Here is a 57,671-nt window from a genome sequence, read left to right on the forward strand (position 1 = left end):
TCCGCTATCGGACAATCAATATGTCGTAGATACCACTGCCGACTCAACAGAAAATGCGTTAGCATCTGATAGTGCAGCGCCACCAATGCAACCCGCCACACCAGTATTGGCATATAAGTGGCAGAACTAATAAAACTTTAAACTAGGGCGTGTTGATCTTTTGAGTTTAAATTTTGTTCGAATTCCAAGGCTTTTAATCACGGCGCAGGTGAAGAAGCTTAGTCATTCTAAGTGATGAGCCTGCAACAAAGAGTAAAAGCCTTGGAATCGAACCCTCTGGGCAGCGTTTGTCGCTCCTTTCTACGGCGTCAGTGCTGATTTGTGTAGGTGACTACACGGCACCACCACTTCCTTGTAGAAATAAGCGACAAACTGCTGCAAAAATCATCGCAAAAGATCAACACGCCCTAGATTCATAGAAAAACAGTCAGCAATAATTTAGCTGACTGTTTTCTTTTGTACGATAAGTAAAATGTAAAGACTGACCTAACAATCGTTAGCTTCCAAACTGCTTCTTTTCCATTTTTTCCACTTCTGAAAGTTTCTTTAACTTCAGACCGAGTTCTTTACCTCTAGCGCGGGCATATAAGGTATTACCAATAAATGCCATGATTGTAAATATCAGCTCAATAGCCGCTAGCCAGCGTTCACCTTGATCTATGTATAAAATAGTCAGGGAGTGTAAAAAATACAGCATCAAAATAAAATTGGCCCAGGCATGTGTATATGGCTTGCCCTTTATAATGCCGTGGAGGGGTAACAAAAGTGGCAAACACCATGCTACAGCAACACTAATGCTGTTTACGTGAACGTGTGGAGACAGGTAAACCTGCCATGATGCCACCCATATAAGTAAAAGAAAATTGCCACAAAGAGCTAATACTCGATACTGCTTTGTTTTTGGAGCCATATCCATGGTTACTACTTTTCCTTGAGTTTAAGTGCAGTCTTAGCCAGCCTTTTACCTAATTGGATAGCTAATTCACTTTCTTCTTTGGTAAGGCTGCTCTTTCCTTGAGATACAGTGGTTGCGCCATAAGGAGAGCCTCCGCTCTCAGTTGTATGCAGAGTCGACTGTGAATAGGGGATACCCATCACAAGCATACCGTGGTGCAGTAAGGGTAACATCATCGATTGTAAAATTGTTTCTTGCCCCCCATGTAAACTTGAGGAAGAGGAGAACAAACAAGCAGGCTTTCCGATGAGGTCACCACCTACCCAAAGGGAGGTGGTTTGATCCCAAAAATGTTTGAGTGGGCCAGCCATGTTGCCAAACCAAACAGGGCTTCCCATAGCGAGACCATCACAGTTAGCAAGCTCTGTTACAGACAATATAGGATCGCTTGATTCTGTCGGCTTTTGTTCAATTTCTGCCACAGTTCTAAGAATTGCTTCACAGCCATCAACGGACTCGATTCCACGTGCAATATGCCGAGCTAATGTCTTGGTACTTCCATGACGGCTGAAGTACAGCACCAAGAGTTGACAACTCATAGGATGTCGAGGACTTGTTCAGGAGGGCGACCATGTTTTGCTTTGCCGTTAGCGACAACAATTGGGCGCTCTATTAGTTTAGGGTTTTCCGCCATTGCGTTAAACAGCTGATCATCGTTGGCATCAGCAAGGTTTAACTCTTTGTAGATATCTTCTTTAACGCGAATCATGTCCCTAACGGAAGAAGCGCCAAGTTGACTATAAAGCTCTTTTAGTTTTTCTACGGAAGGAGGAGTATCTAAGTATTTGACCACTTCTGGCTCAATACCTTTTTCCTCTAATAAAGCGAGAGTTTGACGGCTTTTGGAGCAGCGAGGGTTATGATAAATGATAACAGACATTGATTTCTCCTAATCGTTATTTTAATGCGTTGAATTTATTTCTTTGTACGATGAGCTGGTCAATACGAGCATCGTACCGAGCCTGAGCTAGGCTGCCTAATTTTGCAATTTTGCTCGCATCCGTAAAGCGTTGGATAGCTTTATCCCAATTCGCTCTAAGTGCTAACAGCTCACCTTGAGCAGCAAGTTCTTCCGCGCGATTACTTATTCTGGCATTGGCTTCGACAAGAAGTTGCCACCCTACCGTATCTTCTGGGTTATCGTAGGTATATCGCTGAAGCAATTGAATGGCAGGTGCGAATTTATTTTCTTTGATATAGACGTTAGCAAGGTTAATCGTCAGCACTTTATTATTTGGTTTAACCTTCAGTGCCTCTAATAGCATCGTTTGCGCTTTATCAGGCTGTTTTAAGTCGATATAGGTATCCGATAAAGCATCAAGATAGAAGTCATTAGTTGGAGATTGCTCATACAACTTGAGAAGTATATTTTCTGCCTCTTGTGGTTGTTTATTATCAAGGAAAATAAGCGCGCGTCCGTACTGAAATGCAGGCACTAATACCTTCGGAGCTTTAGACTCGTTTCTATTAATCCAGCCTTTTGCTACGTCTTTGTCCATATTCACATACCGGACAATCACTCGCATTCTGGCCAGATAATAGTTAAGAGAAGGTTTGACCTTATGCCTAGGATATCGTTGTGCTCTTTCGCGGGTATCTGTGAGTCGCTCGTCAGGAAGTGGGTGAGTCAATAGCATCGGAGGCGGTGTGCTTGCGTATCGATATTCGTCGGCTAAACGGCCAAAAAAGCGCGGCATGGCTTCCACATCAAAACCGGCTCTTTCAAGTGTGGCAAGGCCGAATCTATCCGCTTCAATCTCATTGCTGCGAGTGTAGTTTATTTGGCTTTGTATGTTGCCAGCTGTTGTTGCAGTGATAGCTGCAATGCCCGCTTGTGGTGCGGCTATGGCTAACAGAATAGAGCCTGCTAATGCTGCAACCGTTGCAGGAGTTCTCTTAGCTTGCTCTTCCATGCTACGTGCAAGGTGTCGTTGGGTAACATGCGCAATTTCGTGGGCCATGACTGAGGCGAGTTCGCTTTCTGTATTGGCTTGCAAAAACAAACCAGTATGCAGTGCTACATGTCCACCAAAAAATGCGAAAGCGTTGATACTTGGATTTTGGATCAGAAAAAACGTGAAAGGTGTTTTAACATCATTTGCGTTCGCAACCAGTCGATAGCCTAAGTTGCTAATGAATTCATTCAATACAGGATCATTGATGATAGGCTTACTCGCTCTGAGTAACCTCATATAGGCGTCACCATATATTTTTTCTTGGTCTATCGTGAGCGTCCCTGCAGCTGCTGTCCCAATATCGGGTAACTGCTGATCTTGCGCGATTGAGATGCGAGGGACCCCAATAGCCGTCGCAACACTTAAATAGACCAGATACCGCCAGCGTTTCAACATATTGCTTGATTCTACTCCATGTAATCATATTGGTATTGATAGTGATAACAGATGGACGTTCTGTTATAAATTTAGAAAATCGATTCAAGTCGAATCGGTGAAAGGACACAGTTTTACACAATAATTGAAGATTCGAACACTGGCCTACAACCGAAAAGCCTATACAATACTCCCTCTATAATAAACATCGTATTTAAGAATGAAAACCCAATCACTCGATTTGAGAGAGGAGCGTTGTCCAAGAGCACTGTTACTTGCTAAAAGGCATGTAGTATCATTACAAGGCAACGAAATTGCTACAATATATGTGACTGATACAAGCTCTTTAAATGATATCGAGCGATATTTGCAAAACAACAACTTCGCTTATCAGAAACTGGAGGTAGAAGATTGTTGGTGTATTCAAAATATAAAGCAACGGGTGAAGCTAAGTTAAAGGGAATGCTATCAAATGTTTGAAATGGTTGTTCGTTGGTACAAAAGGCGATTTTCAGATCCTCATGCTGTTAGTCTTGTGGCTATTCTTCTGTTTGGCTTTATCACTATTTATTTCTTTGGCGATTTAATCGCACCATTGCTGGTTGCCATTGTACTTGCTTACTTACTGGAATGGCCTGTGGCGAAGCTATCTAATTGTGGGATGCCTCGGACCGTAGCGGTTATTTTGGTCATTCTGGCTTTTACAGGCTTGATGTTGCTAGCGATATTAATTTTAGTGCCGACTATCTGGCAGCAGGTTGGCAATTTAGTCAATGACATACCGAATATGTATAGTGCAACACAACACTTTGTTGCGACAATTCCAGAAAAATATCCTGACTTAGCTGATTTGAAGATAGTCGAATCTGTGATGACTAATATAAAAACTCAAGTCATTGGAGCGGGCGAGAGCGTTGTCAAAGGCTCTTTAGCTTCGTTGGTGAGCATCGCCACGCTCGCTATTTATCTTATCTTAGTGCCTCTGTTGGTTTTTTTCTTACTCAAAGACAAAGGGGAAATGATGTCCATGGCTAGTGGTTTGTTGCCTCGTAATAGGGAGCTTGCGACTAAAGTTTGGATTGAAATGAATGAGCAAATTACTAATTACATTCGCGGTAAAGCGCTGGAGATCCTTATCGTAGGCGGTGTTAGCTATGTGACATTCATATTTTTAGATCTGCGTTACTCAGCGCTACTTGCCGTAGCGGTAGGCATCTCGGTATTAATTCCTTATATCGGAGCTGCTGCGGTCACGTTGCCCGTTGCAATTGTGGGGCTGTCTCAATGGGGGTTAACACCACCATTTTATTGGCTGTTGGTGGCATATGGAATAGTGCAGGCCTTAGACGGTAACGTACTTGTGCCCATCTTATTTTCAGAAGCTGTTAATCTTCATCCTGTGGCGATAATTGTTGCGGTGCTAGTGTTCGGTGGGCTATGGGGTTTTTGGGGTGTCTTTTTTGCGATTCCTTTAGCGACGCTAGTGAAAGCTGTTTGGAATGCACTGCCAAGTCACGAAGAAGAAATCAAAGAATAAATCGTCGTCATAGTTTGTGTAAAAGGCTCTTTTGTATAAAAGAGTCTTTTTTATTTCCGCACTATACTGATTCATAAGTCATAGAAATGCTTTGAGCTGATGCCCTTTTGCCAATCGCTTTAAATTTAACAGATAGAAAAGCCTCAATTTTTTCCGATTTATGGCGATACAGAGCTTAGCGTAAAATTAGAGTCGATTACTGAGTCGAAGGAAAGACGTATGAAATTTAGCCAAAAAATAGTTGCAGCATCAGCCTTGCTTTTGTTCGTAACGATATCTTTATTGTCTTTACAACAGCAAAGTACAGTTCGTTCTGAAGTTGAATCAATTGTTGGAAGTAGTTTGTTAGAGATGATTAAAGGTGTAAGAAACACGATCACCGCTGATATGAAGGACAAAAAAGGATTGGCACAATCGGTTACGGAAATTATTGATCTGAACCCGGACAATCAGCAATACGTGAAAGACATATTAGAAACCCCCAAACTAAAAGGCAGCTATATTACCGCAGGGCTTGGCTATCAAAGTGATGGAAAACTGCTCGAAAATGATGACTCTTGGGATCCTGGCGCAGATTATGATCCGCGGCAGCGTCCTTGGTACAAAGACACCAAAGCTCAAGATAAACTCATCGTGACCGCCCCATACGTAGATGCAGCGACTAAAAAGGTCATTATTTCTATCGCGACGCCAGTGAAAAAATCTGGCAGTTTTATCGGCGGCATGTTCTTTGACGTTGACCTATCTGGATTGGCTGAGTTAGTGAACAGCATTAACCTTTTCGACGCAGGATACCTTTTTATCATTACCGCTGACGGAACCACCATTGCGCACCCAGATGCCAAGTTTAATGGTGAAAACATGTCTAAATATTTGCCCGGCGTAACGATAAAAGAAGGTTTACAGCATATTCACTTGGATGGCCAAGAGCTTTTAGTCGATTTTGTCAAAGTGCCTTCTGAGAATTGGTATGTTGGGGCCTCCGTTGATGAAACGATTGCGTTTGCCGCGATTAGGGATTTAAGAAATAGCTCAATATTTTATTTAGTCATCGGAGTCATACTTAGTATTGCTGTGCTGACTTATCTAATTAAATATCTCATGAAACCACTCGGTGTGTTGAATGATGCAATAAAAGATGTCGCGTCTGGCCATGGGGATCTAACCCAACGGCTAGATACCAATACAGACCCAGAATTTGCAGAGCTGGCAAAGGGCTTCAATACCTTTACAGAGACTTTGCAGCAGCAAATCACCCAATCTAAAGCAATCGGCTCCGAGATAATGCACAGTGCTGATACAACGGTACGAGGCGCGGAGGAGTCAGCTGAAGCCATGAGAAGTCAGCTTTATGAGCTGGAGCAATTGGCGACCGCAATGAACGAAATGGCGGCAACGGCCACAGAAGTAGCCAATAACGCGCAAGGTGCCGCAACCGCTGCGCAAAATGCGGACAATGCGACAGAAGACGGCTCTAGAGTCGTCAGCGAAACAACAACTTCCATTGATAACCTTTCTGCTCGAATCGATCAAGCGGTAGAAGAAGTTCAAGGGCTAGAAACGGCGACTGCGAATATTGAAACTATTTTAAAAGTCATCAACGATATTGCTGATCAAACCAACTTGCTTGCTTTAAATGCTGCTATCGAGGCTGCGAGGGCAGGAGAATCAGGTCGAGGATTCGCGGTTGTTGCTGATGAAGTACGGACGTTGGCGCAAAGAACCCAGGAATCGACAACAGAAATTCGCAGTATGATTGAGCAGCTACAAGCGGGAGCAAGTGCAGTTTCTGCTGCGATGGACGAGAGCAAGAATACTGCGGTTGAAGCGGTAGACAAAGCTCAGCTAGCGAACACGTCGCTCAGTCAAATACGTGAAGCAATTCAACAGATCACCGATATGAACCTACAAATAGCCTCTGCCGCCGAAGAGCAAAGCTTAGTTGCAGAGGAGATTAATAGTAATACAGTAAAAATTAAAGATCTGTCTACTCAAGTGGCGGAGTCTGCCGATGGTGCCAATATGGCAATGCAGGCTCAACGAGAGAACGTCAAAGAACAAGAAGCAATATTGAATCAGTTTACGGTTTAGACTTTTTGATTGGGGGCCAGTTACATCTTTTACAAACTGGCCCTTTGAGATTTTTCTTCTCTGTAATAGACTTAGCACGATCATAAATTACTGGTTAGGAGGATATTCATGATTGTAAGAAACCTAACCGGGCATCTAATCTAAGCACTAGACTCTTTCGCCCGGACTAAAGCCGGGGCAAAAGCCCCCTTAATTCAATTAACATTATTTGTTAAGGGTTTGCTATGAGCAATGCTTATTCTCTTGCTAATTTAGGTTGGCATCCTTTTTTTCAACAGCAACTATCTCTAGAAGAGTGGGACGCTGTTACTCCTGCACGAATCGTTGAACAACATAAGTCGATGATAACCATCGCAAGCGATAATGCCGTTCATCATTTACAACTTCAGCATTCCATGCCTGAAATGGTAGTCGGCGACTGGATTTTGATTGATCAATACCTCATGTTTTCTCGTCTGTTGGAACGAAAATCTTGCTTTAAGCGTAAGGCGGCAGGATCCAAAGTAGGTTGGCAGTTGATTTCTGCGAATGTGGATACTGCTTTCATTGTCTGTTCAATGAACGAGGACTTTAACCTCAATAGAATTGAGCGCTATCTGGCGTTAGTTAATGAAGCAGGAGCCGAGCCAGTCGTTGTTCTCACCAAAGCTGATTTAACTGAGAGCCCTGAAAGCTATCGAGCGGAAGTACAAAGTATCGATAGTCTGCTTTGTGTTGAAGTAATTAACAGATTAGATCCGGAAAGCTTGGCAGGACTATGTTACTGGGTTAAGCCCGGAAACACCATTGCGGTAATGGGCTCATCTGGTGTAGGTAAATCAACACTAGTAAATACTTTGCTTGGTGCGGAAGTACAAGAAACTGGAGCGATCCGTGGAGATGATGATAAAGGTCGTCATACAACAACCAGTCGTTCTTTAATCTCTATTCCTTCTGGTGGCATGATATTAGATACCCCTGGAATGAGAGAGCTTCAGTTAGCAGATTGCAAAGAAGGCTTGTCAGTGACTTTTCACGATATCGAAGAGCTTGCGACAAATTGTCGATTTGCGAACTGTCAACATCAATCTGAGCCAAATTGTGCAGTAAGACAAGCGGTTGATTCTGGTGAGTTGGAGCAGCGTCGGTTAGACAGCTACTTAAAACTTTTACGAGAAGAAACAATGAATTCAGCTAGCCTCGCTGAAAAGCGGGCAAAAAGTAAGGCTTTAGGCAAGTATTACAAACGTACTTTGACTGAGTCTCATACGTTGAAGGGGCGTTAATCTGCCAATAAAACTAGCGGCTTAAATACGAGTGATTTAGGCCGCTAAGTATCGATAGGCAAGTGCGCTATCGTGTCCACCAATGAATGAAAAATGTTAAAGGCAAAATAGAACTAGCAAAAATTAACCGATAAAACTGACTGGTGTATTGATTAATCTCTTCCATTGCTAATAAGTCATCAGATTCATCTAATTTCCGCAGCGCATTGATGGTCAAGTTTCCCTGTTCACTAGGCATGTTTTGCTCCTCATTTTCGATGTTTTCTTAGTATCACTAGACTACAACGTGAAGTCGAGGGTTTCTTTGTTTATTCCCAAATAACTTAAAGATAAAGATTTTTCACGCAAACAGTTGTTTTGCATAGCGTGCTAGGCCAGCTGTCACTGAGCCAAAAAAGTCTCCAGAAACGATGGCTACACCCGGTAATTCCTTTTCGATAAGAGAGCGCAATATAGGTGAACGTGAACTTCCTCCAGTCATATATATGACATCGGGTTTCTCACTCGTTTGCTCCAATGTATTTCTAATTAAGCCCACAATTTTTTCTACTGGATTGGTGATGGCTAACTCAAGTTGTTTCTGATTGATAGCCGTTTCGATAGATTGGCTGTCTAATTTCAATACTGAGTTCAATTTATCGTGATTGGACATGGCAATTTTGGTTTCTTCTGCATGCCTGACAATTTGATACCCCAGAGTCTGATCATGAACGGTAAGTAGTCTATTAATAAGCTCAGGATACTCCGCCTTGCTTTTGAGTTGCTCAAGTACCTTGCGGTTGCTTGCCATATAAAAGTCAGTTTGTGCGGCGACGTTGTTGATTGCGATTGGGTTCCAAAATTGAACTTGAGGCATGTAAATACCGTTTTGCATCTTTGAGCCTCTGCCTAGTGCTGGCATCACTGTTTCAAATGCTAGGTAAATATCTAGATCGTTTCCACCTACTCGATAGCCACTATGAGCAAGCAGGCTTCCTTTGCGATTAGTTTGAGCTTGATAACTTGGTCCCATTCTCATCAGTGAGCAGTCTGTGGTTCCGCCACCAATATCGACAACCAAAACCGTTTTGTCGTCGGTGAGTTGGCTTTCGTAATCAAGACCTGCGGCGACGGGTTCAAATTGAAACTCAATGTCTACGAATCCCGCTCGTTTCGCTGCGCTTTCAAGAATTGATTCTGCTTGCTGATTAGCTTTTTCTCCGTCTAGGCCTTGGAAGTTCACAGGACGGCCAATAACAGTTTGGGTGATCTGCTGTTCAAGTTGGGATTCAGCTTTTTGTTTTATATTGACCATCATGGCGCAGACCAAATCCTCGAAAAAACGGATCTGCATATCTCTTAAACCATTTGCACCGAGAAAGGACTTGGGAGATTTGATGTAGTAAACGTATTCAGGATCGTCCAGATAGCGCTCCAATGCAGCTTGCCCAAATATCAAATCATCACACTCTAGCTCCATTCCTTCGTGTCGGTTGGCTGCAATTGCACTGCGAAGTAGCTGGTCTCCTAATTCATCAGAGGGCTCAACTTGAAAAAAAACGATAAAGGTATTCGCTCACCGATTCTCTTGTAGGGGCGCACAGTGTCGACGGAATGAAATGGCTATCGCCCTCCAGCGGTACCATCTTAGGCGTATCATCTTGCATGACCGCAACTGAACAACTAGCCGTGCCATAGTCGAATCCAATAAACATTGCTCACCTATCTGACTGAAAAACGGGCAAGTATTCTAATGAAATTTGCTGGAATGGCAAGGGGAAGTATTGTGAAATGAATTCGTTGAGATAGCTAAGAGCAAGTGAGCTCTTAGTTATTTTTTGATATTCAGTTCACCACATTTTGTGGGTCACCACAAAGAAACGACTCAATATTATCGGCAACCGTTTGGGTGATACGTTGGCGGGCATCTAATGTCGCCCATGCAAGGTGAGGAGTAATGGTACAGTTTTTTGCTGACAGCAGGGGGTTACCAGTTGCCGGTGGCTCGTGCCACAATGTATCTAACGCTGCTCCTGAAATGACTTCATTGTTTAAAGCATTTGCTAAATCTTGTTCGTTGACCAGTTGTCCACGAGACGTATTGATGAGCAAAGCGTTACTTTTCATTTTTGCTAATGTTTGTCTGTTTATTATGTTTTCCGTGGTGGAAAGAGCAGGGCAGTGCAGGGACACAAAATCGGATTGTGATAGCAAGGTATCTAGGTCGACGGCTTCATACGGGTAGCTGAGCTGATTTTGCTGAGAAAAGTGTTCATGAGCTAGGATATTCATTTTAAAAGCATGCGCAATCTCGCCTACTCGCTGCCCAATTTTGCCAAAACCGATAATGCCAATCGTTTTGCCCGCTAACTCAAGTTGTGGATTGAGCCAGTACGTCCAATCTTCGTTGTTGGTCCAACCGAGATTACCGCGCACATCTTCACTGTTCAGAGCGACATTACGTACGAATTGAAAAATGTGAGCAAACACCATTTCAGCGACTGTATCTGTTCCATAAGCAGGCACGTTCAATACCGGTATATTTTTCTCTTTGGCATATTTGATATCAACGACATTGTAGCCAGTCGCTAAGACTGCGATGCATTCTACACTTGGGCATGCATCGATCACTTCTTTGCTGATAGGTGTTTTATTGGTAAGTAATATATGCGCTGGTTTTGCTCGCTCGATAACCTGATTCACACCTGCGGTTGAGCGATCGTAGCAAATGAATTGCCCAAGCTTTTCTATTGGTAGCCAAGGGTTATCACCTGGGTTTAAAGTGTAACCATCTAAACAGACTATGGTTTTCATATCATTTCCTTGTGATAACGACGTTCAGTTGCAGAAAAAGGCAATGCCAGAAAACTATTCTAGCATCACCTTAGTCTGAAGTTGTTTTGAATTTAATGTTTAATAGGCGTCGTTGTGTACGGTTTGAACAGCGCGACCAGAAGGGTCGACACAGTTTTTAAATGTTTCATCCCACTCAACTGCTTTTGCTGAAGAGCAAGCCACTGAAGGGCCTCCAGGAACACATTGAGCAGCTGACTCTAATGGAAATAACTCTTCAAATATCTCGCGATACACGTAACCTTCTTTTGTGGTTGGCGTGTTATATGGGAAGCGGAATTTCGCTGAGCTCATTTGTTGATCAGTGACTTTTTCTTCTGCGACTTCTTTTAGCGTGTCAATCCAGCTATAACCTACACCATCTGAGAACTGCTCTTTTTGGCGCCAAGCAATTGCTTCTGGGAGATAGTGTTCAAAACACTCACGAAGAATGTGTTTCTCCATTTTGCCGTTACCACACATTTTGTCCCTCGGGTTTAAGCGCATAGCGACATCGATAAACTCTTTATCTAAGAAAGGAACTCGACCTTCAACGCCCCAAGCCGCTAAAGATTTGTTTGCGCGAGCACAGTCAAACATGTTGAGTGCTAACAACTTACGTACGGTTTCCTCATGAAACTCTTGCGCGTTTGGCGCTTTGTGGAAGTAGAGGTAACCGCCAAATATTTCATCGGCTCCTTCGCCAGAAAGCACCATCTTGATACCCATCGCTTTGATTTTTCTCCCCATCAAGAACATGGGTGTAGAAGCGCGGATAGTGGTGACATCGTAAGTTTCAATATGGTAAATCACATCGCGGATGGCATCTAAACCTTCTTGAATGGTGTAGGTCATTTCGTGGTGGACAGTGCCGATTTGATCCGCAACTTCACGTGCTGCTTTTAGATCAGGAGCACCTTCAAGGCCGATAGCAAAAGAGTGCAGCTGCGGCCACCAAGCTTCAGACTGCTCGTTATCTTCGATACGCATCGCTGCGAATTTTTTCGCCACAGCAGATGTGATTGAGGAATCTAAACCGCCAGAAAGTAGCACGCCATAAGGCACATCTGTCATTAATTGACGTTTAACTGCAGCCTCTAAGGCTTCGGTTAGCTCTTCCTTGCTTGTTGTGTTGTTTTCTACTTCCGCATAGCTGTTCCAGTCACGAATATAATAGCGCTGTGGCTCTTGATCGGCAGAGGAGAAGTAGCATCCTGGTGGAAACTCGCTTATGGTTTTGCACACTGGCACTAAGGCTTTCATTTCAGAAGCCACATAGTAGTTACCGTGTTCATCGTAGCCTTGGTAAAGAGGAATAATACCAATGTGGTCTCGCCCGACTAGATACTGATCTTTCTCTTCATCGTAAAGAACGAAAGCAAAAATACCATTGAGCTCTTCAAGAAGATCAGCTCCTAAGTCTTGATAAAGCGCAAGAATGACTTCGCAATCAGAATCGGTTTGAAAATCGTATTTGTCTTGATACTTGGCGCGAATTTCTTTGTGGTTATAAATTTCACCGTTCACCGCAAGAATCAAGCTTTTATCAGAATTATAAAGAGGTTGCGCTCCACTGTTTAAGCCAACAATTGCAAGCCTTTCATGGGCTAGGATTGCTTTGTCTGAAGCATAGATCCCAGACCAATCTGGGCCTCTGTGGCGTAGCTTTTTAGACATTTCTAGGGCGATTGGACGAAGCGCAGCTGCATCACTTTTTATATCTAGGATCCCAAATACTGAACACATGTTTATTTCTCTTTAATCTGAACTCAATACAATACAATTTGCCATTGGGTTTAAAAAAAGCAAGCAGTAATGCAATAAAATAAAAACCAATAGCGTAATCATTAAAAAACATTTAATTATTTGAGCATATATAAAATTTTATTTATGTAATGACGATTTATTGTTCGTTGTTTGCATTTTTTGTTGAATAAATGGGCTCTTGTGAGACTGGGTTAAAATCAGGTTTTAGCTGTTCACATACGTGCCGTGCGAAGCCGCTACCTGCCTCGTGATAAATGTTAAATGCGGCGTCGACGCCACTTTCAACCAGAGAGTTTAATTGGTCGGGATATTCTGCGATAGCGGCGATTTGACCGTTGAAGCCAATTTTTTGAAGTTGCTCCAACGCCGTTTGATTCCCCTTGTGGTGGGGCATTGCAAGCAGAACGAGTTTGACTTTAGAGGTGTCGAGTATTCGTTCCCAGAAGTCGGGATCGGTAGCATCGCCAGCAATCACATTTCTGCCTAGCTCTTTATGTTGAGCTGCTGTGCTTTCTTTTACATCCACACCTAGAGAAATGCTACCAAAACGAGATTTCAAATCATCGTAGGCACCAGTGCCGATACGCCCCATACCAAAGATGAGTATTTGCGCTTCACCAGGGTGTATCAGTTGATCTTTTTTATTTAACGAATCGGCGGCGTGTTCTTTAAACCGTCGAGAGATGCCTCGATACAACTTGTGCGCTTTGCTGTTGAGGGGAGCAGCCAGTACAAATGAAATAGAAACCGCGATGGCAATAGAGGCCATTACATCGCCACCAATCCACCCTAATTTGTATGCGAGTGCACCAACAATTAAGCCAAATTCACTAAAGTTAAATAGGGTCAGAGTCGTGAGTAAAGAGGTTCGCATTCTGAACTTAAATTTGTGTAATACAGAGAAATATACCAAGCCTTTGATAGGTAGAAGTAAAACGAACAGTATTCCAAGCGAAACAGCGACTAATGAGGGCTGAGCTTGGAGACCAATATTTAGAAAGAAGCAGACTAAAAACAGTTCTTTTAAGTTAAATAGAGATTTGGATAATTCAGATGCTTTTTTATGGCCAGCCAATAGCATCCCTAGTATCAGAGCACCTAAGTCAGGCTTCACACCAACTAATTGGAAAAGGCCGGCTCCCATAACTAACGCGAAGAAAATGCCAAACAACACCAGCATTTCACCATGACCGACTCTATCGAGGATTCTAAAAAATATCGGTCTTAGAAGAGGAAGGGCAAACAGCGCGATTGCGTACCAATGCGGTATTTTGCCTGTTGATGCGGTGAGGAATATAACCGCGAAAATATCCTGCATAACCAGAATACCAATCGCAATCATTCCATAGGTGGCGTTCATATCACCTTTATCTTGGATGGATTTAACAGCAAACACTGTGCTAGAAAAAGATAAAGCGAACCCTAAAAGGATCAATTGCGGTAGTGGCAGGGAAGCGAGAAATGACACACCAATGAATTTGAGAAGGACGAGAAAGAGGCTGAATATCAAAGTGGTCAGTAAGTTGTGTATCGTTGCGCCAGCCCAGATTTCTTTGGAGAGCAGTACTTTGATATCGAGTTTTAGACCAATTGTGAATAGCAATAAGGTGACACCGAGCTCCGATAGAGTGATGATGGTTTCATTAGTTTGAAACCCATAGTAATGCAATATAAATCCAGCGAACAAAAAACCCACCAAGGGTGGTAGCTGGCACCTTGATGCAATAAAACCTGCTACGAATACAGAGGAGATAAGAACTAATTCCATACGTAATAAAATCCCTTAAGCCAACATGTATATTATTTATTGTTTCTTTGAGAAATGCACAAAGCAGGCTAATTTATCCACGGAATTAATGTCCGAAGGATAAAAGCCTACGAGCTTTGATAAATCAATGAAAAGGATTAACGGGTATTAGATTACAAAGCCGTTAGTGACTTATTCTTCCAGAAGTTTTTGCAATAGTACACCGTTTAACATCGCACGTTTGATCATTGCAAATGCTCCCATCGAAGGTTGATCGTTTAACTGCGATTCGACGATTGGCAAGTTATCATGGAATGTCTTAAGAGATTGATTCTCTACGTTTCTTCTGATGGCAGGAAAAACGATATCTTTGCTTTGAGTAATATCACCAGCAATGATGATTTTTTGGGGATTAAATAAGTTGATTGTAATAGCAATAGCTTTGCCCAGTTGGTTTCCTACACGGATAAGGCTTTGCTGTGCAAGCTCATCGCCGTTGTTTGCGTGTATACAAACATCTTTAATTGTAATTTGAGGAAGATCAGAAAGGCTGGTTTCGTAGCCTTGTGCAGCAAGATGTCTCACACGTTTGACGATTGCAGGGTTTGCGGCAATGGTTTCTAAACAGCCAAAATTGCCACATTGACACTGCTCTCCAAGTGGATCGATTTGGATATGGCCTATTTCGCCAACATTGCGGTTAAAGCCCAAAAACACTTGGCCATTGACGATAATACCGGAACCTGTGCCTCGATGAACACTGACTAGAATTGAATCTTGGCAGTCTTGGCTCGCGCCAAAGTAGTGCTCTGCTAAAGCCATTCCGCGCACGTCATTGCCGACAAAACACTGAACTTTAAATTGGGTTTGAAGAATATGACCAAGATTAAGTCGGTCGACCTTAATGCCGGGAACATAATCGACCGTACCTGTTTCTGGGTTCACCAATCCTGGTAAGACAATACCTATCGCAATGAGCTGCTTGATTGTATATTGGTGGTTTTTCAAGAAGTAGGATATTTGGTGAACAACACCCTCTGTCAGCTCTTCTTGGGTAGTGTAGAAAAATTCATTATTTGTTGACGCTAGTTCATTGCCTGCCAAATCGTAGAGGCTGAAATGGATATAGTCGCGACCGAGTCGAACCGCTAATGAGTGGAAAGGTTCGACTTCAGTTTTTAGCGAGATAGCGCGGCGCCCGCCAGTAGATGCCTGCTGTGCGACTTCTTTGATTAAGCCACGTTCAAGTAATTGACGGGTAATTTTGGTAACGCTCGCGGGGGCGAGCTGACTGATATCGGCAACTTGAATTCTAGAGATCGGGCCTTGTTGATCGATGAGTCGATAAACAGCCGCGCTATTCAGTTGCTTTACTAAGTCTACATTACCAATTTGTCCGCCATTCATTATTAAATTTGCTCGTATATCCCATTAACTATTGCCGCTTGGATTTTAAAGTTGCTATCAAATGCCGTTAAGTTAGCTACCATGCCCGCTTTGATTCGTCCAAGTTTATCTTGAACCCCAATTGCGGTAGCAGGGTATAACGTGGCCATTCTAAGCGCTTCGTCCAAAGCGATCCCAACATGCTCAACAGTATTTTGTACAGCTTCTATCATTGTTAGTGCTGAGCCACCTAGTGTGCCACTTTCATCGATGCACATGCCATCTCGGTAATATACTTTCTTACCGGCAAAAATAAAGTGATCAATTTCAGCGCCTGCTGGTGCTGTGGCATCGGTCACTAATACTAGCTTATCCGCTTTCAGGCTATGCGCAATTCTAATATTGGCGTAATCTACATGAAATCCATCAGCAATAACACCAGCATACACTTCAGGCGTGTCATAAATAGCTCCAACCACTCCCGGCTCGCGACCTGCGATGGAAGTCATCGCATTAAATAGGTGAGTTGCGAAAGTAATTCCAGACTCAAACCCTTCTCTTGCTTGAACATACGTCGCGTTGGTGTGGCCAATTGAAACCACGACGCCTGCTTTCTTTAGTTGTTCAATATGGCGGTGATCATTTTTTTCGGGTGCCAACGTAACTTTCTTAATCACGTCAGCATTCTCACACAAGTAATCCACCATAGAAGTCGCGGGTTGACGAATGTAGTCGATGCAGTGAATACCTTTTTTTTCTGGGTTTAAATAAGGTCCTTCTAGATGAAGCCCAAGCGATTGGTTTTTAAATTTGCTTTGGTACTCTCTGGTGACATCGATGGCCTTTCGCATATCTTCATCGCTTGATGTAATCAGAGTAGGTAGGTAGCTTGTACAACCTGAGCGTAGGTTGGCTTCATGCATGGTTTGTAGAGTGTCTAATGAAATATCATTGTTGAACATCACTCCGCCACAGCCATTTAGCTGTAAGTCAATAAAACCAGGGCTTAAGTTTGCGCCATCTAAATCGATGGTTTGGATATTGCTTGGCACTTCAGTTAAAGCGCAGATGCCAGCAATTAGGTCATTGTCGATAATGACAGCATGCTCTCTAAGAACGTCTCTGCCAGTATAAATATTGCAGTTTGTCAGCGCGTACATTGCTAGCCAATCCTTATTACTTGTTCGTTTGCAAAAGTTAATTTATTTGATAAATTATCTGATCAACCCATTAATTCTAAGGCATTATCGATACCAGTTTAGTTGTTGTCTAATTAACATTTCGTTAGTTTTTTGGCCATCCCTGAATTAACAACAACATGTGGATTGATATTTTGTATTGTAAAATAAGTTTCATTTTTCATCCAGTGGAAATAACTAAATTGATCAAATCTTAGTGATATTTGTCACACATGTGAGGGTTTTAATTTGCGATACGAATTTATTGCCATACACTTATTTGGACTAAATTGAGGCATCGAAAAAAGTGTCTCGACCAAATATTCGAAAATCCTATAGGGGGAACTTGAGGTGAATATTCTTGGGTATGCGCAAAAATTAGGTAAAGCGTTAATGTTACCTATTGCAACGTTACCAGTTGCGGCGCTTCTATTGCGTCTTGGACAACCTGACTTGCTTAATATTGCTTTTATGGCAGATGCAGGTAGTGCGATATTTACAAACCTTCCATTATTATTTGGACTCGGAATAGCGATTGGTTTATCCAAGGATGGTGCTGGTGCAGCAGGATTAGCGGGAGCAGTTGCTTATTTCGTACTTGTCGCTACAACTAAATCAATAAATAAAGATATCGATATGTCGTTCTTCGGCGGTATTATTGCCGGGGTTATCGCGGGCCACTCATATAATGCCTTTCACAAGACTCGTCTACCAGAATGGCTTGCTTTCTTTGCGGGCAAACGACTCGTTCCAATTATGGCAGGTTTATTTGCGTTAATTGCTGGCGCGATTGCAGGCATTGTTTGGCCAACAATACAGCATGGCTTGAACTCCGCAGCACACGGTATTGTTCATGCTGGCTATATAGGTGAGTTTATTTACGGTGCACTAAACCGTGCGTTAATTCCAGTTGGTTTGCACTACGTGTTAAACGCCTATATGTGGTTCGGCCAAGGTACATGCCAAGAAATCATCACTGCTCCTATTGGCGTACTGCACAATGTGACTCAGCTATGTGTCGACCCAGCAGTGGCTAAGCAACTTGTTGTAGGACAAGCGCATACTTTCCACTTTGCAAATGCAGTGACTCCAGAAATTACAACTGTAGTCGAGAAAGTTACAGACATCGTTAAAACTGGTGATTTAAACCGCTTCTTCGCTGGTGATAAGAGCGCTGGTGTGTTCATGACAGGCTTCTTCCCAATCATGATGTTCGGTTTGCCTGGTGCGGTATTAGCAATGTATCTAGCGGCTCCAAAACATAGACGTCCACATGTTGCTGGCCTATTTATATCAGTTGCTCTAACTGCTTTCGTGACTGGTATTACAGAGCCTACAGAGTTCATGTTCATGTTCCTAGCTCCAGGACTTTATGTTATACATGCAATTTTGACTGGTTTGTCTTTGGTCGTGACCAACTATCTCGGTATTCTTGACGGATTTGGTTTCTCGGCGGGCTTAATTGACTTTGTTCTAAACTGGGGCTTAGCAACGAAACCACTAGAGTTGATATTTGTTGGCTTAGCATTTGGTGTTATTTACTTTGTTATCTTCTACTTTGCAATTCGCTTCTGGGATCTCAAAACGCCAGGTCGGGAAGATGAAGAAGATATGCCAGTGGATGGAGAAGAAGGCGCTGAAGGTGAGCTTGCTCGCCAATATCTAAAAGCACTTGGCGGAAGAGAAAACTTAACCTCAATCGATGCTTGTATTACACGCCTACGATTAACCTTAAAAGATCGCTCAGTCGCTGACGAAGTGGTACTGAAAAAGCTCGGAGCGAAAGGTGTCGTTAAGCTAGGTGAGAATAACTTACAAGTCATTCTTGGTCCACTTGCTGAAATTATCGCTGGCGAGATGAAAGCAATTGGAGCAGGCGACGACCTGTCGGATGTGAAACTTCCGAAATAATACCTTTTATATGATTGCTCAAGGCCTCCATTTGGAGGCTTTTTTTGTTTGTTGATTGATTGTTGAGCATCTTTCCGTCAGTTTGTACAAATTATTTTATTAATTCACCGAATCGTATTGTGTAACGCCCTAGAATCGTGGATCATTGGCGAAGATAGATATCTCAGTTAGAGATATTAGGGTTTTGAGAATACTGAATACATTGAGGTGCAATAGATGAGTGAAATTGAGGCTCGTCCGTCGAATTTCATTCGCCAAATAATCGATAAAGATTTAGCGAATGGTAAACATACTAGCGTGCATACCCGCTTTCCGCCAGAACCTAATGGTTACCTGCATATTGGGCATGCGAAATCCATATGTTTAAATTTCGGTATTGCTCAGGATTATCAGGGCCAATGTAACTTGCGTTTTGATGATACCAACCCAGAAAAAGAAGAAGTTGAATATGTAGAGTCGATTAAGAATGATGTTCATTGGCTCGGGTTTGAGTGGGCTGGTGACGTTTGCTATTCGTCAAACTACTTTGACAAGTTGTACGGCTACGCAGTTGAACTTATTAACAAAGGTCTAGCGTATGTTGATGAACTTACATCAGAAGAAATTCGTGAATATCGTGGTACGCTGAAGGAGCCTGGCAAACCAAGCCCTTACCGTGACCGTAGTGTTGAAGAAAACCTAGCTCTGTTTGAGAAAATGCGTGCTGGCGAATTTGAAGAAGGTAAAGCGTGTCTTCGAGCGAAGATTGATATGAGTTCCTCTTTTATGGTGATGCGTGATCCTGTGTTATATCGTGTTCGATTTGCTCATCATCATCAAACAGGTGATAAGTGGTGCATTTATCCGATGTATGACTTCACTCATTGTATTTCTGATGCTATCGAAAACATTACTCATTCGCTGTGTACTTTAGAGTTCCAAGATAACCGTCGTTTATACGACTGGGTTTTGGAAAATATTTCCATTGAAAGCCAACCTCATCAGTATGAATTTAGTCGTCTAAATCTTGAATATACTGTTATGTCAAAGCGTAAGCTGAATCAACTCGTCACTGAAAATCTTGTTGAAGGTTGGGACGATCCCCGTATGCCGACGATTTCTGGCTTACGTCGCCGTGGGTTTACACCAGCTTCAATTCGTGAGTTCTGTAAGCGAATTGGTGTGACTAAGCAAGAAAATATGATTGAGTTTGGTTCTCTTGAATCATGTATTCGTGATGACTTAAATGAAAATGCGCCTCGCGCGATGGCAGTCTTAGACCCTGTAAAAGTGGTTATCGAAAACTTCGGTGAAGAAGCTGAAGTACTCACTATTGCTAACCACCCAAACAAGCCTGAAATGGGAACAAGAGAAGTACCATTTACACGTGAGCTTTGGATTGAGCGTGACGACTTCCGCGAAGAAGCAAATAAGAAATATAAGCGTCTTGTCTTAGGCAAAGAGGTGCGTTTACGTGGCGCTTATGTCATTAAAGCGGAGCGAATTGAGAAAGATGAAAATGACGAAATCACTGCTATCTACTGCAGCTACGATCCAGAAACTCTAGGTAAGAACCCAGCTGATGGCCGTAAAGTAAAAGGGGTTATCCATTGGGTTTCTGCCGAGAAAGGTTTGAGCGCTGAGATTCGTTTGTACGATAGGCTGTTCACCGTTCCGAATCCAGCTGCAGCAGACGATTTTGCTAGTACTTTGAATCCATCTTCGCTGGTAAAAATCAATGGTTATGTAGAGCCTAGCTTAGCTAATGTCGAAGCAGAAAAAGGCATTCAGTTTGAAAGAACGGGTTATTTCTGTCTAGACAACAAAGATTCGAAGCCAGACGCACTAGTATTTAACCGTACTGTTGGCTTAAGAGACTCTTGGGCAAAGATAGGAAGTAACTAACCATTCAGTTCTAGTTTGGAAGATCAAAAAACCAGCTTAGTAAAATAAGCTGGTTTTTTTGTGTTATTAATAGCGTTTAAAAAGCTATTTCTTTAATTTATGTGCATCAGGGTTTTCTTTACAAGTCCCATCGCCACATTTGCCATAGAGATATAGGCTATGGTTTGTCAGTGTGACATTATAGAGAGCAGCAATCTCTTTTTGGCGCTCTTCGATGATGTCATCTGAAAACTCGATAACCTCTCCGCAGTCCAAGCAGACCAAATGGTCGTGGTGGTGTTGAGTCGAGAGCTCAAATACGGACTTCCCACCTTCAAAGTGGTGTCTCGTTACGATACCTGCATCATCAAATTGGTTGAGTACACGATATACAGTGGCAAGACCAATTTCTTCACCAATATCAATAAGTTTCTTATAAAGATCTTCAGCACTGATGTGTTGGCATTCTGGCTGTTGAAGAACTTCTAAAATCTTTAACCTAGGTAAGGTGACTTTAAGACCAGCATCTTTTAACGCTTGGTTGTTGTCTGACATATATATTCCTGTTGACGATCTGTTGCTTAAACAGAATTCAAGTATCTCGATTATTATATTGTAGTAGTTAAAAACAATAAACCACGAAGTTCAAAGGGTTACTAAGAAATATACAGAAAGCGAATCTTTTTTGCTGCAAATGCTGGTATGACCAGTTATTATTTGTGCATTGTAGGAACAAAATTCAAGCGATAGAGACAGGAAATATGAGCAAATTCCTCGCCGTTTTGTACAAGCCGAACGTGGTTAAGCGCGCTTTAAATCTATGGCCACCTTTTTGGGGAGCTGGGATAAAAATTGAAACGATTAGCAGAGATTTTCGCCAAGTTACAGTCAGGTTAAAGCTTCGCTGGTGGAATAAAAATGCAAATCGTGCTCAGTATGGAGGGAGCATTTTTTCGTTGACTGATCCGGTATATGCTTTGATGTTAATGGGGATCTTGGGAGACGAGTATTATGTTTGGGATAAAGAGGCGAGTATCAATTTTATCAAGCCAGGCTATAGCGATCTTTATGCTGACTTTATTATCTCTGAAGAGCAAATTGAGGCGATTGTTTCGAGTACACACAACGGTGAGAAATGCTTTCCCGAGTTTATAATAAGAGTCAAGGATAAAAATGACGAGATAGTGTCTGAAGTTCAGAGGAAGCTATACGTTAGAAAGAAGCCAGCGTATAGAGACGCGGCCGAACAAGAGTAGGTCATTGTCGACCTAACTCTTGCGAAGCTTTAAGATCAGTCTTCCAGCTCAGATAAACACATTTCTTCGTGGATTTGTTTAACCCAGTTGGTCACTCGCTCATCGGTGAGTTCTGGCTGACGATCTTCGTCAATGCATAGGCCAACAAATTGGCTATCGTCATCTTCTAATACCGCTTTCGAAGCTTCAAACTCATAGCCTTCTGTCGAAGTTTGGCCAAGAATTGTAGCGCCTTTAGCTTCAACGATATCGCGAACAGTGCCCATAGCATCACAGAAATATTCAGCGTAATCTTCCTGATCTCCGCAGCCAAAAATTGCTACTAATTTACCAGAAAAATCAATGCTTTCTAGTTCTGGAAAAAAATCATCCCAGTCACATTGCGATTCGCCGTAGTACCATGTAGGAATACCAAGAAGAAGCAAATCGAAGTTATCGATATCTTCTTTGCTACTTTTTGCAATGTCTTGAACATGAACGAGCTTTTTGCCTAACTGTTTTTGAATCATCTTTGCGATAGCTTCGGTGTTGCCTGTATCACTACCAAAGAAGATACCTACACTTGCCATAGAGTTTTTACCTTTGATTTGTCTAATTCTGGCGAATAAATATTGTTAGGGTTACAGACCAGAGCCTTCCCAAGTAAGTTGTATGATTCCTTTCATGATGAAACCCGTACAACCCAAGAAAAGTACTAGCCAAACTATACGACGTCCGAAAGGTGGAACATTACCTTGTTTCAATACGTCTTTAATTGCCATTCCGATAAGAAAGAAAATAGACGCAAACAACAGGTCGAGTCCAATCGACTCAATGATGTTCATGTAGTCGTATAGCATGGTATCCCTTTATGCCAATTCAATTGGCCGCACTATAACATTGTTGCTGAATAAAGTTAATTCGCGCTTTGCTTAAATGTTGTTACGACGGCTGAATAAATTTATCGATTGCTCTGAGCACTTCCTTGGGTTTCTCAGCATGAAGCCAATGGCCTGCATTTGCAATTACATGAGCTTTTGCGTGAGTAAACTGCTTTTGGATATAAGGTTGATGTTCAGCAAGTAAGTAATCTGATGCTCCACCTTTTACAAACAAGGTAGGAGTTGAAAGAGGCTCAATATCTGCCCAACCAAGAATATTCCAGTAATTCTCTTCTACCGAAGGCACATTGAATCGCCAACAGAATATACCGTTATTGTTAAATAGAGATTTGCTTAAAAATTGTCTAACTCCATCTTCTTCGATATGTTTTGTCATTATCTGCAGTGCTTCAGAGCGGGAGGTAGGTTTCTCTTTAATTACTGCGTGCAACCCAGCTAACACGTTATCGTGCTTTCGCTTTGTGTAGGCGACAGGAGACATATCTAGTACGATGAGGTGTTGGGTGCGGTCTCTATCAATATCTGCAAGTTTAATGGCGACTTTCCCTCCCATGGAGTGACCAACTAATGTGAACGAGTCAATGTTGAGATGATCGATTAATGCCTTTACATCTTCTGCCATTGAAGGGTAGTCATGCTGCTCACAATGGAATGAACGCCCATGGTTACGTAAGTCTATGCTAAGTACTTGGTAATCATTTTTTAATTCGCGCGCTAGCACACCTAAATTATCTAAACTTCCAAATAGTCCGTGGATCAATACAAGGGTGTGACCCTCACCTTCTAATTTGTAGTTGAGCAGTTGTGACATTTTATTTTATTCGTGACTGGTTTAACGTGGAGTATCTGACAAGATCTCGTTATAATCTTACAGAGTTTAAACATTGAGATTGTGAAAAGCGAATGAAAACAATTGAGGTTGATGAGGATCTATACCGCTACATCGCTAGCCAGACACAGCATATTGGTGAAAGTGCATCAGATATATTGCGAAGATTGCTAAAAGTAGATACGAATAGCAATAATGGTGCTGGCTCTTTTATCAAAGCAGGTATGGGTGAAAAAGGAATTGTAGTTAGCAAAGATATTGTTAAAGAAACCAGCATTGATGGTGTGAAAGAGATGCGAACTTTACTCATATCTGATGAGTTTGCTGGATTGAAAAAAGCAATAGATAGATTCATGCTTGTCCTCTCAACCCTATATCGTATTGACTCAAGTAGTTTTTCGGAAGCCAGTCAGGTCAAGGGTAGGAAAAGAGTTTACTTCGCAGATAACGAAAAAACTTTGTTGGCCAATGGTAATACAACCAAGCCAAAAGCTATTCCGAATACGCCTTTCTGGGTTATCACCAACAACAACACCAGCCGAAAGCGGCAAATGGTTGAGCAATTGATGGCGAGAATGAACTTTTCGAATGATTTAATAGAAAAAGTCACAAACTCAATTTAAAGCAAAGTAATTTAAGGCCTCATACCACTTCTTAATCGAGTTATGAGGCCTTTATTTTTCTCTATAATTTTAAGGACTTCAGAATGGCTATTCACCCTAGAGCGGGCCAAAAAGCTCAGCAGCAAGATCTTCACAATATCCCATCTTTAGTATCTAACTATTATCTACTTCAACCTTCAGCAAACGCTACCGAGCAACGTGTTCAATTTGGTACTTCAGGTCATAGGGGAAGTGCTGACAAAGTGACGTTTAATGAAAATCATATCTTGTCTATTGCTCAAGCGGTGGCAGAAATTCGTGCAGAGTCGGGTACAACTGGGCCAATGTTTGTTGGTAAAGATACTCATGCACTATCAGAACCTGCATTTAATAGCGTGGTTCAGGTGTTGATTGCTAATGGTGTGAAAGTTATTACTCAAGAAAACAATGGCTATACGCCAACTCCAGGGATTTCTCATGCAATTTTAACTTACAACCAAAAGCATGATAATAAAGCGGATGGTTTAGTTATTACTCCATCTCATAATCCACCTCAAGATGGCGGTATTAAGTACAATCCTATACACGGTGGCCCTGCAGAAGGTGAATTAACGAAACGCATTGAAGACAGAGCCAATGCATTGATTGCCGAAAATCTTCAAGGTGTTAAGCGTATAGATGTTGAGCAAGCGAAGTCATCAGAGCTATTTGAAGACAAAGATCTGATTTCCATATACGTTGATGATCTCGTCAATGTTGTCGATATCGAAGCAATTCAAAAAGCCAGCCTTAATATCGGTGTTGATCCTCTAGGTGGCAGTGGTATTGAGTATTGGAAGAAAATTGCGGAAGTTTATAAGCTCAACCTGACTTTAGTTAACGACGCGGTTGATCCTTCCTTCCAGTTTATGTCTTTGGATAAAGACGGTGCCATTCGTATGGACTGCTCATCTCCGTATGCTATGGCTGGTTTATTGGCATTGAAAGACGAATATGATTTAGCTTTTGGTAATGACCCTGACTACGATCGCCATGGTATCGTGACACCAAAAGGTTTGATGAATCCTAACCATTTCTTAGCGGTATGTATTGATTACCTATATCGTCATCGTGAAGGCTGGTCAAAAGATGTTGCTGTGGGCAAAACGCTGGTATCAAGTGCTTTAATTGATCGTGTCGTAGCAGCGCTTGGCAGAGAGCTTTGCGAAGTGCCTGTTGGTTTCAAGTGGTTTGTTGATGGGCTATACAATGGTCGTTTTGGCTTTGGTGGTGAAGAGAGTGCTGGAGCTTCTTTCTTGCGTAAAGATGGCACGCCTTGGTCAACAGATAAAGACGGAATCATTCTTTGTTTATTAGCTGCTGAGATTACAGCGGTAACAGGCAAGAACCCTCAGCAATATTATGAAGAGTTAGCAGCGAAGCACGGTGAGTCGCAATACAATCGTATTCAGGCTGTTGCAAACGGTGCGCAAAAAGAAGTACTTGCAAACTTGAGCCCTGATATGGTCTCTGCTTCAACTTTAGCGGGTGACACAATCACTGCTCGTTTGACGCACGCTCCAGGCAATGGCGCTGGAATCGGAGGTTTAAAAGTGACGACAGAGTTTGGTTGGTTTGCTGCCCGGCCATCTGGCACAGAAGAAATCTACAAGATCTATTGTGAGAGTTTCAAAGGAAAAGAGCACCTGAAGCAGATCGAAGCTGAAGCGCAAGAGATAGTTAATCAGGTGTTTAAAGAAGCTGGGTTATAAGGCTCATTTCTTTTAAAGACTTGTCGATAAAAGCAGCAATATACTTGCTGCTTTTTTTTATGCTTATGCTTAACGAGAGCTAGTTTGGCCAACTATCTGGAACAATAAACCAAAACTGCCCTGTTGCAGATTGGTAGTGTCTTGATTGACTCACGCTACTCGGTTTTGCTGGGGTGTCAAAGCGTTCTAGGCCGGTAATCCATTGATGTTTATGCATTGAATATAGCGGCTCTTCAATTAAGTGCTGCTGATGTTGAAAGCACCAGTACCCCTTAATACGAGATCGGTTCAATACTTTTGATAAACACTTTTCTGGTATTGAATTCGGCTCGAAAGGGTTCACATACAAACGTCCTTGCATCAAAAGGTTTTTCTCCAGGTTTGACCACTGTGGGTACTTGCTCTGAAAGGCCTCAGAAGCAGACATATTGAGCTGGTGATCTAGCATTCTAGCGAGTTTTAAATCTAATCTATCTTTTGCGTTTGGGCCGTACCAAAGATCGCCATGCAACAAATAGAACTTTATGGCTACCTCCCAATGTTCAATCTGTTTGCTTGCCAAATTTTCAATAATAAAGTCAATGGCTCCTAGAGTTTTGCCATTTTGATTCAATTGGATTTCTTCAGCTAAAAGCTTATGTTGATTGGAATTTGAAAAAAGTTGGCTTACGACATATTGATAGAGAAACCCTAGTCTTGGGTTTCCTGTATATTGTTCCGGCCAATCAACGCTGGCAGCGTCAGCTGGGTATGAATGACGAATTGATTCGTTCTCTTCAAACAGACTTGATGTTTCTTGTATCCACTGTGCGATTTGAGCTAATTGATTCATAGATCTGTATTTCTCAGTTGCATTTCGACATTCTAGGTGCAAATTGTTATAAACGACTAGAGCGCCATTAAGCGCACTGGTGAGAATGGTTACGGTAATGAACAATATACAACTAGAAAAACTTCTAAATGAAAAGCTTTCTCCTCAATTAATTAAAGATTACGCGCCAAATGGCTTACAGGTTGAGGGAAAACAAGAAATACACAAGATTATTACTGGGGTCACAGCATGCCAAGCATTGATCGATGTTGCAATCGAAAAAAATGCTGACGCGTTGTTGGTCCACCACGGATATTTTTGGAAGGGCGAGCCTGAGCCGATTCGAGGCATGAAAGGAAAAAGAATTCGTAGCTTAATAAAGAATGATATCAACCTTTTTGGTTATCATCTACCTCTAGATATTCACCCTGAACTCGGTAACAACGCTCAGTTGGCAAGCCGCCTTGGCATCAAAGTTATCGATGGCTTAGAAGGGCATCCACAATCTGTGGCTATGTATGGAGAGTTGGAAACGCCAGTAACAGGAGAAGAATTCGCAAGGATAATTGCAAAAAGTTTGAATCGTGAGCCTCTACATATCGAGCCATTTGGCTCAGATAAAAAAATCTCCTCGGTTGGTTGGTGCACTGGTGGGGGGCAGGATTACATTGATTTAGCAGCTAAGTTTGGTTTGGACGCCTTTATTTCTGGAGAGATTTCAGAGCGCACAACACATTCTGCCCGCGAGCAAGGAATGCACTATTTCTCTGCTGGGCATCATGCGACAGAAAGGTATGGAATTAAAGCGCTAGGAGAGTGGCTGACAAAAGAGCATAGCTTTGATGTTGAGTTTGTAGATATTGATAACCCTGTCTAGCTTCGTAAAAGAACGTGATTGCTAAAAGTGAAGGCTGCATTTCTGCAGCCTTTTCACTTTAAGTCGTGTTATTCACGTTCGTGAATAGGTTTAAAGTCGCGTTTCTTTAGGCCAGTATATAGCTGACGTGGGCGTCCAATACGATTTTCTGGGTCACTGTGCATTTCGTTCCAGTGAGCAATCCAACCAATGGTACGAGACATTGCGAAGATAACGGTAAACATTGAAACTGGAATACCAATTGCCTTCAAAATGATGCCTGAGTAGAAATCTACATTTGGATAAAGCTTCTTATCAACAAAGTACTCATCTGAAAGAGCAATACGCTCAAGTTCCATCGCCACATCAAGTAGAGGATCTTGGATATTAAGCTCTTTCAGAACTTCATGGCATGCTTCGCGCATTACTGTTGCACGAGGATCGTAGTTTTTATATACACGGTGGCCAAAGCCCATTAGACGGAATGGGTCGTCTTTATCTTTTGCTTTGTCAATATATTCTGGGATATTGGCTACGTCGCCAATTTCTTCCAGCATCTTCAAGCACGCTTCATTCGCACCACCATGAGCAGGTCCCCAAAGAGAGGCAATACCAGCTGCAATACATGCGAAGGGGTTTGCACCAGAAGAGCCCGCCAATCGCACAGTCGATGTTGAAGCGTTTTGCTCATGGTCTGCGTGTAGAGTGAAAATTTTGTCCATCGCGCGAGCAACGACAGGGTTGACTTCGTACTCTTCACATGGGTTCGCGAACATCATGTGCAAGAAGTTTTCAGCGTAACTTAGATCGTTACGAGGGTAGATGAACGGTTGGCCAATAGAGTATTTGTAACACATTGCAGCCAAAGTCGGCATTTTTGAGATAAGGCGGTAAGCCGCTATCTCACGGTGTTCATCGTTGTGTACATCTAACGAGTCGTGATAGAAGGCTGCTAAGGCTCCAACCACACCACACATTACCGCCATTGGGTGAGCATCCCGACGGAAACCATGGAAAAAGCTCGCGATTTGCTCGTGAACCATTGTGTGGCGAGAAATTGTCTTTTTAAATTCTTCGTATTCTTCTCGATCTGGCGCTTCGCCATAAAGCAAGATATAACATACTTCCAAATAGTCGGCATTATTTGCCAGCTGATCGATAGGGTAGCCACGGTGTAATAGTACACCTGCACCACCATCGATATAAGTGATTTGAGATTCACAAGATGCGGTGGCAAGAAATCCTGGGTCAAATGTAAAGTAACCATTTGCTCCCAGTTTTCGAACATCAATTACTTCTGGGCCTAAAGTCCCGCCCATAATTGCTAGCTCGATTGGCGCTTTGCCTTCAATTTGAAGGGTCGCTTTCTTATCTGCCATAACCAATCTCCTTTGTTTATTTTTAATCCAGTCAGGATGTTTATGTGCCAATTTTTTACGATTGTTCGTTGGGAAAGTCAATTACTGTCGTGTTTTGTGTGCACTTGTAGGGGTTTTTTGTTGATGTATAGTTAAAAACCTGCCCTGTGTAGCAAAAACTGTTGCACTTATTGTATTAGAATGTTGCGAGCCGTATAGTGGCGCTGAAATTTTTTGGGGAAACCTTTTGAATTCAAGGCTAGACTGTATTACGAAGCAATTTGTACTAGCTTTGGCCGTTAACTTAAAATACCACGTTGAATTGCACCATTATGATGCCTTTTTGTGACATTAAAGTTAACTTTTATAGGTTTTCCATAGAAAATCGTTCTATAACTATAAATGCATAATGGAGCTGAGTGAGCAAGCCCATGAAAGAAAGAAAGTCAAGACCTGTTAATCTCGATTTACAGACCATCCACTTTCCGATTACCGCGATTGCATCTATATTACACCGTATCTCCGGTGTTATTACGTTTGTCGCAGTCGGAATCCTTCTCTGGTTATTATCTATATCCCTGTCATCCCCCTTTGGTTTCCTAGAAGCATATAACATCGTTAGTGGCTTCTTCGTCAAGCTGATTTTGTGGGGCATACTAACCGCGCTGTCATATCATATTGTCGGCGGAATTCGTCACTTGCTCATGGACTTAGGGCATTTTGAAGAGCTGGAGAGCGGAACAAAAAGTGCAAAAGTAGCATTTGTTGTGACGGTTATTCTATCTGTATTGGCGGGGGTTTTAGTATGGTAAACAACGTTTCTACCGTAGGCCGCAACGGAGTTCACGATTTCCTCCTAGTCCGTGGTACGGCCATCATTATGACTTTGTACACTTTGTACTTAGTCTGTTTCTTCGCGTTCTCAGGAGAAATTACTTACCAATCTTGGGTCATGTTTTTTGCTGGTACATTTACTAAAGTGTTTACCATGCTTGCCCTGGTTTCTGTCTTGATCCATGCCTGGATTGGTTTATGGCAGGTCCTTACCGATTACGTTAAATGCACTAAATTGCGTGGTGGGTTGCAGCTTGTCATTATTGCCGTGCTGCTGGGTTATGTCTTCTCTGGCTTATTTATTTTGTGGGGTGTGTAAGTGTCTATTCCAGTTCGCGAGTTTGATGCCGTAGTTATTGGTGCAGGTGGCGCAGGAATGCGTGCGGCTCTGCAAATCTCTGAGCAGGGTTTATCCTGCGCATTATTATCTAAAGTATTTCCTACCCGCTCCCATACCGTTTCTGCTCAAGGTGGTATTACGGTTGCGTTAGGGAATTCTCATAAAGACAACTGGCAATGGCACATGTACGACACCGTTAAAGGGTCGGATTACATTGGCGACCAAAACGCTATCGAATATATGTGTAAAAATGGGCCAGAGTCAGTCATCGAACTTGAAAAAATGGGTCTACCGTTTTCTCGTTTCGATAATGGTTCAATTTATCAAAGACCTTTCGGTGGTCAGTCGAAAGAATTTGGTGGTGAGCAAGCTGCTCGAACAGCTGCTGCAGCCGACCGTACTGGTCACGCATTACTGCACACTCTTTATCAGCAAAATATCAAACACAAAACAACTATCTTCTCTGAGTGGTATGCCTTAGATCTGGTAAAAAACCAAGATGGTGCAATCCTAGGTTGTACAGCTATCTGTATGGAAACCGGAGAAATGTGTTACTTCAAATCGAAAGCAACAGTTCTTGCGACAGGTGGAGCTGGTCGTATCTACGCTTCTACCACGAATGCGCATATCAATACCGGTGATGGTGTGGGCATGGCGCTTCGTGCTGGTGTGCCAATGCAAGATATGGAAATGTGGCAGTTCCACCCAACAGGAATTGCTGGAGCCGGTGTACTGGTGACAGAAGGTTGTCGTGGCGAAGGTGGTTATCTTCTCAATAAAGATGGCGAGCGTTTCATGGAGCGTTATGCTCCAAATGCGAAAGACTTAGCTGGCCGTGATGTCGTTGCGCGTTCAATGATGATTGAAATTCGCGAAGGCCGTGGCTGTGATGGTCCATGGGGACCACACATTAAACTTAAGTTAGATCACTTAGGTAAAGATGTATTGGAATCACGTCTACCAGGTATCTGTGAGCTATCACGAACATTTGCTCACGTTGATCCGGTGAAAGAGCCAATTCCCGTTATTCCAACGTGCCATTACATGATGGGTGGTGTTCCGACGCAAGTCTCTGGCCAAGCGATTAAGCAAGATGCTTCTGGCAGTGATGTTGAAGTTCAAGGTCTATTTGCTTGTGGTGAGATTGCATCAGTATCTGTACATGGTGCAAACCGCCTAGGTGGCAACTCATTGCTTGACTTGGTGGTATTTGGCCGTGCAACAGGATTACACCTTGGTGATACTTTAGATGCTCAAGCTGAAGCACGACCAGCTTCAGAATCCGATATCGAGGCGTCTCTAGCTCGTACAATGCGCTGGGAAAACAGTACTGGTGGCGAAGATCCTGTACAAATTCGAAAAGATCTACAAAGCTGTATGCAGCACAGTTTCTCAGTATTCAGAGAAGGTGACGCAATGGCAACTGGCCTAGAAGAGCTGAAAACGATTCGCGAGCGACTGAAAGATGCTCATTTAGCAGACAAGTCTTCCGAATTTAATACACAACGTATCGAGTGTTTAGAGCTAGATAATTTAATGGAAACAGCTTTTTCAACGGCTGTTGCTGCTAACTATCGAACAGAAAGCCGAGGCGCACACGCTCGCTTTGATTTCCCAGATCGTGATGATGAAAATTGGTTGTGTCACTCAGTTTACAACCCAGAAACGGAACAAATGGCAAAGCGTGACGTTAATATGGAACCTGTTCATCGTGAAGCATTTCCACCAAAAATACGTACATACTAAGGGAGGCCAACGTATATGAAACTTAACTTCTCTCTGTATAGATACAATCCAGACGTTGATAAAAAACCTTATATGAAGGATTACTCTCTGGAGGTGGATGAAGGCTCGGATATGATGCTGCTGGATGCGCTAATTCTATTGAAAGAGCAAGATCCAACCATCGCTTTTCGCCGCTCATGTCGTGAGGGAGTTTGTGGCTCCGATGGCTTAAATATGAATGGTAAAAACGGGCTAGCATGTATCACACCGCTTTCAGCGCTAGAAGGTGGAAAAATTACGATACGTCCGCTTCCAGGTTTGCCTGTGGTTCGTGACCTGATCGTTGATATGACTCAGTTTTACGACAACTACGCAAAAGTGAAGCCATTCTTGATTTCTGACGGTAACTTACCGCCTTCTAGAGAAAATTTGCAAGCTCCAGAAGATAGAGCACATTTAGATGGTTTATACGAGTGCATCATGTGTGCATGTTGTACAACGTCTTGCCCATCTTTCTGGTGGAATCCGGACAAGTTTATTGGTCCAGCAGGATTGCTTGCTGCTTATCGTTGGTTAATTGATAGCCGCGATACTGCAACCGATGAGCGCTTATCAGAGCTTGATGATGCGTTCAGCGTGTTCCGGTGTCACGGAATTATGAATTGTGTCAGCGTTTGTCCGAAAGGGTTGAATCCGACCAAAGCAATTGGTCATATAAAGTCGATGCTAGTAAATCGTTCTATATAGTAAAGAAAGCCAAGCCAACCTTTGATTAGGTTGGCCATTTAAAAATAACTCGGCGTAGACCGAAGATAATGTGAAAACTACTGGTTAAGGGAAAATATGCACAATGGTGTGATGAAGGCATGGCTCGAGTCTTCACACTTGGCTGGCGCCAATGCAACTTATGTAGAAGAACTCTACGAACTGTATCTAAGTGATCCCGAACAGGTAAGTGAGGAGTGGAAATGTGTATTTGAAGATTTGCCAACGCAAACTTCAGAAGCGGTTGAACAACCGCATTCACGGATCCGCGAATACTTCCGACGACTCGCAAAAGAAACAAAGCATTTTAGTGCCCAAGTTAGTGACCCAGAAGTCGATGCGAAACAAGTAAAAGTTCTCCAATTAATTAATGCTTATCGATTCCGTGGGCATGAGGCGGCGAATCTCGACCCCTTGGGTCTTTGGAAAAGAGATAAAGTCGCAGAATTGGACCCTTCCTTCCATACTCTTACCGAAGACGATTTCGACGAAACATTCAATGTGGGTTCGTTTGCCATCGGCCAAGAAACAATGGTACTTAGAGACCTGTACAAAGCTTTAAATCAAACCTACTGTGGTTCGATTGGGGCTGAGTATATGCACATGACCAATACCGAACAAAAGCGCTGGATACAGCAACGGTTAGAGTCGGTATCGGGTTTACCTTCTTTTTCTCAAGATGAGAAAAGAACATTCTTGGAAGAATTAACAGCTGCTGAAGGTCTTGAGCGATACTTAGGTGCTAAATTCCCTGGCGCAAAGCGATTTTCATTAGAAGGTGGTGATGCGTTAATTCCAATGACAAAAGAAATTATCCGCCATGCTGGTAATGAAGGCATGCGTGAAGTTGTCATTGGTATGGCCCACCGCGGTCGTTTAAATATGCTAGTGAACGTGCTAGGTAAGAAGCCGCAAGATTTGTTCGATGAATTTGCAGGCAAGCATGACGATACCTGGGGTACGGGTGACGTCAAGTATCACCAAGGTTTCTCTGCAGACTTTGCAACGAACGGTGGTAATGTTCACTTAGCTCTCGCGTTTAACCCTTCTCACTTAGAAATTGTTAACCCAGTAGTCATAGGTTCAGTGCGAGCTCGTCAAGACAGATTAGATGACCACGAAGGCAAGAGTGTTCTACCTATTACTGTTCATGGTGACTCTGCAATTGCTGGTCAAGGTGTTGTCCAAGAGACGTTTAACATGTCTCAAGCGCGAGGCTTTAAAGTCGGAGGAACGGTTCGCATTGTGGTAAACAACCAAGTTGGCTTTACTACATCTAACCCAAGAGATACTCGTTCTACCATGTACTGTACCGATATTGCTAAGATGGTACAGGCCCCAATTTTCCATGTAAATGCGGATGACCCTGAAGCAGTCGCTTTTGTCGCTCGTGTTGCATTGGATTATCGAAATACTTTCAAACGTGATGTTGTTATTGATTTGGTTTGTTATCGTCGTCATGGACACAACGAAGCAGATGAGCCAAATGCAACTCAGCCTCTGATGTATCAAAAGATCAAAAAGCACCCAACACCACGTAAGCTATACGCTGACGTGTTAATCGATAGGGGTGAGTTTGGTATCGATACTGCAACTCAGCTCGTGAATGAATATCGTGACGCTTTGGATCAAGGTGAAGTTGTTGTCAAAGAATGGCGTCCAATGACCATGCACTCCGTGGATTGGGACCCGTTCTTAGGACACGATTGGGATATTGAGTGGGACAACAAGGTTGATAGCAAACGCTTGATCGAGCTAGGTAACAAAACCTGTCAATATCCAGAAAGCCACAAGCTACAAAGCCGTGTGAATAAACTCTATAACGATCGCTTGGCCATGATGAGTGGTGAGAAAGCAATTGATTGGGGTATGGCGGAAACTCTAGCTTATGCAACGTTAGTTGATGATGGCAAGCGAGTAAGAATCTCTGGTCAAGACTCTGGTCGTGGTACTTTCTTCCATAGACACTCAGTGCTTCACAATCAAGCGGATGCAAGTACATATGTACCTTTGGCGAAGCTACATGACAAGCAAGGTCCGTTTCAGGTCTTTGATTCAGTATTGTCAGAAGAAGCAGTGCTAGCATTCGAATATGGATATGCTACGGCTGAGCCAAGTGGCTTAACGCTATGGGAAGCACAATTTGGTGACTTTGCTAACGGTGCACAAGTGGTAATCGACCAGTTTATTTCTTCTGGTGAACAGAAGTGGGCTCGTCTGTGTGGATTGACTATGTTGCTTCCTCATGGATATGAAGGTCAAGGCCCAGAGCACTCGTCAGCTCGCTTGGAGCGCTACTTGCAATTGTGCGCTGAACAAAATATGCAGGTGGTTGTGCCATCGACACCAGCTCAGGTTTACCACATGATCAGAAGACAAGTGGTTCGCCCGATGCGTCGCCCACTTATCGTAATGTCTCCTAAATCTTTGCTTCGTCATCCACTGTGTACTTCTCAAATCGAGGATCTGGCAGAAGGTACGTTCCAAGCTGCTATCGGTGAAATTGACGAGCTAGAGGCAAGCAAAGTTAAACGCGTTGTTATGTGCTCCGGTAAGGTTTATTACGATCTCCTAGAGCAGAGACGCAATAACGAGCAAGATGATGTTGCCATTATTCGTATCGAGCAACTTTACCCATACCCGTTTGCGGAAGTCACAACAGCAATAGAAAAATACACTAATGCTGTGGATTATGTATGGTGCCAAGAAGAACCTCAAAACCAAGGTGCTTGGTACTCTAGTCAACATAACTTCCGAACATCTATCCCCGCTGGAAAAGAATTGAAATATGCAGGTCGCCCAGCTTCTGCATCACCAGCTGTCGGATACATGTCAGTACATTTGAAACAACAAAAAGCGTTGGTCGAAGACGCTCTGACCCTAGACAAGAACTAGAGTGAAAGGAAAAAAGAATATGACAATTGAAATTCTGGTTCCAGATTTACCTGAATCGGTCGCAGATGCAACAGTTGCAACGTGGCATAAACAACCAGGAGAAGCGGTTGCTCGTGATGAAGTGATCGTTGATATAGAAACGGATAAGGTCGTCTTAGAAGTACCGGCACCTGATGAGGGTGTGCTTGAAGCTATTATCGAAGAAGAAGGGGCTACGGTTCTTTCAAAACAGCTAATAGCAAAGCTAAAACCTGGCGCAGTTGCTGGTGAACCAACCAAAGATAAAACAGAAGAACCTGAAGCATCACCAGATAAAAGACATAAGGCGACATTAGCAGAAGAATCTAATGACGCACTTAGCCCAGCTGTTAGACGTTTGCTTGCCGAGCATAACTTGCAAGCAAATCAAATTAAGGGCTCTGGTGTCGGTGGTCGTATCACTAGAGAAGATATTGAGTCATACCTTGCGTCGAATAAAGGTGGGGCTGCTTCAGCGGAAGTGAAACAAGACGAGCCAGTGGTTCCAGCAGCAGCTCGCAGCCAAAAACGTGTTCCAATGACACGTCTTCGTAAAACGGTTGCAAACAGATTGCTTGAAGCGAAAAACAGCACGGCAATGTTAACTACGTTCAACGAAGTGAACATGAAGCCAATCATGGATTTGCGCAAGCAGTATAAAGACTCGTTTGAGAAGAGGCACGATATCCGCTTAGGTTTTATGTCTTTCTATGTTAAGGCGGTAACGGAAGCACTAAAACGTTATCCAGAAGTTAATGCATCTATCGATGGTGATGACATTGTTTATCACAATTACTTTGATATCAGTATGGCGGTTTCCACTCCTCGTGGGTTGGTGACGCCGGTATTGAAAGATTGCGATACGCTTGGCTTTGCCGATATCGAAAAAGGCATTAAAGAGCTTGCCGTAAAAGGCCGTGATGGAAAACTGACGGTTGATGAATTGATGGGCGGCAACTTTACCATCACTAATGGTGGCGTATTTGGCTCATTGATGTCTACACCAATCATTAACCCGCCTCAATCGGCGATTTTGGGTATGCATAAAATCCAAGAGCGTCCAATGGCCGTTGATGGAAAAGTCGAGATCTTGCCGATGATGTACCTTGCATTGTCTTATGACCACCGATTAATTGATGGTCGTGAGTCAGTTGGTTTCTTGGTAACGATAAAAGAGTTGTTAGAAGATCCGGCACGTCTATTGTTGGATGTATAACGTTTCAATTTTCGGTTAAAAGCCAATCAACAACAGGTTTAGGGTTAGCCATGCTCACGGCTAACCCTTTAGAAAGTCAAATTAATTAGTGTCTTAATTTGGCTACTTAAGTAAAGTAACCCTACATACATATTGTTCATACCCATGATTCAATATGGAGAAAATAAATCCTTCAAAGGATCACAAAACGGAATATAGTAATGAACTTGCATGAATATCAAGCCAAACAGCTGTTTGCAGAATTCGGTTTGCCAGTACCAGAAGGCTACGCATGTGATACTCCACATGAAGCAGCAGAAGCTGCGGGCAAAATTGGTGGAACCAAATGGGTCGTAAAATGCCAAGTACACGCAGGCGGGCGTGGCAAAGCTGGTGGTGTTGAACTGCATGATAATAAAGATGGTATCAGAGATTTTGTTCAGAAATGGATAGGCAAGAATCTTGTTACTTACCAAACTGATGCGAAAGGCCAGCCTGTTTCTAAAATCCTTGTTGAAACAGCTTCTGATATCGCAAATGAGCTATATCTAGGCGCAGTTGTTGATCGCTCAACAAAACGAATCGTATTTATGGCATCAACTGAAGGTGGTGTTGAAATTGAGAAGGTTGCTGAGGAAACGCCTGAACTCATTCACAAAGCAGCTATCGATCCTTTAGTTGGTCCAATGACTTACCAAGGTCGTGAGCTAGCATTCAAACTAGGTCTTGAAGGCAATCAGATTAAGCAATTTGTGAAGATATTTATGGGTCTTGGCAAAATGTTTAGCGAGCTAGATTTAGCACTACTAGAAATCAACCCATTAGTTGTGACTGGCGACGGTAACCTAGTGTGTTTGGATGGTAAGATCAACATCGATTCGAACGCTCTTTATCGTCACCCTAAACTTCGTGAAATGCATGATCCGTCGCAAGAAGATGAGCGTGAAGCACATGCTGCGAAGTGGGAACTAAACTACGTAGCATTAGACGGCAGCATCGGCTGCATGGTTAACGGTGCTGGTCTAGCTATGGGTACGATGGATATCGTAAACCTACATGGTGGTAAACCTGCCAACTTCCTTGATGTTGGTGGTGGTGCTACTAAAGAGCGCGTAACTGAAGCATTCAAGATCATTCTATCTGATACCAACGTTAAAGCGGTATTGGTGAACATCTTTGGTGGTATCGTACGTTGTGACCTAATCGCTGATGGCATCATTGGTGCAGTTGAAGAAGTTGGTGTTGAAGTACCAGTTGTTGTTCGACTTGAAGGAAATAACGCGCCACTAGGTGCCAAGAAACTGGCTGATAGTGGCCTAAACATCATTGCTGCGACCTCACTCACTGAAGCAGCTGAAAAAGTAGTTGCAGCAGCGGAGGGCAAATAATGTCAGTCTTAATCGATAAAAATACTAAAGTTATTTGCCAAGGCTTCACAGGTGGTCAAGGTACGTTTCACTCAGAGCAAGCTATCGAGTACGGAACGCAAATGGTTGGTGGTGTATCTCCAGGTAAAGGAGGTCAAACTCACCTAGGTCTACCAGTTTTCAATACTGTTCGTGATGCAGTAGAACAAACGGGTGCAACAGCATCGGTTATCTATGTACCAGCTCCATTCTGTAAAGATGCAATTCTAGAAGCAATCGACGCAGGTATTAAGCTAATCGTAACGATTACTGAAGGAATTCCAACACTAGACCTTGTTGAAGTAAAAGAGCGTCTAGATGCATCTGGCGTTGTTATGATCGGTCCTAACTGTCCAGGTGTGATTACTCCTGATGAGTGCAAGATTGGTATCATGCCAGGTCACATTCATAAGAAAGGTAAAGTCGGCATCGTTTCTCGCTCTGGTACTCTCACTTATGAAGCAGTTAAGCAGACAACTGATGAAGGCTTTGGCCAGTCGACTTGTGTTGGTATTGGTGGTGACCCTATCCCAGGCTCAAACTTCATTGATATCCTTAAGCTGTTTGAAAAAGACCCTGAGACAGAAGCTATCGTTATGATTGGCGAGATTGGTGGTACAGCAGAAGAAGAAGCGGCGGCATTCATTAAAGACAATGTCACTAAACCTGTTGTTTCTTACATCGCTGGTGTGACAGCACCTCCAGGTAAGCGTATGGGGCACGCTGGTGCAATTATCTCTGGTGGTAAAGGTACGGCTGACGACAAGTTCGCGGCTCTTGAAGCTGCAGGCGTTAAGACTGTTAAAAGCTTAGCGGACATCGGCAAAGGTCTTCGTGAGATCACTGGTTGGTAATTTTACTGACTGCAATAAAAGAAAACCGAGCAACTAACTGCTCGGTTTTTTATGCTTGTTTGCGTGACATTAACACTTTTATAGGACCATTGCCGCTAACCAGCCAAAGCCGATAAGAGGGATGTTGTAGTGTAAGAAAGTAGGGACCACTGTTTCCCATATATGCTCATGTTGCCCATCAATGTTTAAGCCTGAAGTTGGGCCCAAAGTAGAATCCGAAGCAGGCGAACCAGCATCTCCTAATGCTGCAGCCGTACCAACTAATGCTACTGTTGCGAGAGGAGAAAAGCCAAATGCTAAACAAAGAGGCACATATATTGTTGCGATAATAGGTATGGTTGAGAAAGAAGAGCCAATCCCCATCGTAACTAGCAAACCCACAACAAGCATCAATAGTGCCGCTAAAGGTTTGTTGTCGCCGATAGTTGTAGAGATAGACTGTACCAAAGATTCAACGCCTCCTGTCTGCTTCATAACCGCTGCAAAGCCAGCTGCGGTAATCATAATGAAGCCAATCATCGCCATCATATGAACGCCTTTGGTAAATACATCATGGGTTTCTCTCCATGCGATTACTCCACCTAAGGTAAAGACCGTAAAACCTGCCAGAGCACCGATAATCATAGAGCCAGTATAAAGCTGGACTGATAACGCTGTGATAATACCTACAACAGCGACTTTGATATGTTTGCGGTTTGGCTCATTGGTTTTGTTAGAAGGCTCTTCATGAAGCTCTGAGTTCTGGAAGTAAGCCCGAGGCTTTCGATAGCTTACGAATACAGCGGCCAATAACCCGACTAGCATGCCTAATGCAGGCAAAAGCATTGCCTGTGGGACTTGTGAAGCATCGACGGCTTGCAAGCCATTATCTTGTAGGTTTTTAAGCAAAATATTGTTGAGAAAGATACCGCCGAAACCAATAGGTAGAACCATGTAAGGGGTGATAAGTCCGAAGGTGAGAATACAAGCGAGCATTCTTCGGTCAATTTTAAGCTTGTTGAAAACCCCCAATAAAGGTGGAATCAAAATCGGTATAAAGGCGATGTGAACAGGAATGATGTTTTGCGATGACATGGTAATTGCCACCAAGCAAATCAGTAAACCATATTTTAAACCGTTTGAAGCAAGGTCATTGTCTTGGCCTGAGATTTTCTTGATGACGGCTTGAGCTAGCAGGTCAGTGATGCCTGAGCGAGAAATAGCGACAGCAAAGGTGCCAAGCATTGCATAGCTTAGCGCAATTGTCGCACCGCCGCCCAAGCCACTCTCAAAGGCTGAAATAGTATCATTTAAACTCATTCCAGCGGTTAATCCGCCCACTATTGCACTAAAAGTCAGGGCGATGACTACGTTAACGCGCATAAGTGCCAAAAGGAGCATCAGGCACACGGAAATAACAACGGGATTCATAGTTGTCCTTAACTAATTGATTGGATGTTTAGTCGGTATTGTCGCTTAGCGGCCAACCGCCTAGAGCTTTCCATTTATTTACTATTTGGCAAAAAAGTTGTGCAGTTTTTTGGGTATCGTATAAAGCGGAATGTGCTTCTTTGTTATCAAAATCGATACCTGCAGTTTGACACGCTTTTGCTAGAACCGTTTGACCGAATGCAAGCCCACTTAGTGCAGCGGTATCAAAGGTGGCAAAAGGGTGAAAAGGTACTCGTTTTAGTTTGCACCTCTCATTGGCTTCAGAAACAAAACTGTGGTCAAACGTTGCATTGTGAGCAACGATTATTGCTCGATTGCAATCGGCTTCTTTCTGTTCTTTACGCACAATTTTATAAATTTCTTTTAACGCTTCGGATTCAGTGACAGCCCCTCTTAAAGGGCTGAATGGATCGCGGATTCCATTGAACTCAAGTGCTGCTTGCTCAATATTCGCACCTTCAAAAGGTGACACGTGGAAATGGGATGTGGTCGCAGGATGAAGATCGCCATTCTCATCCATTTTTAAGGTGATGGCACAAATTTCCAGAAGAGCATCTGTTTTCGCATTGAAGCCAGCAGTTTCTACGTCAATAACGACAGGAAAATAACCACGAAAGCGCCCTCTAAGTGTTAGAGCGTCATTATTTGAAGACATGTTTTACCTAGTTTATTCGATATGGCGTCATTATTGCAGATTATGACAAGGAGCAAAACCAGCACCTATAATTATTGGGGTAGCAGTGAAGCATTTCTTGGCTGCTCCAGTCGCTAAATTAAGTCATCAAAGATGGCGTGCTTTTTGCAAATATCCGTGTAGAGAGACGTTAGGCGGCAATTTGCTTCCTACTCTATGCTTTGATTAAGAGAAACCTTGTATATGGATAAATGGACTGCAATTGGTTTAAGCGCCTTACTGACTTTACCTAGCTTTTCTACGCTAGCTTCGAGTAAGCGTTATGTTGCTTCACCAACTCAATCTAAATGGGAAATGGCGATCAATACTCCTTTGGAGTGTCGTTTAGTCCATCCTATTCCTCATTATGGGGATGCTCTATTTACATCTCATGCAAGCAAGAAAATTAACCTCGATTTTGAGCTCAAAATGCGATTGCCTATGGGGGCAACGCGTGATGTCAGCTTAATCTCTATGCCACCCGCTTGGCGCCCGGGAGATAGTGCAGAGCGTATAACTAACTTAAAATTTTTCAAACAGTTTGATGGCTATGTCGGAGGGCAAACTGCATGGGGAATATTGAGTGAACTGGAGAAAGGGCGTTATCCTACTTTTAGTTACTTGGGGTGGGAAAGTCGAAATCAGAGGGTGGAAGTCTCTTTATCTTCTGTCTTATTTCAAAGGCAATTTGACGCTTTTAGCCAATGTATTAGCAAGCTTTTGCCATACAGCTTCGAAGATATCTCATTCACCATTCTTCACTATGATCGAACCAGTGTGCAGCTTAATAAAGCTTCACAAAAAAGGTTGTCACAAATTGCCGAATACGTTCGTTACAACAAAGATATCGATTTAGTGTTGGTTTCTACATACACTGACTCTGCAGACAGCAAGTCAGTTAGCCAAGATCTCTCAGAGAGAAGAGCAGAAGTCCTACGCAATTATTTTAAGTCGTTAGGTTTATCTGAGGATCGAATTCAAGTTCATGCTTATGGAAAGCGTCGCCCTATAGCAGATAACGCATCTCCTATAGGAAAAGACCAAAACCGCCGCGTAGTGATTTCTTTGGGTCGAACGCAGGTTTAATTTTTAATATTAGGCAGAATATTCTTGGAATATAAGGTAGGCATTACTTATTACAGATAATAATTACTTTTTTATTAATAGCTATGTTATTTATTTGAGTTTGGAATGAATTAATTAGTGATTGACTCATTGTAATAATAACCCTGATAATTTTGGATTAAGCAGGTTTAATAAAAGTGTCATGCTATAAAAGATATAATTAATCTTAAGTTTTAATTATTGAAGGTTTGTTATTTCTATGAGTGATAAAGCTCAGAATGATGTTTGCTCTAACATTGAAATAGGCACTGAAGGCTTTAATATGAAGTCCGCAGAGTGGGTTACTTATACTAACACTAAGATAGAAACAGTTGGCGTGCAGTGGGCAGAGTTCTGCTTGGGGCCTACTCATAAGTATTATCCAAGCTACTACATCGCGCTGTGTAATCGTAAAGTTGGCCTGACTAGAAAAGAGTTTAAGTGCACAGGTGAGACAGTCAAGCTATTTGAAAAAAAGCAAGATATTGGGCAAGACCAAGTTAATGTAGTAGGAGGGCAAAGTATAGATATTATTGATGAAAGCTTCAGTGTAATCGATAGTGATTTAAATAGTTCAATATTTAGTATTGATAACAATGAGGCAAATGTAAGAAAAAGTGATATTTCAGCTGATGATGTTTACGTTAGAACAAGAAAAGTAGGGTTTGACAATTCAGATTTTACTGTCAACAAACAGAATAGCCAAATTAGTATGAGGAAAAACACAGGAGAGATAGTAAACAATAGTAATACTGTTTCAACAGGTGGAATTGCCTTAAATAATCATAATGTGAATGTTTTTTAGATATTGGTTTTAGATTATTTTTATATCTATTATTAACTCTATCCCCAAGGATTGGGGAACATAAATGTTGGATATTATTAATTAACTATAATTATTTGATATGTTTGCCCGAGTCATTTTAGCAACTCAGGCAAGTGAGTCTAAATTGTTTAACTTCTTCCTATTTTCGCCAACCGAACTCCATTCATTAAGTTCTGCTCAATTTTCTCTAAACTTATTCCTTTTGTTTCTGGAATAATGGCTATTGTTATAAAAATAAATATTAAATTGAGTGCAGCGTATAGCCAGAACGTTTGCGCGTTTCCAAGAGTTTGTAAAAAGGTTAGGAAAGTCACGCCGACTATCATATTCGCAATCCAGTTGGTGGTAGTGCTGACAGTGATACCAAAATCTCTCATTTTTAATGGCTGAATCTCAGAGCAAACAACCCAGATCAAAGGTCCGGCACTCATTGAGAATCCACAACAAAAGACGAGTAAAACAAACGCAGCTAAATATTGTTCAAAATGAGTTGCAACGCCAAGGTGAAGTAGCCAACCTAAAATAGCCATACTTGCAGCCATCACAAAAAAGCCGAGCTTCAGAATGGGCTTTCGTCCCCATTTATCGACGAGTCCAATGGCGATGAAGGTCGCAAAAACGTTGGTTAAGCCAACAATGACTGTTCCCCACATCTGCTGTTCAGTTGTTGCAAAACCAGCGATTTTGAAGATTTTTGGCGCATAATACATAATCACATTCATGCCGGTAAACTGCTGCATGACTTGCAAAGCTATTCCAAGATAGACAGCGCGTCGGCAGTTTGAATTGGAAATAAATAGCCTCCAACCGCTTTGCTTTATCTTTAGGCTGTGACGTATTGAGTCAAGCTCTGCTTTTGCTGCTTCACTATTTCCCCTTAATAGTTCTAAAACACGCTTAGCTTCAACATGATCACCTTTTAGCGCTAACCAACGTGGACTGCGAGGAAGCATCATTACGCCGATAAATAGGAGAAGTGCTGGAATAGTTATCACCCCAAGCATCCAACGCCATTGACCGTAATAACTAAATGCTGTGTCGGAGACAAACGCGACAACGATTCCGATAGCTATCATCAGCTGATAGGTTGAAATTAAGCTTCCTCGCAACCTCTGTGGAGCAATTTCTGAAAGATATAGTGGTGCTGTAAAGGAGGCAACACCTACGGCTAGTCCCAATAAAACTCGGAATACAATTAGAACTTCAGTGTTGAGAGCAAATGCACAGCCAAGCGAGCCCACAGAAAATAAAACTGAAGCAACGATAAGGCTATACTTTCGACCAAACTTTCTAGATAAAAAGCCTGAGCCCATAGCTCCGACAGCAGCGCCGAACATCATTGAGCTAACGACCCACTCCTGAGCGCTTGTCGTGAGGCCAAATTCTTGGGCGACAAATGGGAGTGCTCCGGCGATCACACCAATGTCCAGACCAAATAGTAGTCCAGCTAACGCAGCAATGATGCAGGCTATAAAAGTATGTTTATTAATCTCTCCATTATCATGAGGGAAAGGAGTAGTATCGTGAACAGGTGTTTCAGTTATTATGCTTGCCATTGTAGGGTCTCTTTTATATTTATATTCAACTAGCCTGAAGGTGTCGACTTCAGACCAGTTGATAAAGTAGGTAGAGGAGTTCTAATTGGTTCGGTTATGAGTTCACTGCTTTAAGTCGATCCAAAACCACCTGTTGGATTTTTGGGATGACGTTTTTCATTGCGTACGGAGGGTAAGCTGAGTTGATGTCTTTACCAATTTCACTGTACAGCTCTTTCATATAAGTCGTATGAACAATGGTGCCAATATTAATTTTGGCTATGCCCATCGTAATCGCTTTTTGAATGTCTTCATCCGGAATGCCTGTACCACCATGAAGTACCAGCGGGTTTGGTACCGCCTGTGCAATTTGTTGTAAGCGTTCAAAGTGGATCTGTGGAGTTGTAGGTGTAAACCCATGAGCGGTTCCGATTCCTACAGCAACGATATCGGGCCCTGCTTCTTCACATAAAGCGACCACATCCGCGACTGAAGCTAGGTAGTCATTCTCGCTTTTTACAACGACATCTCGACCCATAATTTTGCCGATTTCAGCTTCGACGGTGACTCCTGCGCTTCTTGCATAGTCAACGACTTCGCGAGTCATTTGGATATTGGTTTTTAGATCTTCATGAGAACCATCAATCATAACTGAGTCGTAACCATCATCAATGGCTTGTTTACACAAATCTACGGATGTACTGTGATCTAAGTGAAGAAAGATTTTCTGTTTCGCTTGCCGCTGAAAACCCTCGACCATCTTGCGGCAAAGTAAAGTGCCATTTAATTCGGCAACAGGCGGGTAAGTCATTGCCATAAACGGCAGGTTCATCTCATTTGCAGCGAGAACGACTGCATGCAAATCATAGATGTCGTTGATATTGAAACCAGCTAGACAACGTTTTTTTTCTCGATAAGTGTTTAGCAAAGATGCTAAGTTGTTACACATAATGAATTCCTGTATATAACTGATTAATAACTAAGTTTCTTGGCTAGCCCACGACCTGTGGTTTTAGAGTCGCAAACTTCCAGTTCTTCAATGCCGGTCCAGTAATTGAATTCTCTTAAGTCTTCAATCAAGTGACCACGAGCGACTATCCAGTGGTGATCCATGCCATGGTTCATAATTGAACTGGCAACAGATTTAGAACTGATCTCTTTTGGAGCTATTTCTCCATAGCAACCTCGATAACGCATTGGGGATTCGACAAGGTCGCCTTCAAAGGCGAAGAGAGTTGAAGCGTGAGGGTATTGATATTTAGCGATAGTTACTGGGCCGAGTTCTTGCAAGAACTCAAATAACATTCCGTAGGAGGTGTCCGGATCGTAATTATCGAGGATACTGTGGTTACGAATTTCTAGTTTTGTCTCTTCGCGCATTAGCTTGGTCGAGGTGCCACCACAGTGCCACATACCGATTTTATTCTCGCTATGATTCACAAACGAAAAGTCCATAAGTGTTGGCAGCCCTTTGCTTAAAGTTAGCTCGCTAAATACCACCATAGTGAGCAATGCGCCCATGTCGGATTCATCGGCTACAGGAATACCTAGGTCTTGAACGAGTGCACCTGCACCATCGCCAGAAATTCCATAGTTTTCAAATAACTCTGGCCAGTTCTTTAGAGCGACTCCTGCATAACCTTCTTTGTTCGCGTAATCAGAAATGGCAAGAGCTAATCGGACTGATTTTGTTAGCTCTTCTTGCTTTACAAAGTTCTCTGCAACCATGGGTGAAGAAAGCATTTTGTCTACAAGGGGAGCCAGCACGTCATCTGAGAAATGTTTTTCTCCATAGCTCCAAATCGTGTGCATATCGATTCTGTCGACCGCTAAGCCAAAGTGTTTTGCGATGGACATTTCATTCAGCTCACAATCATAAAAACCGGGTACGCGCATACCGCCCACCATAAGGATTTTTGCATGCTTTAAACGTGCTTTAGCGGAAGCGCTGCGAATGAATCGGCCTAAAGAATCTGCGAGCTCTGAGTTGCCAGGTTCTTCAAAAATCCATGAGTATTTCACTTCCATTGAAGAGAGGTTATTCAGTAGAAAGTTTTGTCCACATAGACGGTTTGCCGTTAAGCTTCCACCAGTCACTTCCGTGTGTGACCAACTAAGAACAGGTATATCGTGATCAGATAACCACTTAGCCAGGGCAAGCGCTAGATCACCTTGAATATAGGAGGCTTGATAAACAATTAACGCTTTCATTCCTTGTGCGTAATATTGTTCTAGCAATGCTAAAATTTGCTCTTTGGTTTGAATCGGCTCCTTTTCAGCTAGCATAGAGTTGTGCTCAGAAAATACGTTTTCTACATCTGACACTGCTTGAGAATAGGATTGCTTGGCTTTTTCCCAGTCAAAATGAAGCTCAAAGCCAATGCCGATAAAGCCAACAGGTACATTACAGCGTTTGGATTTAGGGTGAATGAGTTCGCTCATTGGCTGTTCCAATAAGCCTACTCGTTGTTGAAAGTTAAGATTCATAAGTAGGTACCGTTATTGATAGTTGGAAATGAAGGTTTGAACTTGTTCTGGAGTTGGGAATGAGGTTCGTCCACCAAAGTAAGTGGCCACGATTGCAGCGAAGGCCGAGGCAAATTCCATGCGTTCATTGAGCGATGAACCTTGCAGCAATGCGTAGGCATAGCCAGCATGATAAGCGTCCCCGCATCCTGTGGTATCGACGACAGAAACTTCAAAGCATGGTTGGTGGATTATCTGCTCACCATCTAAGGCCCAGCTACCATTTTCGCCGTCAGTAACGACAAGCTGTGCCTGAGTTTCTTGTGCTAGAGTGAGCAAGCATTTTTCGGGATCAAATTGCTGGGAAAGGCACCGTGCGGCTTCTAATGGTAGAATGACATGACTAGCAAGCTCTAGCATTCGCATAAGCTTGTTGGGATCCCCCATTTCCATATCTACGACCGACGGAATGCTTTTCTCTTTTGCCAGTTCTAATAAACGTGTATTTCCATCCACGTCATATCCATCAACATAAACAAGCTTGGTCTGGTTTATCCATTCTGGTTGAATATCGTCTGGTGATAGAGCACGGTATCCATTAGTGGTGTAGAAGACGGTGCGCTCGCCGGAATCAGCGTCCACCTCGACGAGAGCAGTGGCGGGGATTGCCTCAGGGTCTTCTAGCATCAAGTGAGTATCGACATTGCAGCGTTTAAGCTCACTTTTTGCAACATCACTATGTGCATTGTTGCCTATAAAGCCAAGAAACGCTGTTCTTAGGCCCAAAGCTGCCATTCCACATGCACCGTTCCCAGCTGGAGCGCCACCTTGGATGACGATATTGTCAACTAAATACTTGTGCCCGGGTTGGTAGTTTGCTGGCATGGTGACCAGAAGGTCGACTACATTTAGGCCAGAGACCAAAACATCATAGGTCATCCTAGTTCTCCAAATACGGTTTAGAAATATTAGGATTCCAAGAGTAAAGTTGTGTTAGGTGTTGCTGTAGATGCTCAATTAGATATGGTGTGTACTATTTTTCCTATATGCTTGTATACGATGGCATAATTTTGGTAAATAAGAACTTGATCAAGTTTTGAGAGCGTTCCTATGAAGCCAGTATTGGAGCACGTGCCAAGCACTAAGCAGCAGACTCTTTTCTTTAACCAATATGAAAATAGTAACTTTGCCTTTCCGTGGCACTTTCATCCGCAGTGGGAGCTTACTTTTATATTGGAAGGTGCTGGAACGGCATATACAGGTAACTCTGTTCGTCATTTTATCGCAAATGAGTTAGTGTTGGTTTCTCCTCAAGTATCTCATTGCTGGAAAAGTGATGATTGGAGAGGTGGGCAGGTAAAATCCGTTTATGCGCAATGGGATTGCGATTTATTGGGGGACAATTGGCTGGAGAGATCAGAATTTACTTCGATAAAACATATGTTGGAGCGTTGTACATCTGGCATTTCATTTATTGGTTGTGAAGAACTAGGCGGTAAGCTGTCGATGTTAATGAATTTAAGCCCGACCAAACGCATGCTTGGATTTGTCGATTTGCTTCATGAGTTGAGTATGTGGCAAGACATTGAGGAACTGGGCCAACAGGTTCCGGTTGATCCAAGCTGTATTGTCGACAAAAAAATTGAAACGATACTTTCCTTTGTAAACGAAAACTACGCGAATAAGATATGTGCGTCTGACATGGCTGAACTAACGAATATGATGCCAGTCTCTTTTAGTAAATACTTTAAAAGGAACTTTAATAAAACCTTTACTCATTTCCTCAACGAGTTTCGTATTAGCCAAGCATGTAGCCTACTTATCTCGAGTGATATGACAGTTGAGCAAATCGCTTTTCGTTGTGGCTACCTTAATATGTCTTTTTTTCATCGCCAGTTTAAACTTTTCACCGACACCACGCCGGCAAAGTTTCGGCTCAATTTTTCATTACCTAGCTAACATTATATAAAATAAGGATAACTCAGTGTTGATTGAAGGCTTTATAGTATGCCATCCAATTTTAGTATGGAAACTTTACCAATGATATCTAGTATTAATATAAACACTTTATTGCAAATGAATGCTTATGTTTATTAATGGATTAAAAATACTAATAATTTCAATGTTTTTTATTAGCTCAAGCCCTACCTATGCGTTGACTATCTCTGGAGCTGAGTTTTTACCATTTGTTCAAAAAGATTCAAAAGGGAAGGTCAGTGGACCATTTTTAAAGATGATTCAAGATGTTTGTCAAGAGATGAATGAGCCTTGCGAATTTAGTTTGTTACCTAACAAGCGCCTAAAGCACATGGTGAGCAACGGGAAGGTTGATGCTGGCTTTGCGTATGGATGGAATGAAAAAAGAGCAAGCTATTTGTATTACTCTGTACCTTTTATGCTCACGGAATATGGTTTTTTTGTGCCAGCATCAAACAATAAACAAATAGAGAGTTCAAAAGACTTTCAAGGTTATACGGTGGGCGTCTCTGGACCAAAATCGAATATGTCTTACACTTTGCATAAAATACGAGACGATATGGTTGCTGATAAGCTAACTCCTATTGAGATATATGAAACTGAAGACATACAAGGTAAGTTAATTAGAATGTTGGAGTTAAATCGTCTCGACGCTTATTTTAGCAATAAAGCGGCAGGGTTCAGTATTGCGAAAGAAGTAGGTGCCAAGAAGTTTCGCTATGCATGGCAGTTTAAAGAAGTCTTGTATTTTGTTGTGTTTGCAAAAAAGTATACTGATGAAGATACCGTGCGAAAGTTTAATCAAGCAGCATTACGGGTATTCGCACGAAAAGGGTATCTAGAAGAAAAATTAACACCGTGGAGTATTTCCCCTCCACCTTTAGACGAGGCTACTCTAAATAAGTACGAGATTATGCGTTAAACGTTTCTTAGCTGAGAGAAGATAAAGTAGGAAAAGCTCAAGAATCTCAAAATCCTTGAGCTTTCTATCTTGAACAAGTTAGCCGTTTAGCCCTTGGCTAGCGTTTTTATTTTGAATGAGCTCGATCATGTAGCCATCAGGGTCTTTAACAAAAGCGATTTCTGTTGAGCCACCTTTTACTGGTCCTGGTTCACGAGTGACGTTCCCACCAACTTGTTTGATCGCATCACAAGTTGAGTAAATGTTATCAACACCTATAGCAATATGACCGAAAGCGGTGCCTAAATCATACTCTGTTGTGCCCCAGTTATAGGTTAACTCTATCACAGCACCTTCTGATTCATCGCCATAGCCTAAAAAGGCCAGAGTATATTCATATTCGGTATTTTCGTTTTTTCTTAATAAGCTCATGCCCATTACTTCTGTGTAAAACTTGATGGATCTATCAAGATCACCAACACGTAACATGGTATGTAGAATGCGACCGTTTGACATAAATTACTCCTCAGTCCTTAATGCTTGGACAAGCTATTCTGTTTTCTCTTTGAACTCACATAGATCTTCTATAATGCAGCTACCGCACCTCGGCTTTCTGGCAACGCATGTATAACGTCCATGAAGTATCAACCAGTGATGAACGTCCACTTTGAATTCTTTAGGTACAACTTTCAACAACTTTTGTTCAACTTGATCAACATTTTTTCCCATCGCAAACTTGGTTCGATTGGATACGCGATAGATGTGAGTGTCCACTGCGATAGTTGGCCAACCAAAGGCTGTGTTTAGAACGACATTGGCGGTTTTCCTGCCTACACCGGGGAGGGCTTCTAACGCTTCACGATCTTCCGGGACTTCGCCGTTGTGTTTATCCAGTAAAATTTTGCAGGTTTTGATGACGTTTTCGGCTTTTGAGTTAAATAAGCCTATGGTCTTAATGTACTCCTTTACGCCGTCAACTCCTAAGTCGAAGATTGCTTTGGGAGTATTGGCAACAGGATAGAGCTTATCTGTTGCTTTGTTGACACTGACGTCGGTTGCTTGAGCTGAGAGTAAAACGGCAATCAAGAGTTCAAATGGGCTTGACCAGTTGAGCTCTGTTTGAGGGTGTGGGTTAGCTTCCCTAAGTCTTTCTAGGATTTCCACTCTTTTGGTGTTATTCATTCAAGGAGCTTTCCAGTGTTATTTTATTGGTTAGTGACTCTAACACGTTCAATCTTTGGTTTTTCAACTTTTGGCTGACGTTGTTGCATTTTTTTATCGATGACACTTTTGAGCGCAATCAAAAAGCCTAGGCCGATAAAAGCGCCTGGTGGTAACAAGGCTAAAAGGAAACTGTTGTCTGGATGGAAAACGACAATTTTTAACGATGAAGCCCATTGGCCCAGCAACAGGCTTGCACCTCCAAATAAAGTGCCGCTGCCAAGCAATTCGCGCATTCCGCCTAAAACGACCAATACACTGGTCATCCCCATACCCATCCAAAAACCATCTTGAACTGACGGAAGAACCTTGTTTTTTGACGCGAATGCTTCTGCTCGTCCGATGATAATACAGTTAGTGACTATCAGTGGGATAAAGATACCAAGGGACAAATACAAACCGTAAGCGTATGCATTCATTAGCAGTTGGACGCAGGTTACTAGCGCTGCAATGATCATGACAAATACCGGAATGCGTATTTCGTTGGGTACATAGTCACGAACGAGTGACACTGTGATATTTGAGCCTACTAATACGAGCATAGTGGCGATGCCAAGGCCGAGGCCATTAATGACAGAGGTTGAAACAGCAAGGAGTGGGCATAGCCCTAGGATTTGAACTAGGGCAGGGTTGTTATTCCACAACCCATTTTTCATTAATGTTTTGTGATCGTTCATTATTTCATCCCACAGTTGAGTGGCTGAGAAAGAATTTCTTGTCGATGTTGGTCGACAAATAGAACCGTATTCTTAATCGCCTTAACGACGGCTCTAGGAGTAATAGTAGCACCAGTAAACTGGTCAAACTGGCCACCATCTTTTTTGACTTTCCAAGTTGGTAAGTTTTGTTTGGTGACCTTCTTGCCAGTGAACTCTAAAATCCAATCTGAGAATCGCAGTTCAATTTTATCGCCTAATCCTGGTGTTTCATGTTGTGAGAGAACACGAACGCCAATGATAGTCCCATCTTGCTTGATACCTACGATGATTTTAATGGCGCCACTATATCCATCAGGTGCGATTGACTCGATCGCGATAGCACTCGGTTTGCCTTTCAATGTTCCTATGTAAGCTGGCATGGCGGCTTTAGTACCAAGCGCAGGATTCGTTACAAGAGTACAAGACTTATACAAAGTATTGTCATGCAGGTCGGCTGGCAAGACCTGATTGAGTATCGACATCAGCTGCTCTTGTTCTTGTTGCTGAATCTGATTTTGAGTTAGATAGTGCGTTAAGGCGACGACTCCAGTTGAAACAATGGCAAATATCGCTAGCACTAGCCCATTTTTACGAATTGCGTTTAACATAGTGACCCTTAATGCCCGTAAGTGCGAGGTTTGGTGTAGTAGTCAATCATAGGTACACACATATTGGCGAGAAGAACTGAGAAGGCGACGCCATCTGGGAAGCCACCGAAGCTACGAATTATAAATACCATGAAGCCAATAAAACAGCCGTATATGAGTTTGCCCTTAACAGTGGTAGAAGCTGATACTGGATCGGTTGCAATAAAAAACGCACCCAACATGGTTGCACCCGACAACAAGTGGATCATTGGAGAAGCAGTTTCTCCGGGAGCAAGAAGCATAAACACGGCAGACGTAACGAACAGACCAGCCAAAAAGCTTACCGGAATATGCCAGCTAATGATTTTTTGCCGAATCATGATCAGGCCACCTAGTAAATAAGCGATGTTTACCCATTCCCATCCGATGCCAGCTAAGCCATCAAACTGTGGCTGCTTTAATGCTTCATAAACCGTATTGCCGTTGTGCAATGCTGTTTTAAATGCATCTAACGGGGTCGCCATGGTTACGCCATCAATTCCAGCACGCACCTGCTGCAAGGACATGCCATCGAGATTAAAGTTAGTGAAAATAAGTGACAACGAATCAGAAAATGAAATCGGATCTTGTGTCAGTTGATGGGGAGCAACCCAACTTGTCATTTGCACTGGGAAAGAAATCAACAGAACAACATAAGCGACCATTGCTGGGTTAAACAAATTCTGCCCAATCCCACCATATAAATGCTTAGCAATTACAATAGCGAAGACAAGACCAATGACAATAATCCACCATGGAGATAATGGTGGTATCGAGACTGCGAGTAGCCATGCAGTGACAAGAGCACTGTTGTCTCGTATGGCTGAAAGAGGTGGGCGTTTACGGAGTATCATCACTCCGGCTTCAAGCGCTATCGCGACTAAAATTGCAAAAATGAGTTGAATGATGCTACCCCAACCAAAGAAATATGTTTGAGCAGCTAAACCGGGTAGGGCGCAAATCGCGACCCATTTCATAACATCGGGGGTGCTACGTTTGTTGTGTGCGTGTGGGGAGCTGGCGATAAAGAAGGCCATTACTCTTTCTCCTCGAAGTTATTATCTTTGTCTGCGGATTTGGTTTGCGCTGCTTTCTTGGCTTTCGCTCGGGCGATTGCTGCCGCAACAGCCGCTTTCTTAGGGTCTACTTCAATGTCTTGTTTGCTATCAAGTTCATGAGAAGAGCTTTGATTCACAGCTGCTTGTTTTTTTGCCTTGGCTCTAGCAATTGCAGCGGCTACCGCAGCTTTCTTGGCGTCTTTTCCTACGCTTTGCTCACTGGGTGGGTCTTGAGCTACCACCTTATTCGCAGAGCTGGCTTGTTTCTTAGCTTTTGCTCGAGCAATCGCTGCTGCAACAGCGGCTTTCTTGTCCTCTTTATCAGAGTTATCCGCTTTTTCAGGCTTAGGCTTGGAATCGTTTGTGGAAGTATCTGTTTGCTTTTTCGCTTTGGCTCTAGCGATAGCTGCAGCAATGGCCGCTTTCTTAGCATCTATTTCGCTATTTGGTGTAGCTTCTGATTCTGAGGTAGTGGCTGCTTTTTTTGCTTTAGCACGAGCTATTGCAGCAGCGACGGCATCTTTCCTAGAATCACTAGATTTTGTCTCCTGGTTGGATTTTTCAGCTTTTCTTTCTCTTGCTTGCCGCTTACGTTCTTCTCGTAGTTTAGACATTTCAGAGTTGTCTGGCTCGGCATTCCCTGCGTTTGCGGCGGCTGCTTGTTTTGCTTTCGCTCTAGCGATTGCTGCAGCGACAGCAGACTTAGGCTCATCGCTTGTCGTTTTTTTGGAATTTACACGCGCAATGGCAGCGGCAATGGCATCTTCTCCCGAAGACTGCTTCATCTCTTTGCGACGCTTCTCCGCTGCTTTTTTGAATCGATTTTCGCGCGCGGCTTTTTCTCTTTCTAAACGCGCTTTCTTCTCTTCAAAACGCTGCCTTGCTCGTTCAGAAGCTTCTGCTTCAAGCTTGCGTGTGCGAATTTCAGCTTTGGCTTGCCTATAGTATTGAACAAGTGGGATCTCACTTGGGCATACATAAGCGCAAGCTCCACACTCGATACAATCTTTTAGATTTAGCTCCTCACACTTGTCGTATTCCGCTGCTTTCGCATGCCATTGAAGCTGCTGAGGGAGTAGTGAGGCAGGGCAAGCATCGGAGCACTGGCTACAACGGATACAGGCCATTTCATGTCGATTGGATGAAATCTCTTTTCGTGTCGGGGCTAATATGCAATTGGTTGTTTTGGTTATGGGTACGTTCGAATGAGGTAAGGTAAAGCCCATCATAGGACCGCCCAAAATGAGTCTTGGCAGCTTTTTATCGGCTTTGTATTCAAATTCGTCTAACAGAGCTTGGACTGGAGTTCCAATTCTAGCCCAAACATTCCTCGGTGCTTTAAATGTGTTACCAGTTAGCGTGACTACGCGTTCGATCAGAGGCTCGCCATCGCATACTGCTCGCTTGATGGCGTAGAGCGAGCCAACATTTTGCACCAACATACCGATATCAGCAGGTATTCTTCCACTGGGTACTTCTTTATTAGTCAGTACTTTGATGAGCTGTTTTTCACCACCGGAAGGATATTTAGTCGGGATAACCCGAATAACGAGATTTTTGTCCTTGCTGGCGGCTTCAAGGGCTTCGATAGCCTCTGGTTTGTTATCTTCAATACCTATAATGGTTAATTTAGGCTTGAGAATATGTTCCACAATTTCAATACCTTGAATGATCTCGTTCGCGTAGTGCCGCATCAAGACGTCATCGGCCGTGATGTAAGGTTCGCATTCTGCAGCGTTGACAATCAATATATCGGTTCTCGCCAACCCAGATTGGATTTTCTTCGCTGTTGGAAAGCCTGCACCACCTAAGCCTGAAATTCCAGCTTCACGAATACGCTCAATGAGTTCGTCAGGAGACTCGTTTTTGAAATCAACGCAAGGTGTAAGCTCTGTCCACGTATCTTCATTGTCTGGATTAATCACAATGCAGGTTTCTTTTAGACCTGAAGGGTGAGCAACCGTTCGGGGTTCAATCGCAACCACAGTTCCTGATGTGGGCGCATGAACAGGCAACATAAAGCTGGTGTTGTAGTGGGTGAGGGCTTGTCCTTTCAAGACCTTGTCTCCAACACCCACTGTTAGGTTACCTGCAGTACCGATATGTTGTTTAATGGGTAATATGATTTCAGAAGGAATCGAGGCTTCAACCAAAGGTATCTGAACAGACTGCTGTTTGTTCTCTGGAGGATGGATACCACCGGGAAAGTCCCATAATGCGCCAGATTTGATTTGTTCAATTAGTGACATATTCATCCTTCACTCACTCGCTGATTTTCTTCTGGAGAGTCGGATAAATTGACGACAGGGATCGTATTAAGTTGCCATTTCCAGTTTTCGGTTGTTGATTCAACAGGGATCATTTCAATACAGTCAGTTGGGCATGGGGAAACACATAAGTCGCAGCCGGTGCACTCGTCTTTGATGACGGTGTGTACTGCCTTGGTTCCTCCCACAATGGCATCTACGGGGCAGGCTTGAATGCATTTCGTACAGCCGATGCACATATCTTCATGGATGAATGCCACTTTCTTGGATGCGTCTGACAAGTCGTGAGCAGATTCTTCTGCTTCTACGCCCATTAAGTTAGCCAGTTTTTCAATGGTCGCTTGTCCACCCGGAGGACACTTGTTAATTTTGTCGCCATTCGCTATCGCTTCAGCGTATGGGCGGCAGCCGGGGTAGCCACATTGACCACATTGGGTTTGTGGCAAAATTTCATCAATTTGCTCCACGATTGGGTCGGAGTCGACTTTGAATCGAATGGAAGCAAATCCTAAAACAGCGCCGAAAACGGCTGCGAGAACAGCCAATGCGATCACGGCAAATAAAATCGAACTCATTATACCTTCACCAATCCAGTGAAGCCCATAAAGGCTAGCGACATTAGTCCGGCAGTGATCATAGCAATAGAAGCGCCTTTGAAAGGAGCAGGTACATCTGCGGCAGCAATTCGCTCGCGCATAGAAGCAAACAAAATGAGTACGAGTGAGAAACCTAAAGCTGCACTAAATCCATAAACAATAGATTGGATAAAATTATGGTTTTCATTAATGTTTAGTAGCGCAACCCCTAACACCGCACAGTTGGTAGTAATGAGGGGCAGAAAGATGCCGAGCAAGCGATAAAGAGTCGGACTGGTTTTGTGTACGACCATTTCTGTGAATTGCACTACTACTGCGATGACTAAAATGAAGCTCATTGTTCGCAAGTAATCGATGCCTAAAGGGTCAAGGATGTACGTCTCAACGAGATAGGAGCATACAGAAGCAAGGGTAATAACAAAGGTCGTTGCAAGCCCCATACCTATAGCCGTTTCCAATTTTTTGGAAACACCCATAAAAGGACAGAGCCCTAAAAACTTAACTAGTACAAAGTTGTTGACGAGGACCGTGCCTACCATCAACAAGAGATATTCGGTCATAATTGATCAGCGCTAAAATTCCGATGGCGATATTATCGTGTTTTGCAAAATCAATAACAACCAAGGAACAATAGGGTTTTATGGCCTACATCCGTGAACGTCGTTGGTTTTTATCTATTTTGCAAAACTTTATCGGGACTATTGAGTCCGTACATTATTTTCAAGCATAAGCCCAAAAAACGCCTAAGTCAGGTTAACTGACTAATTTTTAGGCTGGAAATACGAACAAGACCCATCCTAACTGGATGGGTCCCAAAAATTGTCCCGTCGGACATTAATTTTCATAAAGCCCGGGTAGTGATAGAGTACGTTTTAAACTCTATAACAGTGGCGGCAATTTACCGATATGTATGCACAAAGTCAATGACATATAACCCCATCGTTAGTAATTCCAGACTGTCCCATCTTCCAGGCGAACAACAGGGTGGTAGCCTTTTTTAAACTCATAACGTTTTGCTTCATTTTCATCGAAGTCGACGCCTAAGCCAGGTGCATCGCTCACATAGAAAAAGCCT

At 42.8% G+C, this 57,671-nt stretch carries 54 protein-coding genes and 1 pseudogene (2 of these 55 running past the window's edge); 23 read left to right on the forward strand and 32 right to left on the reverse strand.

Going from position 1 to position 57,671, the window contains the following annotated elements; translation table 11 throughout:
• Nucleotides 1-130, forward strand: partial view of a DUF8605 domain-containing protein gene (locus tag ACM2FC_RS06580; RefSeq protein ID WP_498480091.1) — the end only. Its footprint begins 1,118 nt before the window's first position; the window shows 130 of its 1,248 coding nt (coding positions 1,119-1,248); the start codon falls outside the window, past its left edge; its stop codon occupies nt 128-130.
• Between the two features lie 366 nt (nt 131-496).
• On the opposite strand, the gene ACM2FC_RS06585 is transcribed toward ACM2FC_RS06580, so the two are convergent.
• From ACM2FC_RS06585 to bepA, 4 genes are read right to left on the reverse strand one after another with little or no spacing between them, the layout of a single operon-like run.
• Nucleotides 497-916, reverse strand: a complete 420-nt coding sequence (locus ACM2FC_RS06585; protein ID WP_498480092.1) for a DUF2069 domain-containing protein — start codon at nt 914-916, stop codon at nt 497-499.
• A 5-nt stretch (nt 917-921) separates the two neighbouring features.
• The gene (gene wrbA, locus ACM2FC_RS06590) at nt 922-1,494 is read right to left on the reverse strand and encodes an NAD(P)H:quinone oxidoreductase (protein WP_498480094.1); all 573 of its coding nucleotides are present in this window, start codon (nt 1,492-1,494) and stop codon (nt 922-924) included.
• Nucleotides 1,491-1,835 (reverse strand): arsenate reductase (glutaredoxin), encoded by a 345-nt coding sequence (gene arsC, locus ACM2FC_RS06595; RefSeq protein ID WP_498480095.1) that lies wholly within the window; start codon nt 1,833-1,835, stop codon nt 1,491-1,493. The genes wrbA and arsC overlap by 4 nt, the downstream gene beginning before the upstream one ends.
• 16 nt (nt 1,836-1,851) lie before the next feature.
• Nucleotides 1,852-3,306 carry a beta-barrel assembly-enhancing protease gene (bepA, locus tag ACM2FC_RS06600; protein ID WP_498480096.1) on the reverse strand — a complete coding sequence of 485 codons (1,455 nt, stop codon included), beginning with the start codon at nt 3,304-3,306 and terminating at the stop codon, nt 1,852-1,854.
• Between the two features lie 199 nt (nt 3,307-3,505).
• Here bepA and ACM2FC_RS06605 point away from each other — a divergent pair, with 199 nt between their 5' ends.
• The 4 genes from ACM2FC_RS06605 to rsgA all read left to right on the forward strand — a co-directional run bounded on the left by ACM2FC_RS06605 (nt 3,506) and on the right by rsgA (nt 8,178).
• Nucleotides 3,506-3,742 (forward strand): sulfurtransferase TusA family protein, encoded by a 237-nt coding sequence (locus tag ACM2FC_RS06605; RefSeq protein ID WP_498480097.1) that lies wholly within the window; start codon nt 3,506-3,508, stop codon nt 3,740-3,742.
• Between the two features lie 15 nt (nt 3,743-3,757).
• Entirely contained in the window at nt 3,758-4,822 is a 1,065-nt protein-coding gene (locus ACM2FC_RS06610) for an AI-2E family transporter (RefSeq protein ID WP_498480098.1), read from the forward strand.
• A gap of 219 nt (nt 4,823-5,041) precedes the next feature.
• Complete coding sequence (locus tag ACM2FC_RS06615; RefSeq protein ID WP_498480099.1) at nt 5,042-6,913, forward strand: methyl-accepting chemotaxis protein; 1,872 nt, start codon at nt 5,042-5,044, stop codon at nt 6,911-6,913.
• A gap of 224 nt (nt 6,914-7,137) precedes the next feature.
• Nucleotides 7,138-8,178: a ribosome small subunit-dependent GTPase A gene (rsgA, locus tag ACM2FC_RS06620; protein WP_498480100.1), complete on the forward strand. Its 1,041-nt coding sequence runs from the start codon at nt 7,138-7,140 to the stop codon at nt 8,176-8,178.
• 67 nt (nt 8,179-8,245) lie between these two features.
• Here rsgA and ACM2FC_RS06625 read toward each other — a convergent pair whose 3' ends face one another.
• The 7 genes and pseudogenes from ACM2FC_RS06625 to nagA all read right to left on the reverse strand — a co-directional run bounded on the left by ACM2FC_RS06625 (nt 8,246) and on the right by nagA (nt 17,049).
• Nucleotides 8,246-8,416 carry a hypothetical protein gene (locus ACM2FC_RS06625; RefSeq protein ID WP_498480101.1) on the reverse strand — a complete coding sequence of 57 codons (171 nt, stop codon included), beginning with the start codon at nt 8,414-8,416 and terminating at the stop codon, nt 8,246-8,248.
• A gap of 102 nt (nt 8,417-8,518) precedes the next feature.
• Nucleotides 8,519-9,872: pseudogene (yegD, locus tag ACM2FC_RS06630) on the reverse strand (molecular chaperone).
• 130 nt (nt 9,873-10,002) lie between these two features.
• On the reverse strand, nt 10,003-10,971 hold the full coding sequence (locus ACM2FC_RS06635; protein WP_498480102.1) for a D-2-hydroxyacid dehydrogenase: 969 nt from the start codon (nt 10,969-10,971) through the stop codon (nt 10,003-10,005).
• Nucleotides 10,972-11,070: 99 nt separating this feature from the next.
• Nucleotides 11,071-12,735, reverse strand: coding sequence for an asparagine synthase B (gene asnB / locus ACM2FC_RS06640; protein WP_498480103.1), 1,665 nt, complete (start codon nt 12,733-12,735; stop codon nt 11,071-11,073).
• 157 nt (nt 12,736-12,892) lie between these two features.
• Nucleotides 12,893-14,524: a cation:proton antiporter domain-containing protein gene (locus ACM2FC_RS06645; RefSeq protein WP_498480104.1), complete on the reverse strand. Its 1,632-nt coding sequence runs from the start codon at nt 14,522-14,524 to the stop codon at nt 12,893-12,895.
• A 171-nt stretch (nt 14,525-14,695) separates the two neighbouring features.
• Nucleotides 14,696-15,910, reverse strand: a complete 1,215-nt coding sequence (nagC, locus tag ACM2FC_RS06650; protein ID WP_498480105.1) for a DNA-binding transcriptional regulator NagC — start codon at nt 15,908-15,910, stop codon at nt 14,696-14,698.
• A 2-nt stretch (nt 15,911-15,912) separates the two neighbouring features.
• Nucleotides 15,913-17,049 (reverse strand): N-acetylglucosamine-6-phosphate deacetylase, encoded by a 1,137-nt coding sequence (nagA, locus tag ACM2FC_RS06655; protein ID WP_498480106.1) that lies wholly within the window; start codon nt 17,047-17,049, stop codon nt 15,913-15,915.
• 369 nt (nt 17,050-17,418) lie between these two features.
• Between nagA and nagE the strand changes: the two genes are divergently transcribed.
• Both nagE and glnS read left to right on the forward strand, forming a co-directional pair.
• Nucleotides 17,419-18,978 (forward strand): N-acetylglucosamine-specific PTS transporter subunit IIBC, encoded by a 1,560-nt coding sequence (gene nagE, locus ACM2FC_RS06660; protein WP_498480107.1) that lies wholly within the window; start codon nt 17,419-17,421, stop codon nt 18,976-18,978.
• 216 nt (nt 18,979-19,194) lie between these two features.
• Nucleotides 19,195-20,862 carry a glutamine--tRNA ligase gene (gene glnS / locus ACM2FC_RS06665; RefSeq protein WP_498480108.1) on the forward strand — a complete coding sequence of 556 codons (1,668 nt, stop codon included), beginning with the start codon at nt 19,195-19,197 and terminating at the stop codon, nt 20,860-20,862.
• Between the two features lie 84 nt (nt 20,863-20,946).
• Here the strand turns inward: glnS and fcrX are convergent, their stop codons facing one another.
• Entirely contained in the window at nt 20,947-21,396 is a 450-nt protein-coding gene (fcrX, locus tag ACM2FC_RS06670; RefSeq protein ID WP_498480109.1) for a ferric iron uptake transcriptional regulator FcrX, read from the reverse strand.
• 206 nt (nt 21,397-21,602) lie between these two features.
• Between fcrX and ACM2FC_RS06675 the strand changes: the two genes are divergently transcribed.
• On the forward strand, nt 21,603-22,097 hold the full coding sequence (locus ACM2FC_RS06675) for a DUF4442 domain-containing protein (protein ID WP_498480110.1): 495 nt from the start codon (nt 21,603-21,605) through the stop codon (nt 22,095-22,097).
• 35 nt (nt 22,098-22,132) lie between these two features.
• On the opposite strand, the gene fldA is transcribed toward ACM2FC_RS06675, so the two are convergent.
• From fldA to ACM2FC_RS06690, 3 genes are all read right to left on the reverse strand, one after another.
• Nucleotides 22,133-22,666, reverse strand: a complete 534-nt coding sequence (gene fldA / locus ACM2FC_RS06680) for a flavodoxin FldA (protein WP_498480111.1) — start codon at nt 22,664-22,666, stop codon at nt 22,133-22,135.
• Nucleotides 22,667-22,717: 51 nt separating this feature from the next.
• Nucleotides 22,718-22,936, reverse strand: coding sequence for a DUF2788 domain-containing protein (locus tag ACM2FC_RS06685; RefSeq protein WP_498480112.1), 219 nt, complete (start codon nt 22,934-22,936; stop codon nt 22,718-22,720).
• 82 nt (nt 22,937-23,018) lie between these two features.
• The gene (locus tag ACM2FC_RS06690) at nt 23,019-23,789 is read right to left on the reverse strand and encodes an alpha/beta fold hydrolase (RefSeq protein WP_498480113.1); all 771 of its coding nucleotides are present in this window, start codon (nt 23,787-23,789) and stop codon (nt 23,019-23,021) included.
• A 92-nt stretch (nt 23,790-23,881) separates the two neighbouring features.
• Here ACM2FC_RS06690 and seqA point away from each other — a divergent pair, with 92 nt between their 5' ends.
• Both seqA and pgm read left to right on the forward strand, forming a co-directional pair.
• Entirely contained in the window at nt 23,882-24,430 is a 549-nt protein-coding gene (gene seqA / locus ACM2FC_RS06695) for a replication initiation negative regulator SeqA (RefSeq protein WP_498480114.1), read from the forward strand.
• An 83-nt stretch (nt 24,431-24,513) separates the two neighbouring features.
• Nucleotides 24,514-26,160 (forward strand): phosphoglucomutase (alpha-D-glucose-1,6-bisphosphate-dependent), encoded by a 1,647-nt coding sequence (pgm, locus tag ACM2FC_RS06700; protein ID WP_498480115.1) that lies wholly within the window; start codon nt 24,514-24,516, stop codon nt 26,158-26,160.
• Nucleotides 26,161-26,239: 79 nt separating this feature from the next.
• Here the strand turns inward: pgm and ACM2FC_RS06705 are convergent, their stop codons facing one another.
• Entirely contained in the window at nt 26,240-27,034 is a 795-nt protein-coding gene (locus ACM2FC_RS06705; protein WP_498480411.1) for a DUF1853 family protein, read from the reverse strand.
• A 55-nt stretch (nt 27,035-27,089) separates the two neighbouring features.
• Here ACM2FC_RS06705 and ACM2FC_RS06710 point away from each other — a divergent pair, with 55 nt between their 5' ends.
• Nucleotides 27,090-27,848, forward strand: a complete 759-nt coding sequence (locus ACM2FC_RS06710; RefSeq protein ID WP_498480116.1) for a Nif3-like dinuclear metal center hexameric protein — start codon at nt 27,090-27,092, stop codon at nt 27,846-27,848.
• A 68-nt stretch (nt 27,849-27,916) separates the two neighbouring features.
• Here the strand turns inward: ACM2FC_RS06710 and ACM2FC_RS06715 are convergent, their stop codons facing one another.
• A complete protein-coding gene (locus tag ACM2FC_RS06715) occupies nt 27,917-29,206 on the reverse strand; it encodes a citrate synthase (RefSeq protein ID WP_498480117.1) in 1,290 nt (429 codons plus the stop codon).
• A 398-nt stretch (nt 29,207-29,604) separates the two neighbouring features.
• Between ACM2FC_RS06715 and sdhC the strand changes: the two genes are divergently transcribed.
• From sdhC to sucD, 8 genes are all read left to right on the forward strand, one after another.
• Nucleotides 29,605-29,997: a succinate dehydrogenase cytochrome b556 subunit gene (sdhC, locus tag ACM2FC_RS06720; protein WP_498480118.1), complete on the forward strand. Its 393-nt coding sequence runs from the start codon at nt 29,605-29,607 to the stop codon at nt 29,995-29,997.
• A complete protein-coding gene (sdhD, locus tag ACM2FC_RS06725) occupies nt 29,991-30,338 on the forward strand; it encodes a succinate dehydrogenase, hydrophobic membrane anchor protein (RefSeq protein ID WP_498480119.1) in 348 nt (115 codons plus the stop codon). Before sdhC ends, sdhD begins: the two co-directional genes overlap by 7 nt.
• Nucleotides 30,339-32,105, forward strand: coding sequence for a succinate dehydrogenase flavoprotein subunit (gene sdhA / locus ACM2FC_RS06730; protein WP_498480120.1), 1,767 nt, complete (start codon nt 30,339-30,341; stop codon nt 32,103-32,105). It abuts the gene before it with no gap.
• 15 nt (nt 32,106-32,120) lie between these two features.
• Entirely contained in the window at nt 32,121-32,831 is a 711-nt protein-coding gene (locus ACM2FC_RS06735) for a succinate dehydrogenase iron-sulfur subunit (protein ID WP_498480121.1), read from the forward strand.
• A gap of 96 nt (nt 32,832-32,927) precedes the next feature.
• Nucleotides 32,928-35,744 (forward strand): 2-oxoglutarate dehydrogenase E1 component, encoded by a 2,817-nt coding sequence (sucA, locus tag ACM2FC_RS06740; RefSeq protein ID WP_498480122.1) that lies wholly within the window; start codon nt 32,928-32,930, stop codon nt 35,742-35,744.
• Nucleotides 35,745-35,763: 19 nt separating this feature from the next.
• Nucleotides 35,764-36,978: a 2-oxoglutarate dehydrogenase complex dihydrolipoyllysine-residue succinyltransferase gene (gene odhB / locus ACM2FC_RS06745; protein WP_498480123.1), complete on the forward strand. Its 1,215-nt coding sequence runs from the start codon at nt 35,764-35,766 to the stop codon at nt 36,976-36,978.
• A gap of 200 nt (nt 36,979-37,178) precedes the next feature.
• Nucleotides 37,179-38,345: an ADP-forming succinate--CoA ligase subunit beta gene (gene sucC, locus ACM2FC_RS06750; RefSeq protein ID WP_498480124.1), complete on the forward strand. Its 1,167-nt coding sequence runs from the start codon at nt 37,179-37,181 to the stop codon at nt 38,343-38,345.
• Complete coding sequence (sucD, locus tag ACM2FC_RS06755) at nt 38,345-39,217, forward strand: succinate--CoA ligase subunit alpha (protein WP_237361250.1); 873 nt, start codon at nt 38,345-38,347, stop codon at nt 39,215-39,217. The genes sucC and sucD overlap by 1 nt, the downstream gene beginning before the upstream one ends.
• A 78-nt stretch (nt 39,218-39,295) precedes the next feature.
• Here sucD and ACM2FC_RS06760 read toward each other — a convergent pair whose 3' ends face one another.
• Together ACM2FC_RS06760 and rnt are read right to left on the reverse strand one after the other, a co-directional pair.
• Nucleotides 39,296-40,627, reverse strand: coding sequence for a Na+/H+ antiporter family protein (locus ACM2FC_RS06760; protein ID WP_498480126.1), 1,332 nt, complete (start codon nt 40,625-40,627; stop codon nt 39,296-39,298).
• A 28-nt stretch (nt 40,628-40,655) separates the two neighbouring features.
• Entirely contained in the window at nt 40,656-41,303 is a 648-nt protein-coding gene (gene rnt, locus ACM2FC_RS06765; protein ID WP_498480127.1) for a ribonuclease T, read from the reverse strand.
• 222 nt (nt 41,304-41,525) lie between these two features.
• Between rnt and motY the strand changes: the two genes are divergently transcribed.
• A complete protein-coding gene (motY, locus tag ACM2FC_RS06770; protein WP_498480128.1) occupies nt 41,526-42,407 on the forward strand; it encodes a flagellar protein MotY in 882 nt (293 codons plus the stop codon).
• A gap of 238 nt (nt 42,408-42,645) precedes the next feature.
• Nucleotides 42,646-43,230: a hypothetical protein gene (locus ACM2FC_RS06775; protein ID WP_498480129.1), complete on the forward strand. Its 585-nt coding sequence runs from the start codon at nt 42,646-42,648 to the stop codon at nt 43,228-43,230.
• Between the two features lie 149 nt (nt 43,231-43,379).
• Here ACM2FC_RS06775 and ACM2FC_RS06780 read toward each other — a convergent pair whose 3' ends face one another.
• The 4 genes from ACM2FC_RS06780 to ACM2FC_RS06795 form a co-directional block, all read right to left on the reverse strand.
• Nucleotides 43,380-44,807 (reverse strand): sugar porter family MFS transporter, encoded by a 1,428-nt coding sequence (locus ACM2FC_RS06780; RefSeq protein ID WP_498480130.1) that lies wholly within the window; start codon nt 44,805-44,807, stop codon nt 43,380-43,382.
• 94 nt (nt 44,808-44,901) lie between these two features.
• Nucleotides 44,902-45,735, reverse strand: a complete 834-nt coding sequence (locus ACM2FC_RS06785) for a class II fructose-bisphosphate aldolase (protein WP_498480131.1) — start codon at nt 45,733-45,735, stop codon at nt 44,902-44,904.
• Between the two features lie 23 nt (nt 45,736-45,758).
• Nucleotides 45,759-47,273: an L-fucose/L-arabinose isomerase family protein gene (locus ACM2FC_RS06790; protein WP_498480132.1), complete on the reverse strand. Its 1,515-nt coding sequence runs from the start codon at nt 47,271-47,273 to the stop codon at nt 45,759-45,761.
• A 12-nt stretch (nt 47,274-47,285) separates the two neighbouring features.
• Nucleotides 47,286-48,191 carry a carbohydrate kinase family protein gene (locus ACM2FC_RS06795; RefSeq protein WP_498480133.1) on the reverse strand — a complete coding sequence of 302 codons (906 nt, stop codon included), beginning with the start codon at nt 48,189-48,191 and terminating at the stop codon, nt 47,286-47,288.
• A 171-nt stretch (nt 48,192-48,362) separates the two neighbouring features.
• On the opposite strand from ACM2FC_RS06795, the gene ACM2FC_RS06800 reads away from it, so the two are divergent.
• Nucleotides 48,363-49,211, forward strand: a complete 849-nt coding sequence (locus ACM2FC_RS06800; RefSeq protein WP_498480134.1) for a helix-turn-helix domain-containing protein — start codon at nt 48,363-48,365, stop codon at nt 49,209-49,211.
• Between the two features lie 163 nt (nt 49,212-49,374).
• Nucleotides 49,375-50,151, forward strand: a complete 777-nt coding sequence (locus ACM2FC_RS06805) for a substrate-binding periplasmic protein (protein ID WP_498480135.1) — start codon at nt 49,375-49,377, stop codon at nt 50,149-50,151.
• Nucleotides 50,152-50,229: 78 nt separating this feature from the next.
• Here ACM2FC_RS06805 and gloA read toward each other — a convergent pair whose 3' ends face one another.
• The 9 genes from gloA to manD form a co-directional block, all read right to left on the reverse strand.
• Nucleotides 50,230-50,646, reverse strand: coding sequence for a lactoylglutathione lyase (gloA, locus tag ACM2FC_RS06810; RefSeq protein WP_498480136.1), 417 nt, complete (start codon nt 50,644-50,646; stop codon nt 50,230-50,232).
• Between the two features lie 33 nt (nt 50,647-50,679).
• On the reverse strand, nt 50,680-51,312 hold the full coding sequence (gene nth / locus ACM2FC_RS06815; RefSeq protein ID WP_498480137.1) for an endonuclease III: 633 nt from the start codon (nt 51,310-51,312) through the stop codon (nt 50,680-50,682).
• Between the two features lie 23 nt (nt 51,313-51,335).
• Entirely contained in the window at nt 51,336-52,028 is a 693-nt protein-coding gene (locus tag ACM2FC_RS06820) for an electron transport complex subunit E (protein WP_498480138.1), read from the reverse strand.
• Nucleotides 52,028-52,657 carry an electron transport complex subunit RsxG gene (gene rsxG / locus ACM2FC_RS06825; protein WP_498480139.1) on the reverse strand — a complete coding sequence of 210 codons (630 nt, stop codon included), beginning with the start codon at nt 52,655-52,657 and terminating at the stop codon, nt 52,028-52,030. Before rsxG ends, ACM2FC_RS06820 begins: the two co-directional genes overlap by 1 nt.
• 8 nt (nt 52,658-52,665) lie before the next feature.
• The gene (gene rsxD / locus ACM2FC_RS06830; protein WP_498480140.1) at nt 52,666-53,712 is read right to left on the reverse strand and encodes an electron transport complex subunit RsxD; all 1,047 of its coding nucleotides are present in this window, start codon (nt 53,710-53,712) and stop codon (nt 52,666-52,668) included.
• On the reverse strand, nt 53,712-55,982 hold the full coding sequence (rsxC, locus tag ACM2FC_RS06835; protein WP_498480141.1) for an electron transport complex subunit RsxC: 2,271 nt from the start codon (nt 55,980-55,982) through the stop codon (nt 53,712-53,714). The genes rsxD and rsxC overlap by 1 nt, the downstream gene beginning before the upstream one ends.
• Nucleotides 55,983-55,984: 2 nt before the next feature.
• Nucleotides 55,985-56,575, reverse strand: coding sequence for an electron transport complex subunit RsxB (rsxB, locus tag ACM2FC_RS06840; protein ID WP_498480142.1), 591 nt, complete (start codon nt 56,573-56,575; stop codon nt 55,985-55,987).
• Nucleotides 56,575-57,156, reverse strand: a complete 582-nt coding sequence (gene rsxA, locus ACM2FC_RS06845) for an electron transport complex subunit RsxA (protein WP_498480143.1) — start codon at nt 57,154-57,156, stop codon at nt 56,575-56,577. The genes rsxB and rsxA overlap by 1 nt, the downstream gene beginning before the upstream one ends.
• Nucleotides 57,157-57,538: 382 nt before the next feature.
• Nucleotides 57,539-57,671: the end of a D-mannonate dehydratase ManD gene (manD, locus tag ACM2FC_RS06850; protein WP_498480144.1), read on the reverse strand. 1,094 nt of this gene lie beyond the right edge of the window; 133 of the gene's 1,227 nt are visible here — the last part of the coding sequence; its start codon lies off the right edge, out of view — the gene reads right to left on this strand; its stop codon occupies nt 57,539-57,541.

This window comes from Vibrio sp. A37 (assembly GCF_059777565.1).

Bases quoted from the DNA above. Each gene is read 5' to 3' on its own strand.
- ACM2FC_RS06585 (WP_498480092.1), bottom strand. From the start codon at position 916: ATGGATATGGCTCCAAAAACAAAGCAGTATCGAGTATTAGCTCTTTGT.
- wrbA (WP_498480094.1), bottom strand. From the start codon at position 1,494: ATGAGTTGTCAACTCTTGGTGCTGTACTTCAGCCGTCATGGAAGTACC.
- arsC (WP_498480095.1), bottom strand. From the start codon at position 1,835: ATGTCTGTTATCATTTATCATAACCCTCGCTGCTCCAAAAGCCGTCAA.
- bepA (WP_498480096.1), bottom strand. From the start codon at position 3,306: ATGTTGAAACGCTGGCGGTATCTGGTCTATTTAAGTGTTGCGACGGCT.
- ACM2FC_RS06605 (WP_498480097.1), top strand. From the start codon at position 3,506: ATGAAAACCCAATCACTCGATTTGAGAGAGGAGCGTTGTCCAAGAGCA.
- ACM2FC_RS06610 (WP_498480098.1), top strand. From the start codon at position 3,758: ATGTTTGAAATGGTTGTTCGTTGGTACAAAAGGCGATTTTCAGATCCT.
- ACM2FC_RS06615 (WP_498480099.1), top strand. From the start codon at position 5,042: ATGAAATTTAGCCAAAAAATAGTTGCAGCATCAGCCTTGCTTTTGTTC.
- rsgA (WP_498480100.1), top strand. From the start codon at position 7,138: ATGAGCAATGCTTATTCTCTTGCTAATTTAGGTTGGCATCCTTTTTTT.
- ACM2FC_RS06625 (WP_498480101.1), bottom strand. From the start codon at position 8,416: ATGCCTAGTGAACAGGGAAACTTGACCATCAATGCGCTGCGGAAATTA.
- ACM2FC_RS06635 (WP_498480102.1), bottom strand. From the start codon at position 10,971: ATGAAAACCATAGTCTGTTTAGATGGTTACACTTTAAACCCAGGTGAT.
- asnB (WP_498480103.1), bottom strand. From the start codon at position 12,735: ATGTGTTCAGTATTTGGGATCCTAGATATAAAAAGTGATGCAGCTGCG.
- ACM2FC_RS06645 (WP_498480104.1), bottom strand. From the start codon at position 14,524: ATGGAATTAGTTCTTATCTCCTCTGTATTCGTAGCAGGTTTTATTGCA.
- nagC (WP_498480105.1), bottom strand. From the start codon at position 15,910: ATGAATGGCGGACAAATTGGTAATGTAGACTTAGTAAAGCAACTGAAT.
- nagA (WP_498480106.1), bottom strand. From the start codon at position 17,049: ATGTACGCGCTGACAAACTGCAATATTTATACTGGCAGAGACGTTCTT.
- glnS (WP_498480108.1), top strand. From the start codon at position 19,195: ATGAGTGAAATTGAGGCTCGTCCGTCGAATTTCATTCGCCAAATAATC.
- fcrX (WP_498480109.1), bottom strand. From the start codon at position 21,396: ATGTCAGACAACAACCAAGCGTTAAAAGATGCTGGTCTTAAAGTCACC.
- ACM2FC_RS06675 (WP_498480110.1), top strand. From the start codon at position 21,603: ATGAGCAAATTCCTCGCCGTTTTGTACAAGCCGAACGTGGTTAAGCGC.
- fldA (WP_498480111.1), bottom strand. From the start codon at position 22,666: ATGGCAAGTGTAGGTATCTTCTTTGGTAGTGATACAGGCAACACCGAA.
- ACM2FC_RS06685 (WP_498480112.1), bottom strand. From the start codon at position 22,936: ATGCTATACGACTACATGAACATCATTGAGTCGATTGGACTCGACCTG.
- ACM2FC_RS06690 (WP_498480113.1), bottom strand. From the start codon at position 23,789: ATGTCACAACTGCTCAACTACAAATTAGAAGGTGAGGGTCACACCCTT.
- seqA (WP_498480114.1), top strand. From the start codon at position 23,882: ATGAAAACAATTGAGGTTGATGAGGATCTATACCGCTACATCGCTAGC.
- pgm (WP_498480115.1), top strand. From the start codon at position 24,514: ATGGCTATTCACCCTAGAGCGGGCCAAAAAGCTCAGCAGCAAGATCTT.
- ACM2FC_RS06710 (WP_498480116.1), top strand. From the start codon at position 27,090: ATGAACAATATACAACTAGAAAAACTTCTAAATGAAAAGCTTTCTCCT.
- ACM2FC_RS06715 (WP_498480117.1), bottom strand. From the start codon at position 29,206: ATGGCAGATAAGAAAGCGACCCTTCAAATTGAAGGCAAAGCGCCAATC.
- sdhD (WP_498480119.1), top strand. From the start codon at position 29,991: ATGGTAAACAACGTTTCTACCGTAGGCCGCAACGGAGTTCACGATTTC.
- ACM2FC_RS06735 (WP_498480121.1), top strand. From the start codon at position 32,121: ATGAAACTTAACTTCTCTCTGTATAGATACAATCCAGACGTTGATAAA.
- sucA (WP_498480122.1), top strand. From the start codon at position 32,928: ATGCACAATGGTGTGATGAAGGCATGGCTCGAGTCTTCACACTTGGCT.
- odhB (WP_498480123.1), top strand. From the start codon at position 35,764: ATGACAATTGAAATTCTGGTTCCAGATTTACCTGAATCGGTCGCAGAT.
- sucC (WP_498480124.1), top strand. From the start codon at position 37,179: ATGAACTTGCATGAATATCAAGCCAAACAGCTGTTTGCAGAATTCGGT.
- sucD (WP_237361250.1), top strand. From the start codon at position 38,345: ATGTCAGTCTTAATCGATAAAAATACTAAAGTTATTTGCCAAGGCTTC.
- ACM2FC_RS06760 (WP_498480126.1), bottom strand. From the start codon at position 40,627: ATGAATCCCGTTGTTATTTCCGTGTGCCTGATGCTCCTTTTGGCACTT.
- rnt (WP_498480127.1), bottom strand. From the start codon at position 41,303: ATGTCTTCAAATAATGACGCTCTAACACTTAGAGGGCGCTTTCGTGGT.
- motY (WP_498480128.1), top strand. From the start codon at position 41,526: ATGGATAAATGGACTGCAATTGGTTTAAGCGCCTTACTGACTTTACCT.
- ACM2FC_RS06775 (WP_498480129.1), top strand. From the start codon at position 42,646: ATGAGTGATAAAGCTCAGAATGATGTTTGCTCTAACATTGAAATAGGC.
- ACM2FC_RS06780 (WP_498480130.1), bottom strand. From the start codon at position 44,807: ATGGCAAGCATAATAACTGAAACACCTGTTCACGATACTACTCCTTTC.
- ACM2FC_RS06785 (WP_498480131.1), bottom strand. From the start codon at position 45,735: ATGTGTAACAACTTAGCATCTTTGCTAAACACTTATCGAGAAAAAAAA.
- ACM2FC_RS06790 (WP_498480132.1), bottom strand. From the start codon at position 47,273: ATGAATCTTAACTTTCAACAACGAGTAGGCTTATTGGAACAGCCAATG.
- ACM2FC_RS06795 (WP_498480133.1), bottom strand. From the start codon at position 48,191: ATGACCTATGATGTTTTGGTCTCTGGCCTAAATGTAGTCGACCTTCTG.
- ACM2FC_RS06800 (WP_498480134.1), top strand. From the start codon at position 48,363: ATGAAGCCAGTATTGGAGCACGTGCCAAGCACTAAGCAGCAGACTCTT.
- ACM2FC_RS06805 (WP_498480135.1), top strand. From the start codon at position 49,375: ATGTTTTTTATTAGCTCAAGCCCTACCTATGCGTTGACTATCTCTGGA.
- gloA (WP_498480136.1), bottom strand. From the start codon at position 50,646: ATGTCAAACGGTCGCATTCTACATACCATGTTACGTGTTGGTGATCTT.
- nth (WP_498480137.1), bottom strand. From the start codon at position 51,312: ATGAATAACACCAAAAGAGTGGAAATCCTAGAAAGACTTAGGGAAGCT.
- ACM2FC_RS06820 (WP_498480138.1), bottom strand. From the start codon at position 52,028: ATGAACGATCACAAAACATTAATGAAAAATGGGTTGTGGAATAACAAC.
- rsxG (WP_498480139.1), bottom strand. From the start codon at position 52,657: ATGTTAAACGCAATTCGTAAAAATGGGCTAGTGCTAGCGATATTTGCC.
- rsxD (WP_498480140.1), bottom strand. From the start codon at position 53,712: ATGGCCTTCTTTATCGCCAGCTCCCCACACGCACACAACAAACGTAGC.
- rsxC (WP_498480141.1), bottom strand. From the start codon at position 55,982: ATGTCACTAATTGAACAAATCAAATCTGGCGCATTATGGGACTTTCCC.
- rsxB (WP_498480142.1), bottom strand. From the start codon at position 56,575: ATGAGTTCGATTTTATTTGCCGTGATCGCATTGGCTGTTCTCGCAGCC.
- rsxA (WP_498480143.1), bottom strand. From the start codon at position 57,156: ATGACCGAATATCTCTTGTTGATGGTAGGCACGGTCCTCGTCAACAAC.